This window comes from Pseudomonas sp. BF-RE-21 (assembly GCF_019947305.1).
GTDB lineage: Bacteria > Pseudomonadota > Gammaproteobacteria > Pseudomonadales > Pseudomonadaceae > Aquipseudomonas > Aquipseudomonas migulae.
The window spans coordinates 1-57,671 of sequence record NZ_JAGYGF010000015.1 but is presented as its reverse complement, the minus strand read 5'-3'; the positions used below and the strand labels follow the sequence as shown (position 1 = coordinate 57,671).

Below are 57,671 nucleotides of genomic sequence, written 5' to 3'. Positions count from 1 at the left end.
GCTTCAAGCCTGGCGAGTACCTCAACGGCGATCTCGAAGGCATGGCGGAAATGCCGCCGCAAACGCCGATCCACATCGCCCTGGACATCCTCGACCCAGGCGCCAAAGCCGTGAACTACAGCCTGAGCTTTCACTCACCCGAGTGAAACGCTTCAGTGTTACGGGTTTGACGGCACATTTCTGGCAGAGACCGCTCATACCAAACTGCTGGCAATAACAGAATAACTGTTCAGATTTTGTTCAATTCAGCCTTTATCCAGTCATCGAGAGCGGGTATCATGCCAACCCTTTTTCGAACTCTCATGATCCGGCCCCACAACTGGAAAGTCCTATGTCGGCGGTACGCATCGGTCCATACACATTGCACAACGGCTTGATTCTCGCCCCTATGGCGGGTGTCACCGACCAACCCTTTCGTCAGCTGTGCAAGCGACTGGGCGCAGGACTTGTAGTCTCGGAAATGGTCACCAGCGACATGAGTTTGTGGAACACCCGCAAATCGCGCATGCGCATGATCCACGAAGGTGATCCCGAGCCACGCTCGGTGCAGATCGCCGGTGGTGATGCACAGATGCTGGCGGATGCGGCCAGGGCCAACGTCGAACTGGGCGCACAGATTATTGATATCAACATGGGCTGTCCGGCAAAGAAGGTCTGCAACAAGGCCGCCGGTTCCGCATTGTTGAAGGATGAAGCACTGGTGACCGAGATCTTGCAGGCCGTGGTGGCTGCGGTTGATGTGCCGGTTACCTTGAAGATCCGTACCGGCTGGGACCGGGACAACAAGAACGGTCTGACGGTGGCGAAGATCGCCGAGCAGGCAGGCATTACGGCGTTGGCGGTCCATGGCCGCACCCGTGCCGATCTGTACACCGGTGAAGCCGAGTACGACACCATTGCCGCGATCAAGCAGGCGGTGTCGATGCCGGTCTTCGCCAATGGCGACATCGATTCGCCGGAAAAGGCCCGCTACGTGCTCGACGCGACCGGTGCCGATGGACTGTTGGTTGGACGGGCTGCCCAGGGGCGGCCATGGATTTTTCGCGAGATCGACCATTTCCTGCGTACCGGCGAGAAACTCCCGGCGCTGGACCTGATCGAGGTGGAACGCATTCTGCTAGAGCATCTGGCCGCACTGCACGTCTTCTATGGAGATGTCATGGGTGTCCGGATCGCTCGGAAGCATGTGGGCTGGTATCTCGCAACCTTGCCGGGCGCCAGGGAGTTTCGCGCCCACTTCAATCGTTTGGAAGATACGGAAGCACAATGCGCCAACGTTCAGGGCTTCTTCGCCGAACGTTACAAGAGCCTGACAGGGGACGGAGAAGAGGTGGCCGCATGACGATGATGACCGAGACTTTAGTGAGTGGAACAACACCCGTGAGCGACAACGTGAATTTGAAACAGCACCTCAATACGCCGAGCGAAGAAGGCCAGACCCTTCGCGGGAGTGTCGAGAAGGCGCTGCACAATTATTTCGCCCACCTTGAGGGCGCTGCCGTCACGGATGTGTACAACCTGGTGCTCTCCGAAGTCGAGGCGCCCCTGCTCGAGTGCGTGATGAACTACGTCAAGGGTAACCAGACCAAGGCCAGCGAGCTGCTCGGGCTGAACCGAGGCACCCTGCGCAAGAAACTCAAGCAGTACGATTTGCTGTAAGCATTCAATCAAACCAGAAAGGCGCCCGCGTAAAAACGGTCGCCTTTTTTGCTGACTCCTTTGCTTTTGATGGAAATTGAAATGACCGACCAGACTACCCGCCTGCCGATCCGCCGCGCCTTGATCAGCGTTTCCGACAAGACCGGGATCCTCGAATTCGCCAAAGAGCTTGAAGCCCTGGGCGTCGAGATCCTCTCCACCGGCGGAACGTTCAAGCTGCTGCGAGACAACGGCGTTGCCGCAGTGGAAGTCGCGGATTACACCGGTTTCGCAGAAATGATGGACGGTCGGGTGAAAACCCTGCACCCGAAAATCCACGGCGGGATCCTCGGTCGTCGTGGTATCGACGACGCGATCATGAACGAACACGGCATCAAGCCGATCGATCTGGTGGCCGTCAACCTGTACCCGTTCGAAGCCACCATCAACAAGCCAGGCTGTGACCTGCCGACCGCCATCGAGAACATCGACATCGGCGGCCCGACCATGGTCCGTTCCGCGGCAAAAAACCATAAAGACGTGGCCATCGTGGTGAATGCCAGCGACTACGCCAACGTGCTGGAAAGCCTGAAGGCCGGCGGCCTGACCTACGCTCAGCGTTTCGACCTGATGCTCAAGGCCTTCGAACACACCGCTGCCTACGACGGCATGATCGCCAACTACATGGGCACCGTGAACCAGGCCGCTGACACCCTCTCGACCTCCGGTCGCAGCGAGTTCCCGCGCACCTTCAACAGCCAGTTCATCAAGGCTCAGGAAATGCGCTACGGCGAGAACCCACACCAGAGCGCGGCGTTCTACGTTGAAGCCAAGCCTGCCGAAGTCGGTATCGCCACCGCGACCCAACTGCAAGGCAAGGAGCTGTCCTACAACAACGTGGCCGACACCGACGCCGCGCTGGAATGTGTGAAGAGCTTCGTCAAGCCGGCCTGCGTGATCGTCAAGCACGCCAACCCGTGTGGTGTTGCCGTGAGCCCGGACGCCGAAGGCGGCATCCGTCAGGCCTACGAACTGGCCTACGCCACCGACACTGAATCCGCGTTCGGCGGCATCATCGCCTTCAACCGCGAGCTGGATGCCGAGACCGCCAAGGCGATCGTCGAGCGTCAGTTCGTCGAAGTGATCATTGCCCCGAGCGTCAGCGAAGAAGCCCGCGCCATCGTCGCGGCAAAAGCCAACGTGCGCCTGCTGGCCTGCGGCGAGTGGTCGGCTGACCGCGCGGCTGCCTGGGACTACAAACGCGTCAACGGTGGCCTGCTGGTGCAGAGCCGCGACATCGGCATGATCAGCGCCGATGACCTGAAAGTCGTGACCAAGCGTGCACCGACCGAACAGGAAATCCACGACCTGATCTTCGCCTGGAAAGTCGCCAAGTACGTCAAGTCCAACGCCATCGTCTACGCCAAGAACCGCCAGACCATCGGTGTCGGCGCTGGCCAGATGAGCCGCGTGAACTCCGCGCGCATTGCCGCGATCAAGGCTGAACATGCCGGCTTGCAGGTGGCGGGTTCGGTCATGGCATCCGACGCGTTCTTCCCGTTCCGCGACGGCCTGGACAACGCGGCCAAGGTCGGCATCACTGCGGTGATCCAGCCAGGCGGTTCGATGCGTGACAACGAAGTGATTGCAGCAGCTGATGAAGCCGGCATCGCCATGGTGTTCACCGGCATGCGCCACTTCCGTCACTGATCCAGCTCTTGTTGGAGCGAGGCTTGCCCGCGAAGAGAACGCCGCGGTGCAACTGCAATACCGAGGTGATGCCTTCGCGGGCAAGCCTCGCTCCTACAGGGTCAGCGCAGCAGCTAATGCCGCGCACCGTTAGCCAGACAGCTCAGGCTACTCAACAGAATTAGCGTCATCCGAGGTTTTTGAAATGAATGTTTTGATCATTGGCAGCGGTGGCCGTGAACACGCCCTGGCCTGGAAAGTGGCTCAGGATCCGCGCGTGCAGAAAGTTTTCGTGGCTCCGGGCAACGCCGGCACCGCCATTGAAGCCAAGTGCGAAAACGTCGCTATCGATGTGCTCGCACTGGAGCAACTCGCCGACTTCGCCGAGAAAAACGTTTCCCTGACCATCGTCGGTCCGGAAGTGCCGCTGGTTGCCGGCGTCGTCGACCTGTTCCGCTCCCGTGGCCTGGACTGCTTCGGTCCGACCGCTGGCGCCGCGCAGCTGGAAGGTTCGAAAGCCTTCACCAAGGATTTCCTGGCACGCCACAAGATCCCGACCGCCGACTACCAGAACTTCACCGAGATCGAGCCAGCCCTGGCTTATCTGCGTGAAAAAGGCGCACCGATCGTGATCAAGGCCGATGGCCTGGCCGCCGGTAAAGGCGTGATCGTTGCCATGACACTGGCCGAAGCCGAAGACGCCGTGCGCGACATGCTCGCGGGTAACGCGTTTGGCGAAGCCGGTTCGCGCGTGGTCATCGAAGAATTCCTGGACGGCGAAGAAGCCAGCTTCATCGTCATGGTCGACGGCAAGAACGTCCTGCCGATGGCCACCAGCCAGGACCACAAACGCGTCGGCGACGGCGATACCGGCCCGAACACTGGCGGCATGGGTGCTTACTCCCCTGCACCAGTCGTCACCAGCGAAGTGCACAAGCGCGTCATGGACCTGGTGATCTGGCCGACCGTGCGCGGCATGGCCGAGGAAGGCAATGTTTACACGGGCTTCCTCTACGCTGGCCTGATGATCGACAAGGCTGGTAACCCAAAAGTCATCGAATTCAACTGCCGTTTCGGCGACCCTGAGACCCAACCGGTTATGCTGCGCTTGCAGTCGAGCCTGGTGTTGCTGGTCGAGGCGGCCCTGGCGCAAGCGCTGGACAAGGTCGAAGCCCAATGGGATCCACGTCCGAGCGTCGGTATTGTTTTGGCGGCAGGCGGCTATCCTGGCGACTACGCTAAAGGCGTCGCCATCAACGGTCTGGATGCAGCCGCAGCGCTGGAAGGCAAAGTCTTCCACGCCGGTACTGCGCTCAAGGACGGTCAAGTGGTGACGGCCGGCGGTCGGGTGCTTTGCGCCACTGCCATGGGTGCCAGCGTCGACGCTGCCCAGCAGCAGGCTTACAAGCTGGCCGCGAAGATTGACTGGGAAGGCTGCTTCTATCGCAAGGACATTGGCTACCGTGCCATTGCCCGTGAGCGTGGCGAAAATCAGGAATAAGCGATCCATTCGGCAGGGCTTGGGATTCAGGCCCTTGCCGGACTATTCCGGCGCCGCGCATAGTTATATTCTGGCATCAACCTACGAAGGGATTTCGCCGTGCGCTGGCTCAGGATTGCCATAGGTTTCACAGTCACGCTGCTGACGCTGCTCTGCATGCTTTCGGCCCAGGCCGCGCAAGGCAGTGGCTGGGCGCTATTGCTTGACGAACAGGGCGACCTGCAACTCAGCGACATCCGTTCCGCTCGTTTCACCAATCAATTCAGCCCCATCGAACTCGAACGCCTCACCGCGGCCGAGCCCGGTGGCGCACTCTGGCTACGCTTCAGGCTCGCACCCGGCAAGCATGAGCAGTTGCTGCGGGTGTTCGCTCCCGACCTGTCGCACCTCAATCTTTATGTGCTGGACGGCGACAAGCTGATCGAGCAATTGAACACCGGCACCGAACAGCCTCAGGCAGAACGGCCGTTACCCAACAGCGACTTCATGTTGCCGTTGCCGCAAAGCGACAAACCCCTCGACGTCTACCTGCGCCTGGTGTCCGACCACCAGATGCGGCCTTACATCACCCTGCAATCGGCAATCATGACCGCAGCCAATCAGAGCCAGACGCTGATTTACGGTCTGCTGTTCGGCTGCATCGGGATGCTGATCCTGCACAACCTGATCCGTTACGCTTACACCCGCTCGCGCAGCAGCCTGTGGCTGGCAGGTTGTGAAGCGCTGCTGATGATCAGCCTGGCGCTGCTGCTGAATCTCGCGGGCCCATGGCTGTCGGACTGGCATGCGGTGCAAACCCCGGGCGCTTACCTCGCCCTGCTGCTGACCGCACCGTGCGGGCTGATGTTCGCCTACCGTTTCTTCGCCCCGCTCGGCCCGCACCCGCTGAACAAGCTGCTGCTGGGCGACATCCTGTTCATTGTGGCTTGCGGTCTGCTGCTGTTGTTCGTCAACACGCTGCCGCTGAACATCATCACCTACGCGCTGGTCGCCCTCGCGGGCCTCACCATGTTGTTCGTCAGCGCCTGGCACTGGCAAAAAGGCTATCGCCCGGCCCGACTGTTCGTGGCCGCCATGGTGGTGTTCAACGTCGGCACGCTGATTATCCTGCCGGCGCTGCTGGGCCTGACGCTGGTAGAACCGCAAGGCCTGATCATTGCCCTGCTGGTGTTCATTTGCATCAGCGGCCTGTTGATGAGCATTGCCCTGAGCGAACGCCAGCGCAGCATCACCGAAGACCGTTTCAGCGTCAGCCGCGATCTGGCCGCCAGCAACGCCGAGATCAATGCCAAGGCCGAATTCCTGGCGAAGATCAGTCATGAAATCCGTACCCCGATGAATGGCGTACTGGGCATGACCGAACTGTTGTTGGGCACGCCACTCTCGGTCAAGCAGCGCGATTATGTGCAAACCATTCACAGCGCCGGCAACGAACTGCTGACCCTGATCAACGAGATTCTCGACATCTCCAAGCTCGAATCCGGGCAGATCGAGCTCGACGATGTGCAGTTCGATCTCAATGCGCTGATCGAAGACTGCCTGAGTATCTTCCGCGCCAAGGCCGAACAGCAGAACGTCGAGCTGATCAGTTTTATCCAGCCACAAGTGCCGCGGGTCATCAGCGGTGACCCGACGCGCCTGCGCCAGACGCTGCTGAGCCTGCTGGAAAACGCCCTGAAGAAAACCGACGAAGGCGAGATCCTGATTGTCGTCGCCCTCGACGAGCGCACGGCCAAACCGCGTTTGCGCATTGCCGTACAAGACAGCGGCGAGCCGATGGATGCCGAAGAACGCGACGCGCTGATGCACGCCGAACTGCACAGCAAGAACTTCCTCTCGACCACCCGCCTGGGCGGCAACCTGGGGCTGGTGATCGCCCGTCAGTTGATTCGCCTGATGCAAGGGGAGTTCGGCATCAAGAGCGGCGCCAGCCAGGGCAGCACCTTATGGCTGACCTTGCCGCTGGACCCCGACCGCCTCGAACACCCGACGTCCGACCTCGATGGCCCGCTGCAGGGCGCACGGGTATTGGTGGTGGACGACAACGACACTTGCCGCAAGGTACTGGTGCAGCAGTGCAGTGCCTGGGGCCTGAATGTCAGTGCGGTGCCGTCCGGCAAGGAAGCCCTGGCGCTGCTTCGCACCAAGGCTCACCTGCGCGATTACTTCGATGTGGTCCTGCTGGACCAGAACATGCCCGGCATGACCGGCATGCAACTGGCGGCCAAGATCAAGGAAGACCCGAGCCTGAACCACGACATCCTGCTGATCATGCTCACGGGCATCAGTAATGCGCCGAGCAAGATCATCGCGCGCAACTCCGGGATCAAACGCATCCTCGCCAAACCGGTGGCCGGCTACACCCTGAAGACCACGCTGGCGGATGAACTGAATCAACGCAACAAGGGCCTCGCGGTATCGCAGTTCCCATCCACCGGCCCGACCCTGCCGGTCAAGGTTCCCAGCGACTTCCGCATTCTGGTGGCCGAAGACAACAGCATCTCGACCAAGGTGATTCGCGGCATGCTGGGCAAACTCAACCTGCAACCGGACACCGCCAGCAATGGCGAAGAAGCCTTGCAGGCAATGAAAGCCCAACGTTACGACCTGGTGCTGATGGATTGTGAAATGCCGATCCTCGACGGTTTCTCGGCCACCCAGCAATTGCGTGCCTGGGAAGTTGGCAACCAGCGGATTCGCACCCCCGTGGTGGCATTGACCGCACACATCCTCGCCGAGCATAAAGAGCGCGCACGTCAGGCTGGCATGGACGGCCACATGGCCAAACCGGTCGAGCTGTCGCAGTTGCGCGAGCTGATCGAACATTGGGTTGCCCAGCGCGATCAGCAGCAACGGACGGCAACACAACCGTCCTGAGCCGACAGACCCTGCAACGCCTGATAGACTCCCCCACGACTTCTCTCGCCAGTGAGCCTGCATCATGCTCCACGTGTTGTTCAGCGTTTACCTGAAGATGCTGGTGCTCTACAGCCCGTTCTTCGTGTTGTCCTGTTTCATCAGCCTGACCCGCGGTTATTCGCGCAAGGAACAACGGCGGCTGGCCTGGAAAGTGGCAACGGCCACACTGATTTCCAGTGTCTTGCTGTACTTGTTCGGACGGTACATTTTCAGTGTTTTCGGCATTACCGTGGATGCGTTCCGCATCGGTGCCGGCAGCGTACTGTTTATCTCGGCACTGGGCATGGCCCAAGGCAAGTCGGCGGTCCAGACCGATAACGTGCAGCAGGACGTCACCATCGTCCCGCTGACCATCCCCCTGACCGTCGGCCCCGGCACCATCGGCGCCTTGCTGGTGATGGGCGTGAGCCAGCCCCACTGGGATGACAAGCTCACCGCCATCCTCAGCATTGCCCTGGCCAGCTTTACCGTCGGTGTGGTGCTTTACCTGTCGAACCGCATCGAACGCATTCTCGGCGACCAGGGCTTGCAGATTGTCAGTCGCCTGATGGGGTTGTTTGTGTGTGCACTGGCGGCGCAGATCATTTTCACCGGTGTGAAAGGGTATCTGGTGCCGTAGGACGATGGAATGCCAGAGGCTTGATGCCTCTGGCAACCCGGTTCTTTTAAACAGGCGAAAACTCCATGAACACAGCCTCGCGAAGATCGTCGAGGTATTTGATGCACTCAGCCTCTTTGCGCAAGTCCTCCTCATGAATGGTAAAGAGCGCTTTACCTTGATACATCTCAACGTCAGAGCTGTTCCATTCGACAAAAATAACTTTGGTATTGTTGACCGATGAGTCGTAACGCACTGTGCCTACGGCCATCGTAACTTCAGCGTCTTCGTCTTGTTTGCACACAGACACACAGAAGTTCGCACCACTGGATTCGACAGCATGACGTTCAAATAGCTTGACCGCATCAGGTTGCTTTTTCAGCGCCTCAATGGTTTTTTCCGCTACAACTTTCAACGCGCCCCCAGCAGAACCCGCAACGCCACCGGCGACAGAATAAACAATATCCAGCGCAACATTATCCATCGTCAACTTGGCAGTACTTGACTTGTACTGAGTGAACGCACTGTGATACTCAGTCCAGCCCGTGGCAAACAGCAATTTTTTAAAGCACTCGTAGCGAGCAACCTTCTCTGCCTTCCCCGGAAATAGAAGTTTTGAGGCAATATCGGCATAGGCGTAGGTGTTTTTTACAATGCGTTTGTTACGCCTCGACATCCCCTCCAGAAAACCAACGATGCCACTGCCCATGATGGCGGCATTCAATTCATCCCGATCAATCGGCAACTTTACTGCAGAGCGCGCCTGGATTTTCGGACCGGCAAGTTCAAGTTTGACTCGACATTGCTCAAGACATTGATCGAAATATAAACTGGCTTCTGCTTCATTCATTTTATTCATCTTATAAACCTTAAATTCAAATATATATAAAAGCCGAACTGGCTCCGTCGAAAAACTATCGCACCCACCCGACAGATTCAACAGCGCCCGAACTTATAAAAAAACAACAAAACAACCTGAAAATATCGAGATGTAACGAACCATAATTAATTACAACAAATCAATAAAAACCAAATAACAGTAAAACCCAATAGATCCGCACACGCCTGCACGCCCCATTAAAAAACAAGAACTCAACTTACGCAGAAAGGTAAATAATCCGACTCACCAAAAGCGCTAGAAGATAAATACCCTCTATTCATTCAGGAATTAACCTACACCCTACGGCGAATGTTTTTTACGACAGCGCAAAGAAAAAGCCACGGCAAATCGAGTGCAAACCCGGCCGTGGCTTTTTTTAGCGAAGCGCAACGCTTCAGGTGGCAGGCTTTTCTCCATACCAACGCGGCGTGTACACCCAGTCACCACCCCCCATACGCGAAAACACGCAGGTCGTAGACGAACCCACCAGGACCATGGTGCGCATATCCACCTGGTCCGGGGTCAACTGGCCAAGCGTCGTCACTCGCAGTGTCTGTCCTGGGCGACCGATGTCACGCCCCAACACCACCGGCGTCGCAGGTGTGCGGTATCGCGCGACGATCTCCAGCGCCCGGCCAAGTTGCCATGGACGGGACCGTGAAATCGGGTTGTAGAACGCCAGGGCGAGGTCGGCCTGTGATGCAAGGTCCAGACGCTTCTCGATGATCTCCCAAGGCTTGAGGTTGTCCGACAGCGACAGCACACAGAAGTCATGCCCCAGCGGCGCACCGGCCTGAGCAGCCGTCGCCAGTGAAGCAGAAACCCCCGGCAGAATTTCCAGATCGACGTTGTGCCACGCGGCATCGCTGGACTCGTGAAGTGCTTCGAGCACCGCAGCCGCCATGGCGAACACTCCCGGATCACCGGAAGAAACCACCACCACCGACCGTCCTTGCGCCGCCAGTTCAAATGCGTGGCGCGCACGCTGCATCTCTTCGCGGTTGTCGGTGCAATGCATGACTTGATCCGCACGGAACGGGCCGGCCATGCGCACATAGGTTTCGTAACCGAGCACATCATTGGCGCGCGCCAGTTCGGCCTTGACCGCCGGCACCATCAGCTCGGCAGCACCAGGGCCAAGACCGATCACCGCCAGACGACCGCGAGGACGCCCGATCGACAATGGGTCCAGAGGTTGCTCGGCCACTGCGATAGCAAGGGTGTCGTCGCCGAAGATCTTCACAGACTGACCGAGGGCGTTGCGTGCCAGCTCACTGACTGCGCCGACATCGTTGCCAAAACGCAGCGGCACACCCAGCTCAAGCGCCGCTTCACGCAGCGCCGCACTCGACATTTCGCTATCGGCGGCCAGCAGACAGGCCACCGATTGCAGGGCGATTTTTGCCTGATGCAACGCCTCGCGAATCGCACTCGGCAAATCAGCCACGCCGGTACCGACGGCCACCAACACGTTGCGCGGATAGATCAACAGCTCGTTGGCCGCCGGCGCACGCTCGGCATGACCGACGTGAACGGCCAGCCGCGCCTGCGGGTCCTCGGGCAACTGCGCCTGCGCCAACCACGGGGCCGCGCCTTCGATGCGCACCGTTTCACCGGCCAGCAAATCGGAAACGAAGCGCTTGCCCAGTTCCAGATCGCCCAGGGCATAACCGCTGGGTGGATTGAGCAGGCAGGTGCCGAAGCGCAATTCGCCACTGGTGGTGATCGCCGCCGCGACGTCCAGTGCAGCCGCAATTTCTCGCGCCAGCACGTTCACGCCGCCCAGACCGCCCAGCAACGGCACCACTGCGCTGCCGTCTTCAGCAACGGCCAGCACCGGTGGTTCGGCGCCCTTTTCCAGCAGCAACGGCGCCAGGGTGCGAATCACGATGCCAGCGGCGCACAGGGCAATGATCGGCGTGTCCTGCTGATAGAACTCACGCAGGGTCGCGCCGAACTCGTGATAGATGCGGTCCGCGCCCTCGACCCGCTCGGCCAGACCGTGGATCAAGGCGCCCGGGTACACCTGCTGAATCTTGCGTGCGGTCGAGAGGCTGCCATTGCCGAGAATGACAATCGCCGGAACTGGACGAGTCATCAGCCTTGCCACCTTTCACCTGGAACGATGATCAGCGAGAAGTACGGCGAGGACATTGGCTCGACCTGATCCAGCGGCACGATTTTCTGATTGGCCATGGTCGCGCGCTCTACGTACAACGCACGTTCTGCCAACCCGAGTTCTTCCAGCACCTGACGGACTTTGGGAAAGTTGCGCCCCAGCTTCATAATCACCGCCGCATCAGCATCGGCGAGACGCCGCTTGAGGTCGTCGTGCGGCAACACGCCGGACAGCACCGACAGGCTTTGATTGCGATACACCAACGGCGCGCCAAGTACCGAAGCGCCGCCGAGCATCGAACAGACACCGGGCACGACTTCGGCCTCATATCGCTCGGCCAGACGATCGTGCAGGTACATGTAGGAACCGTAGAAGAACGGATCGCCTTCGCAGATCACCGCCACGTCTCGGCCCGCATCCAGGTGCGCGGCGAGTTCTTCGCCGGCCGCATCGTAGAAATCGCTGATCACCTCTTCATAGGACAGCGGTGCCGGCAAGGCTTCGGTGGTCACCGGATACACCAGCGGCAGCAGGGTCTGAGCGTCCTGCAAATGCGCTTCGATGATGCCGAAGGCGTTGCCCTTTTTGCCCTTGGCAACGAAGTACGCCACCACCGGCGATTCGCGCAGCAGGCGCAGGGCCTTGACGGTAATCAGTTCCGGATCACCGGGGCCGACGCCGAGGCCGATCAAACGTCCAGGTTGCTGCATCATTCGATCTCCGTGGCGAGGGCATTGACGGCGGCGGCTGCCATGGCGCTACCGCCCAGCCGGCCTTGCATGATGACAAACGGCACACCGCGACTGTCGGCGGCGAGTGCGGCCTTGGATTCGGCGGCACCGACGAAGCCCACAGGGAAGCCAAGGATCAGCGCCGGTTTCGGCGCCCCGGCGTCGAGCATTTCCAGCAGATAAAACAGTGCGGTCGGCGCGTTGCCAATCACCACCACGCTACCTTCCAGGTGCGGGCGCCACAGTTCCAGCGCGGCGGCGGAACGGGTGTTGCCCAGTTCACGGGCAAGCTCCGGAACGCTTTCATCGCGCAGGGTGCAGATGACTTCATTGTTCGCCGGCAAACGCGTGCGGGTCACGCCTTCGGAGACCATCCGCGCATCACACAGGATCGGTGCACCGGCGGCCAAAGCATCGCGCCCGGCCTTGCCCGCGCCTTCCGAAAATTGCAGGCCGTCAATCGCATCGACCATGCCGCAGGCGTGTATCACCCGCACCGCGAGTTTTTCCAGATCGGCCGGGATTCGCTCGAGGTTGGCCTCGGCACGAATGATCGCGAAGGAGTTGCGATAGATCTCCTGACCGTCGCGGATGTAATCAAGCATCAAGGGGGCTCCGTGAGCGGGCGTCGAGCAAGGCGTCGACCGCTTCAATAGTAAGGTTGCGTGCGTGCAGGGCGCCGAAACCCGGCTGCCCCGCTTCGCGAAAATAGAGGTCGTAATGACCGGGGGTGACGGCCAGCAAAGTGACCGGCGCACTGTGCGCGGCGGCACAGGAACGCGGGCAACCGCTCAGATGCACGCTCAGCAGCTGACCATGGCGTTGCAGCAATGCGGCCAGTTGCAGAGCGTCCTGCTTGGTATCGGCCAGGCCCTTGGCGCAGCCCGTCGAACCAGTGCAGGCAATCAACCGCGACAAGGCCTGACCGGCATCGCAGACCAGGCCCAACGCGTGCAGGCGGCGGATGACTTCATCGGCGTTGTCGTGGTGAATGTTCGGCAACAACAGGCTTTGCCATGGCGTGAACCGCAGCGTTGCATCGCCGTATTCCTGCGCCAGTCGAGCGGCGCCCCGAAGCATGGTGCTATCGAGTCGTCCGAGAGGCGGCACGCCCCCGACATAGACATGACCGGCTTGCGCCTGCGGGTGCGCGCCAATGTGCAGCACCTCGTTACTGACTGAACGTTGCCAGATGCTAACGGGCTGGAAAGGCAGTCGCTCGGCGAGGCGAGCGAGAAATTCGGCTTGAGGGACGTCGACCAGCAAGTGGCGCATCCGCGTGTGTTCAGGTCCCGCCAGTTCCAGGAAAAGCTCCAGCACGGCGACCACCAGCGCGTGGCCATCTTCCAGTGGAACACGACCGGCCGGTTGATCGGTGGGGCATCCCGCCAGACCGAAAGCCAGCCATCGCTCGCCCTCTCGCTCGACCGCGGACAACCACAGATCGTGGGGGTGTTCGAGCATCGCCAGGCGTTCACCGCCATCCAGTTGCACGGCGAATTTGGCGCTGAGGTCGTGAAAGCGTTCTTGCCCTTGCAGGGTGGCGAGGATCTGTGCGGCCAATTCACGCGTGTCGAACAGCATCTGCCGATCGATACCCGCGCTCGGGCTCAGCATCAGATTACGTACATCGTCGCCCGCCGCATGCGAAGGGCCAAGGCCTGCGGCGAGCAGACTTTCGATCAACGCTTCCTGCTCTTTGACGATGCCGCGAATCTGCAGGTTGGCCCGGTTAGTGGCCTCGATCACTGAGCCGGCATAACGCTGCGCACCTTCGGCGACAGCATTGGCCTGCTCGGAAGTGAGGGTGCCGCCCGCCAGTTTTATCCGGCAGATACCGCCGTCTCTGGCCTGGACGATACGCAGCAGCCCCGGACAGGCCGAGGGGCGTAAAGCGCGGGACATAGGGAGTTCGTTCAAAGGGATGACCGGATCTGAAGTGGGAGCGCCCCCCGTCGGAGGCGAGCGGTATTATGCCTGCTTTGCCGCGCGGCATCATAAGACCACGTGTCGCATTTGCTCCGACCTTGAATCCATCAGGCGGCCTCCCTCACAGGCGCTCTGAATAAAACTCGAAAATGGCGTCAGCGATCCGGTCGAGCCGATCGTTCAACTCCGGGCGGACTTTATCGAAGCGTGCCCTGTTCAGGGTCAAAGGAGCGGCTCGATGCGTGAGCGTCACGTTGCCCTCCTTCCAGTCCCAAAACAGGAAATCTTCCCGCTGCACCAGCGCCCGAAGCGAAAAGTCATTCAGGTCCAGTGATAACTTCCCTTGTTTGTCGTATTCAGCGGGGGCAATGGAAAACTCCCTGCCACGCAGACTTTCGGTGGCCAATGACCAAAGCGCCGACGAATTAGCCAACAATGAATCAAACATGTCTTTTGCAACTATCACCATCTGACTATTAACAGCGGCAATTCTGTTCAAATAAATCTGAGTTACTTTTCCTGCAAAGTGACTGTAACTTTTCTCGACAACCCTGCGTTCGTCAATTTCCCAACCCAAGTCCCATAACACCACGGCAAACAAGGAAAACCAGCCTTGCGGATCTGTGTCCCTATTGCGCTGCTGACTCGCATACCACTGCGCATAACGCACGCTGGAGTTGACGTCACGCTTGTCCTGACGCGACACGCCTCTGGCCGTGCTGACCAGGTTGCCGCCCAATAGCGACCCGGCAGCGCCTTGCTGATCCTGAGAGGCGTAAAGTCGAGAGTTCTTTGTTTGCCGTGGCGCGAAGTCTCGGTTGAACGCATCGGAATAAGCCATCAAGTCCAGGCTCCCTGTTTTATCAATAACCATAGTCAATTCCTTTCAACCATTATCAAATGAGTGCATGAATATTCAAACTACATAACTTAACTACGATCAGCTACAGACTAATCAAACCAACTTAAAACATTCTATTACTCGCCTCCGCGTCTGCCGCGTTATCATGTGCCGCTTTATGCAGATGAATAGAGATCACACATGGCACGCTGGCTGACCGTGACAGGCATTGGTGAAGACGGCTTCAAGGGTTTGGGCAGGAATGCCCGGCATGCGTTGCTGGCTGCCTCGAAGATCTTCGGCAGTCAGCGGCAACTGGACCTGCTGCCGCCCTGCATCCGTGGCGAACGCAAACTCTGGCCGACGCCGTTCTCCCTCGATGCGTTGTTGGCCTTGCGGGGTGAGCCGGTGTGCGTGCTGGCCAGCGGCGATCCGATGTTCTTCGGTGTCGGCGCCAGCCTCGCCCGGCAATTGCCCAGCGCGGAAATGCTGATCCTGCCGGCGCCCTCTTCCTGCTCTCTGGCGGCCGCGCGAATGGGCTGGCCGTTGCAGGATGTGGTCACGCTGTCGGTGGTCGCTCGCCCGGTCGCGGCGCTTAACGCGCAGTTGTTCAGCGGTGTTCGCTTGTTGGTGCTCAGCAACGACGGGCAAAGCCCCGCCGCAATAGCGGCGTTGTTGCGTGAACGTGGTTTCGGGCCGAGTCGCCTGAGCGTGCTGGAACATTTGGGTGGCGAGGCCGAGCGACGCATCGACGGTGTCGCCAACGACTGGGCCGACCCGGTAATCGCCGACCTCAACCTGATCGCCATCGAATGCATCGCCGCCCCCGACACGCCGCGCCTTTCGCGACTGGCCGGCCTGCCGGATTCGGCGTTCAGGCACGACGGTCAACTGACCAAGCGCGATGTGCGTGCAATCACCCTCGCGCGCCTGGCCCCGGTTCCCGGTGAACTGTTGTGGGACGTCGGCGCCGGCAGCGGTTCGATCGGCATCGAGTGGATGCGCGCCCATCCGGGTTGCCGGGCGCTGGCGATCGAGGCCGATGAAGGTCGGCAACTGTTGATCGAGCACAACCGCGACGCGCTCGGCGTGCCCGGCCTGCAATTGGTTCGCGGCAGTGCGCCGCAAGCCCTCACAGGTCTGGAGCGCCCGGACGCGATCTTCATCGGTGGCGGCGTCACCCGCGAAGGTGTGCTGGACACTTGCTGGGCAGGGCTCAAACCCGGTGGCCGACTGATCGCCAACGCGGTCACGCTACAAAGTGAAATGACCCTGATGGCCTGGCGCGAGCAACACGGCGGCGAGCTGACGCGTATCCATATCGCCCAGGCGCAACCGCTGGGCGATTTCGATACCTGGCGCCAGGCCTTGCCGATTACTTTGCTGGACGTGGTCAAACCTTTCGATGCGTGACGAAACCGCCGAACAACCCGCACCGCTGCGTAGCGGCCTGACCACCGGCAGCTGCGCCACCGCCACCAGCCTGGCGGCCGCTCGATTGCTGCTCGGCGGAACGAGTGCAGACGCCGTGGACATCGTCCTGCCCAAAGGCAAGCGCGTGCAGATGCGCCTGGAATTCTGCCGGTTGCTGGATGACGGCGCCGAAGCTGGAACGATCAAGGATGCCGGTGACGATCCGGACGTGACCCACGGCGCGCTGCTCTATTCCCAAGTGCGCCTGAGCGCAGAACCGGGCATTCGTTTCTGTGCCGGTCGTGGTGTCGGCACCGTCACCCGACCGGGCCTGGTGCTGGGTGTCGGCGAGCCGGCGATCAACCCGGTGCCGCGCAAGATGATCAGCGATCACTTGACCTCGCTCGCGCAAGAGCTCGATTACCCCGGCGGTTTCGAAGTCACGGTAAACGTCGAGGGCGGCGAGGCGCTGGCGTTGAAAACCATGAACCCACGGCTGGGCATTCTCGGTGGCCTGTCGATTCTCGGCACCAGCGGTATCGTCCGGCCGTTTTCCTGTGCGGCGTACATTGCCTCGATCCATCAGGGCATCGACGTGGCGAAAACCAACGGTTACCTGCACATCGCCGCGTGCACCGGCAACGCCAGCGAAGACACCATGCGCCGAGTCTACGACCTGCCGGAAATCGCCCTGATCGAAATGGGCGACTTCGTCGGTGCGGTGCTCAAACACCTGCGCAAAGTGCCGGTGGCCAAACTCAGCATTTGTGGTGGTTTCGGCAAGATCAGCAAACTGGCGGCCGGGCACATGGATCTGCACAGTCGGCATTCGAGCATCGACCTGCCGCAACTGGCCGAATGGGCCGCAGCGGTCGGCGCGGATGAAGCGTTGCAGCAGGCAATGCGTGAAGCCAACACCAGTCAACAGGCCTTGGCCATGGCCAGCGCCGCCGGCATCGCGCTCGGCGACGCGGTATGCCGGCACGCACTGGATTTTGCCCGCAGTGTGGTGCCGGCGCAGGTTCAGGTCGAAGTGTTTGCCATCGATCGACAAGGCGGGATTGTCGGCCACGCAGGAGCTTTTCAATGAAACGCCTATTGCTGCTCGGCGGCGTGACGGAAGCGCTGGCCATCGCCCGCACGCTGGGGCCGGAACACATCTACAGCCTGGCCGGCGTCGGTCGTGTGCCGACCGATCTGACCTGTCGGGTTCGCGTTGGCGGGTATGGCGGCGCGGATGGCCTGGCGCAATTCATCCGCGACGAAGGGATCGATCTGCTGCTGGACGCGACGCATCCCTACGCCGCGCAAATCAGCCAGAACGCCGCGACCGCCGCGCGAATGTCCGGCGTTCCCTGCTGGGCACTGCGCCGCCCGGCCTGGCAACCACAAGCCGGGGATGACTGGCGCGAAGTCAGTGACTGGGCCGAATTGATCGAAGCACTCAAACCGTTCCGCCGACCACTGTTCACCCTCGGCCGCGAACCCTTGCAACACCTGCATGAAATCCCTGCGCAGCAATTCTGGACGCTGCGCGCCCTGGACGTTTATCCGGGCAACGAGCGCTGCGAAGTGATCGGCGCACGCGGGCCGTTTCTGATCGAGGATGAACGTGAGTTGTTCGAGCGCCGGCAGATCGATGTGCTGATCAGCAAAAACAGCGGCAGCACCGCCACCGAGCCGAAACTCGAAGTGGCGCGGGAGCGTGGGGTGCCGGTGCTGGTGTTGAAGCGGCCGGTGTTGCCGGGGGTGGAGCGGGAGTTTGGGAGTGTGGGTGAACTGCTAAGTGCCTTATCTGTGTCGGACCTTTCCTAACACCTGCATAGACTTGTCATTTTGCCCGCAACACTCTAGGAAAGAGCCGACTGTACCTCCTATAGCCCCAATCCTATATTCGCATTCCTTAAATCCTATCAAGCACAACGACTCGATTCTTGGGGAACGACCAACCACAAGTAGAGGAAAGCGTTGCTTGCCAATGTGTATCCCAAGGAATACGATCAGCCATGATCGACTTCGAACAATCCAGAGCATTTGCAGATTGGCTCTACTCACTGAAAGACACCATTGGAAAGGTTCGGATCATCGCCAGACTCCGAGCTGCCGAACATGGAAATTTTGGCGATTGCGAACCTGTAGGCGAATCTGTCTATGAAATGCGTGTTCATCACGGCCCCGGCTACAGGATGTACTTCACTCGCCGAGGCGAAGTGGTTTATTTGCTTTTGGTGGGGGGCGACAAGTCGACTCAAAAACGAGATATCAAACGTGCTATCCAAATGGCGCAAAACATCGGTAATGAGGAGTAAATCATGACCGAACAATTCACTCGTTTCGATGCCGCAGAATTCCTCAAGTCGCCGGAAGAAATGGCGGCTTATCTGGATGCATGCTTTGAAGAAGATGCTGGCGACGGCGTTCTGATACGCGCGGCACTCAACGATATAGCCAGAGCACAAGGCATGACACAGGTTGCGCGTGATGCAGGTTTGGGTCGTGAAAGCTTGTACAAAGCATTGAGCGGCACTGGCAATCCGGAATTCGCGACTATCATGAAGGTTATGAAAGCCTTGGGCCTGCGCCTGCATGCCTCTGCGATCTGATTGCGCTGCGACACCAAACCGCAGGCCGCGTTTTTACTTATCGGCACTGATCAGGCTAAATAGCCGCGCCTGATCTCCCACCCAACCGGATCTGTCCCATGTCCCGACAACGGCTCGCAATTGCCTGGATAGCCTGCTTCGCAGTGCTGTTCAACATGCTCGCCATGCCGATGACCGGAGCGATGGCGCAGACGGCGAAATCGCCGGCCGAACAGGTGTTGTGGGGCAGTTTCTGCTCGTCCACCGGCACGAAGATGGTGGCGATTTCTCTGGGGACGCTTGATCAGAAAGCGCCGCAGAACGACGATCATTCCAACATGCAGCATTGCTGGTGCTGTTCCGGTTCTGCGCCGTTGGTGGCGTTGCCCGGGCATGTGCCGCAGTTGTATTTCGCGCGCTTCGAAACCAATCGAAGCCTGCCCGCCACCGCACTCGACACCCCTACTCCGCGCCAGCAATGGCCGAATCTCAACCCCCGCGCATCCCCTCTGGTGTGATTCCTTCTCGCAATTGACCTGCGTTTTGAATCGTTCTGGAGAACTGCCATGTTGAACAAACTCATCGTTCTGGCTGCATTGCTGCTGCCTGCCTGCTTTGCCAATGCCCATGAATACAAGGCTGGCGAACTGCAAATCGCTCATCCGTGGTCACAGGAATTGCCACCGAACGCGCCGACCGTTGCGGCTTACTTCGTGATTCAAAACCCCGGCAAAACCGCCGACAAACTGCTCAGCGTCGACTCGCCGATTGCGGGCATCGCCCAGTTGCACGAGCACGTGATGCAGAACGATCTGATGAAAATGCAGCAGGTGCCGGCCGTCGAAATCCCGGCTGGCGGCGACGTCACGTTTGCACCGATGGCGTACCACGTGATGCTACTGGACCTGAAAGACCGCAGCCTGCTGAGCGACGGCAAGCGGTTCCCGCTGACGATGCATTTCGAAAAGTCCGGTGATGTGACGGTCGAAGTCTCGGTGCAGAAAACCGCACCGGGCGGCGTGCAAGTGCACGCACACAATCCGTAACTGCCAGAGCTGAATACGCCCATGCGCCCGCTTAGCGCCAGGCCATCCGCGCCCCGTCGTCAGCCATTGAGCCTGACACGCGGCAGCTGGATCAGCCTGTTCGCCATGTTGATGATCTTCATCGGCCCGCTGATTTCTCAGTCGATGCCGATGGATCAGCGCGCCTCTTCGATGTCCATGAACATGTCGATGGACATGAGCATGGACATGTCAGCGATGGCGCACGGCGAGCACGGCGCGACACCCGCCGCCGAGCACTGTCCACCCAAAACCTCCCATCATGCGATCTGGGAAAAGTGCGGCTATTGCAGCCTGCTGTTCAACTGCCCGGCGCTGACGGGCGGCCAGTCTTTCGTTGCATTCGACGCCCCAAAAACCAGTACCTTCAGTACACCCGCCACCCGCCTGGGCCACGCCCGGCAAACCTTCTTCCCCGGCGCCCGCACCCGCGCACCACCCATCGTCACGTAAACATCTCCCCAATCTCACACGGTTAGAAGACAGCAAAGCAACCTGTGGGAGCGGGCTTGCTCGCGAAAGCGGTGGGGCTGACCCACCCACATCGCGAGCACGCCCGCCCCCACAGGCATTGCGCAGGCTGCCGGCCGTGTCGTTTACGACTGTTCGATGGAAATTGTCATGTCCAGGTTTTCTGCTGACACACGCTTGAGCGCCGCCCAAGCTTCTTTTGCCCTGAACGAAACGCGCGTTCGTTTCAGGCAAGCCACCGCCGTTCTTTGCGGCGCACTGCTGACACCGATGGTGCTGGCCGATGATCATGCCGGCCACAGTGAAGAACTGAGCCCGACGGTGATCACCGCCATCGCACCGAGTTCACCGCTGACCATCGTCACCAACCCCAAAGACCCACGCCAACCGGTACCGGCCAGCGACGGTGATGACTACTTGAAGACCATCCCCGGCTTCGCCCTGGTGCGCAATGGCGGCACCAACGGTGACCCGGTGTTGCGTGGCATGTTCGGCTCGCGCCTGAACATCCTCACCAACGGCGGCCAGATGCTCGGCGCCTGCCCCGGCCGAATGGACGCACCGACCTCCTACATCTCACCGGAAACCTACGACAAACTCACCGTCATCAAAGGCCCGCAAACGGTACTTTGGGGGCCGGGCGCATCCGCCGGCACCATCTTGTTCGACCGTGACCCGGAAAGCTTCGGCGAACTCGGCACCCGAGTGAATGCCAGCGTACTGGCCGGCTCCAACGGCCGTTTCGACAAAGTAGTGGACGCCGCTGCCGGCGGGTCATTGGGTTACGTGCGAGTGATCGGCAACACCGCGCATTCCGACGACTATCGGGACGGCAACAACGACACCGTGGCCTCGCGTTACGACAAGTGGAATGGCGACGTGGCACTCGGCTGGACCCCGGACGCCGACACCCTGCTGGAGCTGACCGCCGGCAAAGGCGATGGCGAAGCCCGTTACGCCGGACGCGGCATGGACGGCGCGCAGTTCAAGCGCGAAAGCCTCGGCCTGCGTTTCGAGAAGTCCAATATCGGCGACGTGCTCGACAAGGTCGAAGCACAGATCTACTACAACTACGCCGACCACGTGATGGACAACTACACCCTGCGCACGCCGTCCGGCACCGGGATGATGGCCGGCCCGATGGCTTCCAGTGTCGATCGCCGAACCCTCGGCGCACGGATCAAAGCCACGTGGCGCTGGGCCGATGTGCAATTGATCAGCGGCATCGACGCGCAGACCAGCGAGCACCGCAAGCGCAGCGCCATGGGCATCGACACCTACAAGGATCTGCCGCGCAACAAGGACGCCGATTTCCATAACTACGGCGTGTTCAGCGAACTGACCTGGTACGCCGCCGACCGTGATCGGCTGATTACCGGCGCACGCCTTGACCGTGCTTCGGCCAAGGATTTCCGGCAGACCACTGGCTCGGGGATGATGACCCGCGCCAACCCGACCGCCGACGACACCCGCGCCGACACCCTGCCCAGCGGCTTCGTCCGTTACGAGCATGATCTGGCAGACAGCCCGACCACGCTGTACGCAGGCCTCGGTCACACCCAGCGTTTCCCGGATTACTGGGAGCTGTTTTCGCCCAACTCGGGACCTGCCGGCTCGGTAAACGCCTTCGACTCGATCAAGCCCGAAAAAACCACCCAGCTCGACTTCGGCCTGCAATACAAGACCGAAGACCTCGAAGCCTGGGCCTCGGGTTACGTCGGACAGGTACGCGATTACATCCTGTTCAATTACAAGACGGGAATGATGGGCACGACCTCGCAAGCCGAGAACATCGACGCGCGGATCATGGGCGGTGAACTCGGGGCGGCCTACAGGCTGACGTCGAACTGGAAGGCCGACGCAACCCTGGCCTACGCCTGGGGCAAAAACAGCAGCGACGGCAAGGCATTGCCGCAAATGCCGCCGCTGGACGCGCGATTCGGCCTGACCTACAGCGAAGACAACTGGAGCGCCGGCGCCTTGTGGCGAGTGGTCGCGGCGCAAAACCGCATTGATCAGAACAAGGGCAACGTGGTCGGCAAGGACTTCGACAAGTCCTCGGGGTTCGGCGTGTTCTCGCTCAATGGCGCCTATCGGATCAACAAGAACTGGAAGGTCAGCAGCGGCGTCGACAACCTGTTCGGCAAGGCGTACGCCGAGCATTTGAACCTGGCCGGCAACGCCGGTTTTGGCTACCCGGCCAATGACCCGCAGGCCATTAAAGAACCGGGGCGAACGCTCTGGACCAAGGTGGATATGAGCTTCTAAAAGCTTCGCGGGCAAGCCTCGCTCCTACAAAATTCGCGTCGATCACAATCGGTGCGAACGCCACTGGACCTGTAGGAGCGAGGCTCGCCCGCGAATGACTGCGCAGCAGTCACCAGACAACAACAAAAGTACCAAGCCAAGCGGAGCACAACCGATGAAACAGCCCAAACCGAATTTCTATAACCTGGCCTGGCGCTGGCATTTCTATGCCGGTCTGTTCGTCGCGCCATTCATGGTGATGCTGGCCCTGACCGGTGTCATTTACCTGTTCAAGCCGCAACTCGACTCGTTGATGTACGACAGCCTGATGAACGTCCCGGCCGGCCATCACAGCGTCCCGGCCGACGACTTGCTCAAGCGGGTGAAAGACGCGTATCCACAAGCGACGATCAAGCAATACCTGCCACCGGTCAACGCCGAACGCAGCGCGCAATTTGTCGTACTCAATGGCGGCAATGAGCTGAACGTTTTCGTCGACCCGTACCACGGCGACATCCTCGGCGAGCAAGACGCCAAGAAGAATCTGCAAGCGATAGCGCGAGCGATTCATGGCGAGTTGATGATCGGCACGGTCGGTGACCGGCTGATCGAACTGGCCGCTGGCTGGGGCATCGTGCTGGTGGTTTCCGGGGTCTTTTTGTGGTGGCCACGAGGCCAGGCGGCCGGCATTTTATGGCCGCGCCTGAGCAGTCGCGGTCGCGTGCTTTGGCGCGACCTGCATGCCGTCACCGGGTTCTGGGGCGCTGCGTTTCTGCTGGTGATGCTGCTCAGCGGCATGACCTGGACCGGGTTCTGGGGCAAGCAATACGCCGGAGTCTGGAACGTGTTCCCGGATGCCATGTGGAATGACATGCCCAAGTCCGACGTCGAGGCCCGCAGCCTCAACACCGCCACGCGCCAGACCGTGCCATGGGCGATGGAAAACACGCCGATGCCGATGTCCGGCGACCACGCCGAACACATGGCCCACGACAGTGCGCAACCCGGCCCCGCCGCCCCGACCATCAGCCTGCAAGACGTGCAGAACATCGCCGTGCAACGCAAGGTCGAGCCGGGTTACAGCATTACTTTCCCGACCACGGCCACCGGCGTATTCACCATTGCCGTATTCGCCGATGACCCGCGCAACGACGCGACCCTGCATGTCGATCAGTACACCGGCAACGTCCTCGCCGACGTACGCTGGGAACATTACGGCCCCGTGGCCCGCGCCACGGAAACCGGCGTGATGTTGCACGAAGGCAAGATGTTCGGGGTGCTCAACCAGATCATCGTGCTGCTGATCTGCCTGATGATTCTGCTCAGTGCCGTCAGCGGCGTGGTGATCTGGTGGAAGCGTCGGCCACAAGGCAAGTTCGGTGTTCCACCGCTGCGCCACGACCTGCCGAAATGGAAAACAGGGGTAGCCATCATGCTGGTGCTGGCAGTGGCGTTTCCGTTGGTGGGCGTTTCGCTGGTGGTGGTCTGGTTGCTGGATCGAGTGCTGTTGTCGCGATTCACCCGACAAACTGAATCAGCCTCATCTTCATCATGAAACAGGCGAGATGCGCGTATTAGAGGGATCTGTAGACTTCGGGCGCTTATCGCACGGTCATTTTTAGTGTTACTGTATAACGCAAATGCACCGCCCAACCCGCAGCCATTGCTGCGGGTTTTCTTTTGGAAGAAGTGTCACCCACCCGATGAACAAGTACCTCTTGTCCGGCCTCTGCCTGCTCGCCCTGCACAACAACGCCCACGCGCAATCCTTGACGCTGCCCGCCGGCACCATCACCGCACCGGCCGTTGACGACGAAACCGTCAACCTCGACACGCCGACCACCGCCGGTTCGCGCCTGAACCTCACGGCACTGGAAACACCCGCCAGTGTGGAAAGCCTGACTGGCGAACAGATCCGCGCGCGCGGTGACCGCAGCGTGCAGGACGCGGCCTCGCGCAGCACCGGGATCAGCCGCACCGGCACGCCGGGCGACGGCGGGACCTCGTTGTCTGCACGAGGCTTTACCGGGCAGAACTCGGTGATGCAGTTGTATGACGGCAACCGGATGTACACCGGCATGGGCACCGTGACCTTCCCGGTCGACACCTGGTCCGTGGAGCGCGTCGATGTGCTGCGCGGCCCGGCTTCGGTGTTGTACGGCGAAGGCGCGACGGGTGCGGTGGTCAATGTGATCCCGAAAAAGCCCTTCGAAGGCGAGATCGAAAACCACGTGCGTCTCGGTTACGGCTCTTACGACAGTCAGCAACAAGCGTTCGACAGCGGCGGCTCGCTGAGCGAGACCCTGAGTTATCGCTTGAACCTCAATCGCCTGCGCAGCAACGGTTGGGTCGATCGCGGCGATTCCTCCAGCGACTTCGTCAGCGCGGCCCTGCGCTGGCAGGCCACGGACGATCTGGCATTCACCCTCGCCCACGACTACGGCGACCAGAACCCGATGAACTACTTCGGCACGCCATTGATCAACGGCCGCTTCCACGAAGGTCTGCGCGACAAGAACTACAACGTCAGCAACGACAAGCAGCACTACAACGATCAATGGACGCGCCTGACCAGCGACTGGCAAATTTCCGATAACGTCAGCGCGAGCAACGAGCTGTATTACCTCAAGGCCCAGCGCCGCTGGCAGAACGCCGAAAACTACAACTTCGACCGCGACGCACAGCAGCTCAGCCGCAGTGGCTATTTCGGCATCGGCCACCGGCAGGAACAGGTCGGCGACCGTCAGACCTTCACCTTCAAGCATTCTCTGTTCGGTCTCGACAGCCAGACCGTGACCGGTGTCGATTACAACCGCATCCGCTTCCAGCTCGACAGCAACTCGCCGTTCAATGACGTGTTGCCCGATGGCCAGCCGATCGATTTGTATCATCCACAACGTGGCAGTTTTGAAAGTGCCAATCCGTATCGCGACCAGTTCCAGAGCACCACCAAACAGATGTCGGCCTTTGCCGAAAACCGCACGCAGTTGAGCGAGCGCTGGTCGCTGGTGACCGGTGTGCGTCGCGACTACGTGCACGTCGATCGCGACAATCTGGTCGATGGCAGCCAGAGCGACAAGACCCTGACCGGCAACAACTGGAAGGCCGGGCTGGTGTTCGCCGTGACCCCGGACACTTCGTTCTACGGTCAGTACGCCACCAGCACCGACGGTGTCGGCGGCCTGATTTCCCTGAGCCCGAGCCAGCAGCAATATGACCTGGCCACGGCGAAACAGACCGAGATCGGTGTGAAGCAGATGTTCTGGGATCAACGCGGCGAGTGGACGCTGGCGGCTTATCGCATCGTCAAAAAGAAACTGCTGACCGACGATCCGGGCAACCCGGCGTTAAAACAACAGGTCGGCCAACAATCGTCCAATGGCCTGGAAGCCAGCCTCGATCTGCAATTGCCATACGCCTGGCAACTGCAGGCCAACGCGGCCATCGTCAAAGCGAAGTACGACGATTTCGAAGAAGTGGTCGCCGGCGTGCCGGTGTCGCGCAACGGCAATCGTCCGGTGGACGTGCCTCGTCGCACGGCGAATCTGTGGCTGAGCAAAGCACTCAGCGAAGACCTGAAGGCCGGGGCTGGCGTGCGTTACGTTGACGCGCGTTATGCCGACATGGCCAACCAGAACGAGCTGCCGAGCTACACCGTCGTCGATGCCACGTTGTCATGGAAAGCGCTGCGCAATACGACGCTGGGGCTGCAGGTGAACAATCTGTTTGACCGCCAGTATGCGCAAAGCCAATACAATGAGGGGCAGCAGTGGATTCTGGGTGAGCCGCGTTCGTTCTTCGTCACAGCTGATTACACCTTTTGACTCAAGGGCCCCTTCGCGGGCAAGCCTCGCTCCTACAGGTTTTGTGTCGTACGCATTTTTTGTGATCGACAAAAATCCTGTAGGAGCGAGGCTTGCCCGCGAAGGCGTCATCAGCATCACCAAATATCTCTGAGTAAATGCATGACCTCGCTGAACCTCACCAACCTCGCCTGGACACCCCTGGGCCACGGCCACTGTCATCACCAGTTCCAACTGCGTGATGCCTCGTTGCACGTGGCCGCCGGTGAGTTTGTCGGGTTGATCGGCCCCAACGGCAGCGGCAAGACCAGCCTGCTGCGGTGCGCCTATCGCTTCAGCAAACCGGAAAACGGTGAGGTCCGGCTCGACCACCACAACGTCTGGAAACAATCCTCGCGCTGGTGCGCGCAACGCATCGCCGTGGTGCTGCAGGAGTTCCCCGACGCCTTCGGCCTGACCGTCGATGAAGTGGTCGCCATGGGCCGCACACCGCACAAAGGCCTGTTCGACGGTGACACCCTCGAAGACCGCAATCTCGCAACGCAAGCACTGGAATCCGTCGGCCTCAACGGTTTCGAAGACCACGCTTTCGCCACGCTCTCCGGCGGTGAAAAACAACGCGTGATCCTCGCCCGCGCCCTAGCCCAGCAACCGCAAGTGTTGATCCTCGACGAGCCGACCAACCACCTCGACCCGCGCTATCAGCTTGAGTTACTGCAACTGGTCAAACGCCTGCGGATCGGCACCCTGGCGAGCATCCACGACCTCAATCTCGCCGCCGCGTTCTGTGATCGGCTGTACGTGCTCAATCACGGCCGCATCGTCGCCAGCGGCACACCAAAAGAAGTCCTGACCGCCCCGCTGCTGCGTGATGTGTTCGGCGTCGAAGCGCTGATCGATGAACACCCTTTGCACGGCTACCCACGAATCACCTGGATAACCCAACCATGACTTTGCGTTCCCTGCTGTGCGTTGCTCTGTTGCTGGGCAGTAGCCAAGCGTTTGCCGAAGCAACGAAATATCCGCTGACGATCCAGAGCTGCAACCGCGACGTGACCTTCACGCAAGCGCCGAAACACGCGGTCAGCCACGACATCAACATGACGCAGATGATGCTCGCACTCGGCCTCAAACCGAGCATGGCCGGCTACAGCGGTGTCAGTGGCTGGAAGTCGGTCACGCCCCAGATGCAGACCATCCTCGACGGCCTGCCGGAGCTGGCGGCCAAGTACCCTTCAGTGGAAACCCTGCTCAACGCCAACGTCGATTTCTTCTTCGCCGGCTGGGATTACGGCATGCGCGTGGGCGGTGATCTCACGCCGCAAACCTTGCAGCCGCTGGGCATCAACGTCTATGAGCTGACCGAGTCCTGCGCCTTCGTCATGAAGCGTCCACCGGCCAGCCTGGAGGACACCTACAACGACCTGCGCAACCTCGGCAAAATCTTCGACGTGCAGGATCGCGCCACTGCATTGATCGCCGACATGCAGGCGCAAGTCGCCGATGTGCGCAAGGATCTGCCGACGGACAAACCCCGGGTGTTCCTCTACGACAGTGGCGAAGACCGCGCCATGACCTCGGGTCGCCTGGGCATGCCGCAAGCGCTGATCGACGCGGCGGGCGGGAGCAACATTCTGGATGACGTCGAAGCGAGCTGGACCCGCGTGAATTGGGAGAACGTGGTCGAGCGCAATCCGCAGGTGATCGTGATCGTCGATTACGGTGAAGTTACTGCTGAACAGAAGACGCAATTCCTGCTCGATAACAAGGCGCTGCAATCGGTTGACGCAATCAAGAACCAGCGCTTCATCGTCATTCCGTATGTGCAGGCCACGCCGGGGATCGACAACGTGCTGGCGGTTGAAACCCTGGCCAAAGGTTTCCACGGCGAATGATCAATCGTCGTTACGCCCTGTTGCTGATTGCCCTCGGCGCGTTGTTGCTGGTGTCGTGCGTGGTGTCGCTGGGCTTCGGCCCGGCGCGGGTGCCGGTGGACGTGGTATGGCGCATTTTGCTGCACAAGGTGTTCGGTTTTGACGGGGTGAGCTGGACGGCCGGGCAGGAACACATCGTGTGGCTGATCCGCGTGCCGCGCATGTTGCTTGGCGCCTTGGTCGGTGCCGGCCTGGCGCTGATCGGCGCGGTGCTGCAAGCGGTGACGCGCAATCCGCTGGCCGATCCGCACCTGCTCGGCGTAACCTCCGGCGCCACCCTCGGCGCGGTGATCGTGGTGCTGCATGTCGGTGAAATCGTCGGCCTGCTGACGTTGCCGATTGCCGCATTTATTGGCGCACTGCTGAGCATGCTGATCGTGCTGATGATCGCCAACCGCAACGGTCGTCTGGACAGTGATCGGCTGCTGTTGTGCGGTGTGGCGGTGTCGTTCGTGATGATGGCAATCGCCAATCTGCTGCTGTTTCTCGGCGATCACCGCGCCAGTTCGGCGGTGATGTTCTGGATGCTCGGCGGGCTCGGGTTGGCGCGCTGGGAATTGCTCGCGGTGCCGGCCGCCAGTGTGCTGCTCGGGCTGGTTTTGTTGCTTGGCATGGCTCGACCACTGAACGCGTTGATGGCCGGTGAACAGACGGCCGTGACCCTTGGGCTCAACGCCCGCACCGTACGGTTGCGGGTGTTTTTGATTGCCTCGTTGATGACCGGAGTGCTGGTGTCGATCAGTGGCTCAATCGGTTTTGTCGGGCTGATGGTGCCGCACATTGCGCGGCGACTGGTCGGGGCCGAACACCGGCGATTGCTGCCAGTGTGCGTATTGTTGGGCAGCGTATTTCTGGTGTGGGTCGATGTCGCTGCGCGCACGCTGATCGCCCCCGAGGATTTACCGATTGGCGTGGCCACGGCGGCGATTGGCGGGTTGTTTTTCATCGGTCTGATGCGACGTCGCTGAGCACTTGAGGACGTCAGTTTCTCAGGCTTCCATCAGTGAAAATACGATCCTCTACAGTTCGTCATGACCAGGCAACGCAGGTTTCCAGTTGGCGCTCACAAGCCCGCGACGGCGCCAGTAACCATCGGTGTCCACTACTTCCAGCCGTCCCACGCTGGCGAGTCTGGCGAGGTATGCAGCGACCCCGTCCTTTGCCTCCTCGCTGAAAAATTCGCGTTCCTGCGACGAGAAGCTGGGGGTGAATTTGAACAGCGCCCCGCCTCGCCCGGTGAAATAGCAGCTGCCGCCGGAGACCCCGCTCTTTTTCACCACGTCCCTGCTGAACCACAGGTCCGCCAGGGCCAGGTTGTCCAGTAGCAGTTGATCAGACGCACTGGGGTCCTTCACGAACAGGTTGAAGCGTTTGTAGAACTGATGAACAGCCACCCATTTGAAATCCCGCGGAAAAACCGGCAATGGCAACGGCTGCTCGCCTGGTACCGCGACCGGGGCAATCGGCCCTCCCGGCCCTGAGTAAAACAGTGCGCTGGCAGCGCCACTGTCGAGGCCGTCCTCAAGCGGCTCGACCGCAACGAACGAAGACGATGCCTGGTGTATCAGGACGCCTCCAAGATATTGCTGGCCGACGTACTCGCCAATCAGTCTTTGGGCCGAACGAGCCGCATCATCGGCATGCGCAAATACCGGCCCGAGGGCAAAGCGGTTATCCGGCGCCCATCTCACCAGCCCGATGCCGGTTTTGACACCCTTGGCATCCACCCTGAACGGCGACCAGAAGGTGCTGCGCACCACTGCCTGCAACTCACCGTTCGCGATCACCTTGCGCAGATACTCGAACAGTGTTTCGTGCCCTGATTGCAGTACTTTTTCGTAGGCGAGCGCGACCTGTAACCGGGTCCACTCCGGTGCAGCGGCCTTGGGTTTGTATCGCAACAAGGCACCATCGGCACAGGACACAAAGACGTTGAGGAAAGTAGTCACAGCCCCCGTGCGTACACGGACAGCGTCCAACCCATACATCAGATCCCGAGGCGAGATGAAACTCTGATCCAAGTCGTGCGGCAGTCGTCCCGGCCCGGTCGACGGACACAGATAGATTCCCTCAACGCTGTATCCCAGAGGTAATAGCCCATCGGGAAATACCTTCTCGACGGAGAGACTTCCTTGCCGCCCGTCAATCGGCATCGTAGTCATATACCGCTCGGCGTTCAGCGACTTGAGTACGAACCCGAACCTCAATCCGGTTCGAGCGCCCACCGCACGGTGGACATGCCGTACGGCGTCGTTCAATTGCGTGAAGACCGGACTGAGCGCCGGATCAGCGATGGCCGACCGATGCACTTGCGATGGACCACCCTCGAAATAAGCGCTCCATGCTGACAACTGCCTGACCTTGCCCCACAGCCGGCTACCCTTGATCACTTGCAACCTGCCGGCGCTTGCAACCTGATTGACATACTCACTCGGGGTTAGCGTGCCATTGCGCATTTGCAGTTCTATCGGGGTGTGCCTGCGCTGCAATTGACTGGCGGGAGCCAATGATCGTGCGAGTTGCTTTTCGGCAGCACTGGCGCTGAGGGTGTAGCTGATCAGGCTGCCATCCAGTCCCAGCAAATATTCCCTGCCGGGCGATAGAGATGGCGAAAGCGCGGAGCCGCTCAGGATTGCCGACATGAAATCGGTGGAAAACATAGCGAGGTACACGTCCCGTTCGCGGTTCGACAGCGCAAAAACCGGTTCGACCTGCATTCGCGAATGGTAGCGAGCGACAACCGTGCTTCCAGCCAGAAACAACCCCTGTTCGGTCAATTCGTCCAGGCGGATCCAGCTGGCAGGGAAGTTTTCGATCTCGACAGCCACCGGTAAAGTCGCAACAAACAAACCATCGAGCCGACGCAGCACCAGGCCACCGTAGATCCGCTCACGCCGCGAGTCCAACTGCGTCAACGCATAGCGCACTGCATCATCCTGCGACACAAAGACCCGGCTGAGCGCTCGCCGCTGGATCTGCGCGTAGGGTTTCCAAACTGCACCGACAATGCCCGCCTCGTCCCACAGTTCACTGGTGCGCAACACCTTCAGCTCGCTGGCCTTGGCGATCAATTGAATGACGTCGGCATAGGGAGGTGTGCCGTTGACCAACAGCGACCTCAATTGCTGCAAACCTTTCGTGTCGAACCGGGTTGAGGTGGCCGAAAATTGATACCGCAACAAAGCCCCATCCAGTGTCGCAAAAAAAACGCTCAGGTCTTGAAAATGCGTAAGACGTTGCGTGCCCTTGTCGTCATAGATGGCCGCCGCCAGATCGGTCACGCAAGCAAAATGTCGGGCAAACCAGGCATCCGCTGTCGATAACCCGCCGGGAACCCAGCTTGCCGAGTAGTAGAGCGCGAAGGTGCGAAACTCGTCGACCAATACGGGAGCACCAAAGTCACTCGCCTGGTTCAATGCCCCCAGGCGCCCGGCCGGCACTGTTTCGGTCGCCACATACTCATCGCGATCCTTGTGTTTGAGAATGAATCCCCAACCCGCCGCAGCCGTGCGGTAATCGAGCCTTGCGCGATGACGGGCGTTCAGTACGGCTTCTTCGGCGCTGGTAAAAATCGCCCCGAGCAACGGAGGGGAAACGCCTGCGGGAGTTGACTCATCACCCAGTAAAGTTCCCCGCGGCCCCCACACCTCATTGCCGGCTACCACACGCAATCGGCCGGTTTCGGCCAGTTCGTCGACAACGGTATCGGGTGCAAGTGTGCCAGACGCCAGCGCCCGGTCGATCAGGGTGGAGCCATCGGCGAGCAGGGCAACTCGCTCGTGCACTTTGTTGCGGGCGGCCACTTTCGATAGATCGGGACTGTAAACCAGCAGGCTGTCTGGCGAACCGGAGAGGTAAAAGTCGACAACATGCGCGCTCTTGTCGAGCACCGAGCGAATGTCTTCGGTGGTGAACATCTGCGCCTGCGTCAATTGCTCTTGTTCGTCGGCACGCACAATGGCGCTTGAGTCAGCTTGCCAACGCGAAGCGTACAGCCCATGAAACGAGTATCCCTCGAGCAACATGATCGGTGCGCCGGTGGCATCGAGGGGGCACAGCCTGTCCAACACAAACCGTGGTTTTGCGGAAAAAACCGGTTCTGTGGCAACGAAACGTTTGTTTTGATCCTGCAAAATCATCCCGGCGAAGCCTTGTTCACGCCGGCTGCCGATGTACTCGTGCGCAAAACGTGCGGCATCGTCCGCCATGAGAAAAGCGGGACTCAAACGCCTCGACCTGGCATAGGGTTGCCAGTCGGCGCCAACGTCCCCGACAACATCCCACAACTGGCTGTCCTTCAGCACTGTCAGCTGGCCGGCGGCGGCCACCTGCTTGACGTAGTCTGCTGGCTTGAGCGTGCCCGCCTTCAGTCGAGCGTTGAAATCCGCGCTGTCCTTCAACGGAGCTTCACGGATGTGCGCCGAGGGGCGGTATTGCAACACGGCACCATCCCGGGTTCTGGTGTACACATTCAGGTAGTCAGGGTATTCCTGCCGATAAACATCCCAAAGCGAAAATTTGATTCCCGCAGCCAACTCATCCGGTGAAATAAAGTGCTCATAAAGCCAAGGGTCGCTGGCACTCTGCGCGCCATCACTGTGCGACAGGAAGTAAACGCCATGCAGGTCGAAATCGAGCAACCTCTCCAGCTTGTGATCGGGTCTCCTCGGAAAGGTATTGAACAACTCGATGGCCACATTCAGTTGGCTGGAGAGAACCGGATAGGTCGCCATGCATTCCGAACTTCCGGCAGAGGTGACGACAAAACCCAGATACACACTACCGGAGACTGTGGATACGCTCGTTGCCGCGGCTTCGATAGCCTTGTCCACTTGATCGGAGACGGCACAAAAAAAAGGCTGTGAGACGGGCCGGTTGTGTCCCAGGGCGGTACCAAGGGTCCAGTTCGCCGGCACGTTTCCTCGTACGCCACCCCACTGATCATTGGGCACCAGTACGCTCAGCGTGCCGATCGAGGCCAGTTTCTGAATCAAAAGTTCAACATCGGTGAACGGCCCGAAAGACTTGAACCCCTGTTCAAAGAGTTTTTTCTCCTCTGCCGGCTGAGTGGACTCGTACTTGATCAACGAGTCATCCGGCCCCGACAGATAGTGGCGCTGGCCATAGGCGCCCGGGTCCTGCATGTGGGTCAGGATATGCCCTCTCGAAAAAAAACCGAGGTCTAACTTGATCTGCTCGGCTGTCCACTGCGGATGAGCACGCAGAACTTCAGCGTGGCTGGCCGAATGGGACAGGTAATACGCCGCACCACTGTAGCCCGGTGGGGCAAATAGCTCTCCGACGCGGCCGGTAGACAGCAAGGTGTCAAAATCGAAATGCCCCATCCTCCCGGCCACAGGCAACGTGGGCTGAAATTTTCCATCGCCACGCTGCACGATCACGCCGCCGTAGGCTCTGTCACGACGCGCGCCGATCTGTCGGTGTGCCCAATAGGCTGCATCATCGGCGCTTATGAACGTCGGTCCCAGTGCGGGAAATTTCGCCGGTTCCTGGGGGATTGAAGGTGCGTTGCCAGAGGTGCTATCCATGCGCTACTCACTTGATTTCGAAACCACGATGATCAAGATTTCGCAGCACAGCAGGTGGTACATAGTTATCGCCTGCCGGGTTTTGGCACTGAACACCCTCGGCACCAATGCTGCGCACGCAGGCGCACCCGCCTTGCAAACAGGCCCCAGTCTGGTGCGCGCTCCAGCCCGCCAATGGCTCTATCACGAGATTTACCGGCCTTTACCGAACAGGCACACCCCTTGCTAAAGACCCTTCAGTAGTCCGCATCTGCCAACCAAGAAAACTCATAAGTTCATGGAGATCGCACAATGAAGCGTCGCAGCTTGATCAAGGCTTTTACACTCACGGCAAGCATTGCCGCGATGGGCATGACCTGGACTGTCCAGGCCGCCGAGACCATCAAGGTCGGTATTCTGCATTCGTTGTCCGGCACCATGGCGATCTCCGAAACGTCCCTCAAAGACATGGCGTTGATGACCATCGACGAGATCAACGCCAAGGGCGGCGTGAATGGCAAGATGCTGGAACCGGTGGTGGTCGACCCGGCGTCGAACTGGCCGCTGTTCGCAGAAAAGGGTCGTCAGCTGCTAACTCAGGACAAGGTCGCCGTGGTGTTCGGTTGCTGGACCTCGGTGTCGCGTAAATCAGTGCTGCCGGTGTTCGAAGAGCTCAATGGCCTGCTGTTCTACCCGGTGCAGTACGAAGGCGAAGAGATGTCGCCGAACGTGTTCTACACCGGCGCCGCGCCGAACCAACAGGCGATCCCGGCCGTGGAATACTTGATGAGCGAAGAAGGCGGCGGCGCCAAGCGCTACTTCCTGCTCGGCACCGACTACGTCTACCCGCGCACTACCAACAAGATCCTGCGTTCGTTCCTGCACTCCAAAGGCGTGGCGGACAAGGACATCGAAGAGGTCTACACCCCGTTCGGTCACAGCGACTATCAAACCATCGTCGCCAACATCAAGAAATTCTCGGCCGGTGGCAAGACTGCGGTCATCTCCACGGTCAACGGCGACTCCAACGTGCCGTTCTATAAAGAGCTGGCCAACCAGGGCCTGAAAGCCACCGATGTTCCGGTCGTGGCGTTCTCGGTCGGTGAAGAAGAACTGCGCGGCATCGACACCAAACCGCTGGTGGGCAACCTCGCGGCGTGGAACTACTTTGAGTCGGTGGAGAACCCTGCGAACAAGAAATTCGTCGCCGACTGGAAAGCCTACGCCAAGAAACACAACCTGCCGGGCGCCGACAAAGCGGTGACCAACGACCCGATGGAAGCCACCTACGTCGGCATCCACATGTGGGCGCAAGCAGCGGAAAAAGCCAAGTCCACAGACGTCGACAAAGTCCGCGAAGCCCTCGCTGGCCAGACCTTTGCCGCGCCGTCCGGTTACACCCTGACCATGGACAAGACCAACCACCACCTGCACAAGCCGGTGATGATTGGCGAGATCCAGGCGGACGGTCAGTTCAACGTTGTGTGGCAGACCGAAGGGCCGATCCGTGCCCAGCCGTGGAGCCCGTTCATTCCTGGCAACGACAAGAAGCCGGAGTATGCGGTGAAGAGCAACTAAGCCACTGGATGTCGGGTTCGCCCCCGACACATCACCTGTAGGAGCCAGCTTGCTGGCGATCAGCATCACACGGTTTGCCTGATGGACCGCCATCGCCGGCAAGCCGGCTCCTACAGGGTCCGCGTATCACCAGGACATTTGATATGCCCACTGCCCTTTACCGCTTCATTCTCGCCCTCGCATTTTTATTGCCGATGGCCGCGCATGCCGGCGACGCCGAAGACTTCGTCGCCGCCAACCCTGTGCAGCAAGCCAAACTGCTGGAAGCCTGGGCCGCGCAGCCCGATCCGGTTCGTGTCGAACTGATCAACGCCCTGCAACAAGGCGAGTTGACGGTCGACGGCCAACCGAAAACCTTGCGTCTGAACAATCGCCTGCGGGGTCTGATCGACACTGCACTGGCCAGCCATCAATTGCTCGCCACCGACGCCAAAACCCGTCTGGCGGCCGCGCAGCAATTGCAGAAAAGCGCAAAACCGGCGCAGCTGAAATTCCTCGACCAGCAACTGGCTGGCGAACACGACGAAAACGTTCACGCCGCGCTCAGCCTCGCGCTGGCCAACCTGCAACTGGTGGACACCGACCCGGCCGTGCGCCTTGCCGCTGTGCGCCTGCTCGGTGAAACAGGCGATCCACTGGCTCGCACTCGTCTGGAGAGTTTGCTGGAGCCGGGTGTTGAAGCCGACGCCAACGTGCGCACGGCTGCCGAAACCAGTCTGGCCCAAGTCAAACGCAAACTGCTGATCGGCGAGATGCTCGGCCAGGCCTTCAGTGGCATGTCCCTCGGTTCGATCCTGCTGCTCGCGGCGCTCGGGCTGGCGATCACTTTCGGCCTGCTCGGCGTGATCAACATGGCCCACGGTGAGATGCTGATGCTCGGCGCCTACTCGACCTACGTTGTGCAGTTGCTGTTCCAGCGCTTTGCCCCGCAAGCCATCGAGTTCTACCCATTGATCGCATTGCCGGTGGCGTTTTTCGTCACGGCGGCGATTGGCATGGCGCTGGAACGCACAGTGATTCGCCACCTCTACGGCCGCCCACTGGAGACCCTGCTCGCCACGTGGGGTATCAGCCTGATGCTGATCCAGCTTGTCCGATTGGTGTTCGGCGCACAGAACGTCGAAGTCGCCAACCCGGCGTGGTTGTCGGGCGGGATCCAGGTGCTGCCGAACCTGGTGCTGCCGTACAACCGCATCGTGATCATCGCCTTCGCCCTGTTCGTGGTGGTGCTGACCTGGCTGCTGTTGAACAAGACACGCCTTGGCCTGAACGTGCGCGCCGTCACCCAGAACCGCAACATGGCCGCCTGCTGCGGCGTGCCCACCGGGCGCGTGGACATGCTCGCCTTCGGCCTCGGCTCGGGCATCGCCGGCCTTGGCGGCGTGGCGCTGAGTCAGATCGGCAACGTCGGCCCGGACCTCGGCCAGAGCTACATCATCGACTCGTTCCTGGTGGTGGTGCTCGGCGGCGTCGGACAACTGGCCGGTAGCGTGCTCGCCGCGTTCGGGCTGGGCATTGCCAACAAGATTCTCGAACCGCAGATCGGCGCCGTACTCGGCAAGATCCTGATCCTCGCGCTGATCATTCTGTTCATCCAGAAACGTCCGCAAGGCCTCTTCGCACTGAAAGGACGGGTGATCGACTGATGAACCAGCCTCTGATGCTCACGGCCAGCCAAAAGGCCGGCCCCAAAGTCACGATTGCCGTCGGTGCGGTGATCCTTGTTTTGCTGTTGACGTTGCCGCTGCTGTCGCTGTTGTCGCCAGACAGCACGTTTCACGTCTCGGCCTACACGCTGACCCTGGTGGGCAAGATTCTTTGCTACGCCATCGTCGCCCTCGCCCTCGATCTGGTCTGGGGTTACGCCGGCCTGCTGTCCCTCGGCCACGGTCTGTTCTTCGCCCTCGGCGGTTACGCGATGGGCATGTACCTGATGCGCCAGGCGTCGGGCGATGCCTTGCCGGCGTTCATGACCTTCCTGTCGTGGACCGAATTGCCGTGGTACTGGACCGGCACCAGCAGCTTCCTCTGGTCGATGTGCCTGGTGGTGTTGGCGCCGGGTTTGTTGGCGTTGGTGTTCGGCTTCTTTGCCTTCCGTTCGCGGATCAAAGGCGTGTATTTCTCGATCATGACCCAGGCCCTGACCTTCGCCGGGATGCTGCTGTTTTTCCGCAACGAAACCGGGTTTGGCGGCAATAACGGCTTCACCAACTTCCGCACCATTCTTGGCTTTGGCATTACCGAACCGGGGACGCGCGCGGTGTTGTTTTTCGCCACGGTGGTGTTGCTGGTGGCGAGCCTGTTTATCGGCTGGCGACTGGCGCAAAGCAAATTCGGTCGAGTGCTGACCGCGCTGCGCGACGCCGAAAACCGCCTGATGTTCTGCGGTTACGATCCACGGGGTTTCAAGCTGTTTGTCTGGGTCTTGAGCGCAGTGCTGTGCGGTCTGGCGGGCGCGTTGTACGTGCCGCAAGTCGGCATCATCAACCCGAGCGAAATGTCGCCAACCAACTCCATCGAGGCCGCCGTCTGGGTCGCACTCGGCGGTCGCGGCACGCTGATCGGCCCGTTGCTCGGTGCCGGCGTGGTCAACGGCATGAAAAGCTGGTTCACCGTAGCCTTCCCCGAGTACTGGCTGTTCTTCCTCGGCGCGCTGTTCATCGTCGTGACCTTGTACCTGCCCAAAGGCGTGATCGGCCTGCTGAAGAAAAGGGGTGACCAATGAGAGTGACTGCGACGGCTGAATTCATGCTCGAGCCGGCCTTCTATCCACCGCAGCCGAACAAGGACGCCGGCACCAGCCGCGATGCCATCGGCCTCGGGCAACGCGTCGGCCCCGGCCTGAATACCCGCCACGGCACCATCCTGACCCTGGAAGACATCAGCGTCAGCTTCGATGGTTTCAAGGCTCTGAACGATTTGAACCTGTACATCGGCGTCGGCGAATTGCGCTGCATCATCGGTCCCAACGGCGCGGGCAAGACCACGCTGATGGACGTGATCACCGGCAAGACTCGCCCCAGCCATGGCAAAGCCTGGTTCGGTGAAACCCTCGATCTGACGCAGATGAGTGAAGTACAAATTGCTCAGGCCGGCATCGGGCGCAAGTTTCAGAAGCCGACGGTGTTTGAAGCGTTGAGCGTGTTTGAAAACCTCGAACTGGCGCAGAAAACCGACAAGTCGGTGTGGGCCAGCCTGCGGGCTCGCCTGAGTGGCGAACAGAAAGATCGCATCAGCGAAGTGCTGGAAACCATTCGCCTGACCACCTCGGTCAATCGCCCGGCGGGCTTGTTGTCCCACGGGCAGAAGCAGTTTCTGGAGATCGGCATGTTGTTGATGCAAGACCCGCAATTGCTGCTGCTCGACGAACCCGTGGCAGGCATGACCGACGCCGAAACCGAGTTCACTGCCGAGCTGTTCAAGAGCCTGGCGGGCAAGCATTCGCTGATGGTGGTGGAACACGACATGGGCTTCGTTGGCTCGATTGCCGACCACGTCACCGTGTTGCACCAGGGCAGCGTGCTGGCCGAAGGGTCGCTGGAGCAGGTGCAGGATAACGAGCGGGTGATCGAGGTTTATCTCGGAAGATGATGTTGCTTTTGTAGGAGCGAGGCTTGCCCGCGAAGGGAGCGCCGCGGTGCAACTGGAAGACCGCGTCATCGTTTTTCGCGGGCAAGCCTCGCTCCTACAGGGATTGAGGAGATTTCAGAAATGCTGCAAGTCGACAAGCTGCACCAGTACTACGGCGGTAGCCACATCCTGCGCGGCCTGACGTTTGACGTGAAGGTCGGTGAAGTCACCTGCCTGCTCGGGCGCAACGGTGTGGGCAAGACCACGCTTCTCAAATGCCTGATGGGTTTGCTGCCGGCCAAAGAAGGCGCGGTGAACTGGGAAGGCAAACCGATCACCACGTTCAAACCGCACCAGCGGGTGCATGCAGGGATCGCTTACGTGCCTCAGGGCCGGGAGATTTTCGGTCGGCTGACGGTAGAGGAAAACCTGCTGATGGGCCTGTCGCGATTTCCGGGCAGCGAAGCGAAAGAAGTCCCGGCGTTCATCTACGAGCTGTTCCCGGTGTTGCTGCAAATGAAGCAACGACGCGGCGGTGACCTGTCCGGTGGCCAACAGCAGCAACTGGCAATCGGCCGGGCGCTGGCCAGCCGCCCTCGGCTGCTGATCCTCGACGAGCCGACCGAGGGCATCCAGCCGTCGGTGATCAAGGAGATCGGCGCGGTCATCAAGAAGCTTGCGGCACGCGGTGACATGGCGATTCTGCTGGTGGAGCAGTTCTACGATTTCGCCGCTGAACTGGCGGATCAATACCTGGTGATGTCCCGCGGCGAGATCGTGCAGCAGGGCCGCGGCGAAAATATGGAAGCCGAGGGTGTACGCGGTCTGGTTACGATCTAATCTGTAGCGTCCTAACGATAATTAGAAATCATGAATTTACCTGCCCACACAACGCTGTTCACGCCTAGCTGGCACGCCGAGCTGGAACTGGGCTACGCCCGATTTGGCGACACCACGCGCCCGGTTCAGCGTCGGCATAAAGGGCCGTTGCGGGTGCAAAAACATCTGTACGCCGAAGGGCCCGAGGTTTGCCAGCACATCATCGTGCATCCGCCCGGCGGGATTGCCGGCGGTGATCGGCTGGACATCAGCGCCAGCGTTGGCCGCGATGCGTGGGCACAAATCACCAGCCCCGGCGCGGCCAAGTGGTATCGCGCGGCAGGGCCGGCTTATCAGCAGCTGAATTTGAAGGTGGCGGCCGGCGCGACACTGGAATGGTTGCCACAAGAGACGATTATCTTCAGCGCAGCTCAAGCCGAACTGCGCACCGCCATTGATCTGGAAGGTGATGCGCGGCTGTTCTACTGGGACGTGGTGGCGCTGGGTCGTCCGGCCAGTGGCGAGCGCTTTGACCTCGGGCATTTTCAGGCGCAGCTGGATATCCGCCGCGACGGCCAGTTGCTCTGGCACGAACGCCAGCGCATTGTCGGGGATGACGGGTTGCTCGATTCGCCGATTGGCCTGGATGGGCGACCGGTGTTTGCGACGTTGTTGGTGACGGGGGAGATTGACAGTGAACTGCTGGAAACCTGTCGCTCGCTGCCCAATGACGTACGCGGGGATTTGACCCAGTTGCCGGGCCTGTTGGTGGCTCGGTGCCTGGCCAGCGAGGCGCTGTTGGCGCGAGGCTGGTTGATTGATTTGTGGCGATTGCTCAGGCCTGCATTGCTCGGCCGTGAAGCCCTGCCACCCAGAATATGGAGCACCTGAACACAATCCCCCTGTAGGAGCCGGCTTGCCGGCGATAGCGGTGGATCAGTCGACATATTTATCGACTGAAAGGACGCCATCGCCGGCAAGCCGGCTCCTACAGGGTTATGTATTTACAGAGTCGAATTTTTTTAATCTGCCGATTATGGATTCCAAACGATGGACCTGACCCCACGCGAAAAAGACAAGCTGCTGATCTTCACCGCCGGCCTCGTGGCCGAGCGGCGTTTGGCGCGCGGCGTGAAACTCAACTACCCGGAAGCCATGGCCTACATCTCCGCAGCGCTGCTCGAAGGCGCGCGTGACGGCCAGACGGTGGCCGAGCTGATGCACTTCGGCACCACCCTGCTCAGCCGCGAACAAGTGATGGAAGGCATCCCGGAAATGATCCCGGAGATCCAGGTCGAAGCCACCTTCCCCGACGGGACCAAACTGGTCACCGTCCACCAACCCATCGCCTGAGGCCGCGCCATGACTTACCACATCCGCGATGCGGTGCACGCCGATCTGCCGGCGATCCGCGACATCTACAACGACGCCGTGCTCAACACCACGGCCATCTGGAACGAACAGGCCGTGGACCTGGGCAACCGCCAGGCCTGGTTCAGCGCCCGGCAAGCCCAGGGCTATCCGATCCTGGTGATCGCCGACGGCGATAACAACGTACTCGGCTACGCTTCATTCGGTGACTGGCGACCGTTCGACGGTTTCCGCCACACCGTCGAGCACTCGGTCTACGTACGCAGCGATCAACGCGGCAATGGACTGGGTCCGCAACTGATGGACGTTTTGATCGAGCGCGCCAAAGGCTGCGACAAGCATGTGATGGTCGCTGCCATCGAAAGCGGCAATGCCGCGTCCATCCGCCTGCATGAACGCGTCGGCTTCGTGACCACCGGGCAGATGCCGCAGGTGGGCACCAAGTTCGGCCGCTGGCTGGACCTGACCTTCATGCAACTGACCCTCAATCCTGGCGCGGAGCCGCCGCCCGCCAACAAGGAGTAATGCCCGATGAACGCCGCCCAACTGCGCCGCGTCAATGTTGAAAGCTTTGCGCACTATCGTCAGGGTTTGATTGATCTGCTGCTCGACGCGGTCAGCTATGGCGCCAGTGTCGGGTTCATGGCCGATCTGGATGCCACACAGGCACGCGCCTGGTTCGATGGCGTTCAAGAGGAGCTGAACAAGGGCAACGTGCTGCTGTGGGTGGTGGTCAAGGACGAGCAAGTGCAGGCCAGTGTGCAACTGACTTTGTGCCAGAAAGCCAACGGCCTGAACCGCGCCGAAGTGCAGAAGCTGCTGGTGCGTGAACACGCGCGCCGCCGCGGGTTGGGCCAACAATTGATGAACGCCCTGGAACAGGCCGCGCTCCAGCACAAGCGCGGCATGCTTTACCTCGACACCGAAGCCGGTTCCCCGGCCGAGGATTTCTACAAGGCTCTGGGCTACACCCGTGCGGGAGAAATTCCCGACTACGCCTGCGACCCGAGCGGTCGTTACAAGCCGACCGCCCTCTACTACAAGATTCTCCAAGGAGCCCATTGATGATTCCCGGTGAGTACCAGATCCAGCCCGGCGACATCGAACTCAACGTCGGCCGCCGCACCGTCAGCCTGAAGGTGGCCAACAGTGGCGACCGGCCGATCCAGGTCGGCTCGCACTACCATTTTTTCGAAACCAACGACGCCCTGACTTTCGACCGCGCTGCCAGTCGCGGCATGCGCCTGAACATCCCCGCCGGCACCGCCGTGCGCTTCGAACCGGGGCAGAGCCGCGTGGTCGAGCTGGTTGACCTGGCCGGGCATCGCCGGGTGTTCGGGTTTGCCGGGCGGGTCATGGGTGACCTGTAAGTAATACGTCGTTTGCACTGGCCCCATCGCTGGCAAGCCAGCTCCTACAGGGGATCGCATTCCACCCCACATTCTGCGGCGGATGCGATTCCTTTGTAGGAGCCGGCTTGCCGGCGATAGCGAGCACCGCGAGCGATCTCGAATCCAATTGAATCTCAAGGCGAACGAATGAAGATTTCCCGTCAAGCCTACGCCGACATGTTCGGTCCCACCGTCGGTGATAAGGTCCGTCTGGCCGACACCGAGCTGTGGATCGAGGTGGAAAAAGACTTCACCACCTACGGCGAAGAAGTGAAATTCGGCGGCGGCAAAGTCATCCGCGACGGCCAGGGCCAAAGCCAGCTGCTGGCCGCCGAAGTCGTCGACACGGTGATCACCAACGCGCTGATCATCGACCACTGGGGCATCGTCAAAGCCGACGTTGGCCTCAAGGACGGGCGCGTCGCAGGCATCGGCAAGGCCGGCAACCCGGACGTGCAGCCGAACGTCACCATCGCCATCGGCGCCAGCACTGAAGTGATCGCCGGCGAAGGCATGATCCTCACCGCCGGCGGCATCGACACCCACATCCACTTCATCTGCCCGCAGCAGATCGAAGAGGCGTTGATGAGCGGCGTGACCACCATGATCGGCGGCGGCACCGGCCCGGCCACCGGCACCAACGCCACCACTTGCACCTCCGGCCCATGGCACCTGGCGCGGATGCTTCAAGCGGCGGATGCGTTCCCAATGAACATCGGCCTGACCGGCAAAGGCAACGCCAGCCTGCCGGAGCCGCTGATCGAGCAGGTCAAGGCCGGCGCCATCGGCCTCAAGTTGCACGAAGACTGGGGCACCACCCCGGCGAGTATCGACAACTGCCTGACGGTGGCCGATCAGTACGACGTGCAGGTGGCGATCCACACCGACACCCTCAACGAGTCCGGTTTCGTCGAGACCACCCTCGCCGCCTTCAAGGGCCGCACCATCCACACCTATCACACCGAAGGCGCGGGCGGCGGTCACGCACCGGACATCATCAAGGCCTGCGGTTTTACCAACGTGTTGCCAAGCTCGACTAACCCGACCCGGCCCTTCACCCGCAACACCATCGACGAACACCTCGACATGCTGATGGTCTGCCATCACCTGGACCCGAGCATTGCCGAAGACGTGGCCTTCGCCGAAAGCCGCATCCGCCGCGAAACGATTGCCGCCGAAGACATCCTCCACGACCTCGGCGCGTTCTCGATGATCAGCTCCGACAGCCAGGCCATGGGCCGGGTCGGCGAAGTCATTACGCGTACCTGGCAAACCGCCGACAAGATGAAAAAACAGCGCGGCCCACTGCCGGGGGATGGCGAAGGCAACGACAACTTCCGCGCCAAACGCTACATCGCCAAGTACACCATCAACCCGGCGATCACCCACGGCATCAGCCATGAAGTGGGCTCAATCGAAGTGGGCAAATGGGCCGATCTGGTGCTGTGGCGCCCCGCGTTTTTCGGGGTCAAACCGACGTTGATCCTCAAGGGCGGTGCCATTGCGGCCAGCCTGATGGGTGATGCCAACGCCTCGATTCCGACGCCGCAACCGGTGCACTACCGCCCGATGTTCGCCAGCTACGGCGGCTCGTTGCACGCCACCAGCCTGACGTTCATCAGCCAGGCGGCGCAGGAGGCTGGTCTTCCCGAGGCGCTGGGCTTGAAGAAGAAAATCGCTGTGGTCAAAGGCTGCCGCGACGTGCAGAAAACCGACTTGATCCACAACGACTACCTGCCGAGTATCGATGTCGACCCGCAGACGTATCAGGTCAAGGCCGACGGCGTTCTGCTTTGGTGCGAGCCCGCGGATGTACTGCCGATGGCCCAGCGTTACTTCCTGTTTTAATCGGCCAAATCACCGGAGCCTGGCTGGCCAGGCTCCGATGCAAAGCCGCAACGATCAACTGTTCGGCTGTACGGTGAAAGGGATTTCTACCCGTTGCAGTTTTGCCCGTTCGATTGCCTGGCGTGTGAACGTTTTGATAAAGGCTTTCTTGTCTTCGTCGATGACTTCCAGCTCGGCGGCGTATTCCGCTTCGGTCATGACCCGTCCCGGCGCAAACGCGCTTTCCGGTTTGTTCAACTCAGCGCCGAGCACCCTGAGCTCTTCCTTCAAGCGAGCCTTTTGCTCAAGGGAAAGCGTTGTGTCGGTTGCTCGTTTTTCAAGCGCTGAGTAGAACTCGATCGTGGCTTCAATCCGGCGTCTGAAACCTTTGATAACCCCCCGGTTGGAACCCTCGACATAGGATGACCAGAACGGCTGCTCGATCAGCAAATCGTCGAGCAATTCACCCGCCTCAAGGTTCAGTACACGATGGAATGCATCTTCGATCATCGCGTTCGTGACGCCGGCGATTTTTCTGAACTGCATTTTTCGCGACTGCCAGGGCAGGTCCAACCGGTCGGCAAGGTCCGTCATGAACGCCAGGTGAACTTCAACCTCATCAATCGTGCCGGTGACCTCGCCCGTCGCATTGACGCGCCTGAATTCCTCACCCATCGACTCCCGCTCGGAAATCGTTTTTCGCGCAATCCTGCTCAGTTCATCCAGACGTGACTTGCCCCGCGCCAGCGACACCAGCTCACCCTCCACCAGCGCGGGATTGGCCAGTTCATAGGCCTCATGAATCAGCACCTCCATCCCCATGGCGTTGAACAGCTGCGCGCCGGCATCGACGCACGCCGTGGGCACGGTGGTCAGGGTGAAGAGTTTTTGCCGCAGCTCGGTATTTTTCGACATCGCATCGAGCATTCGCCAGACCTTGGTGGTCATGTCGACCCGAAACCCGGGGTCGCGATTGAAATGCCCCGATTCGGTGAGTTTGCGAATCTCGTTGAAGAAGCCAACCGAACCGTGCTCATCCTCGACGCTGTTCCACACCTCCTGTCTGGCCACCCACTCCGGCCGGGTCAAGCCGGCTTCCCAGTCGAGGCTGTCGCGCACGCCACGAGGCGGATACGGTCGATCAGGGTCCATGCCAACGGACGCGATGAACTCCCTGAGCGTTTGCAGATTGAAGGCCGGCAAAAACTCCGGCTCCCGGCTCAACAACGTACGCGCCAGCAATTCCGCCTGGACCGAGCCACGCGTGACCATGGGCACGTAGGTGATTTCGTTGCGCTGCATGTCCAGGTAAAAATGCCGGAACCGCGGCTGCGCGAACAAGCCGTCCGGCCACGTCCGAATGCCGGTATCGGCCAGGATCAGCGTATGTAACACGCGCATGCTGCCAATATCCGGAACCTGCCCCAGGGGATTGCTATGCAGGTCCAGGATCTGAAGCCGCGTCAGGTTGCGCAGGTCCGCGACGCCTTGCGCATCCAGGACAATGCGGTTTCCTCGCAGGTTCAACTCCGTCAGCGCGCGCATGCGGCCGATGGCACGAGGAAGTCGGGTGAGCGAATTGCCGTTGATGTTGATAGAGCGCAACCGGGGGAAATGATCGAGCAATGAAGCATGCGCGTCGGTCAATTCGGTTCCGTTCAGATTAAGGCGAGTGACGTGATCGAAGTTGCCCTCCAGTGCGGGCATCGTGCGCAGATGCCGCCCCAGCGGCAGGTTCTCGAGGTCGAGCACGAAGCCTCGCAACTCGCCGTACGAGTCCACATCGCGCAAGCCGGTGTGCTGCCAACATTCCCTGACCGCTTTGTACAACGCGTTTCTGGACTGCCATTCGGCGATGCCGGCGGACGTAAAGCGGAATGCCTCGGTCGGTGATTTCAGCCAGCGTTGGAAGTTGGCATTGAGCCGATTGAACTCCTCCTCCAGGGCACTCGCCCTCTGGTCAAGACTGACGTCGCTGCCCCCCGCTTGCAGATAGGACTGAGCTTCGGCCTCCGTCCATCCTGGGCGAACGACGCGGACCCGCTCTTGCGGCGTTACTTGCCCCTGAACTCGACGCAGACCTTGGGCCATCCCGCGCATGCCGCCACGCAGACGCATCGTGGCTGGATCGTACGCAGGTTTTCGAACAGGGTTATCCGCCAGAAGCGCGTTGAACCTGTCCCGTGGCAATGGCGTTTTTTGAACGGCGTGCTTGAGCGTCGCGCCTTGATTGATCTGGTACCCCAACGCGTTCCGCTCAGTATCAGGCAGGGCATGCAACACCGAAGCATAGAGGTCATCAGCCCCATGCAGATGCAGATCATCGGCATCGCGGGCCTGGTACTGACCGTCCTCGCTGACAAGGATTCTGCGAACGGCGGCATCTGCCGGGCCCACACTGTCGCGCAGTGGTCCGTCGAATGAGTATTCGCGGATTTCGATGCGCACGTTTTCGGGCCAGTCGGGCAGCGCTTGCAACGAGTGCAACGCCAATCGCTCGCTATCGACGCCGTACGCGACATCGAGGAAAAGCCCTTCGTAAGCGCGTGCGGCGCGTAACGTGCGCAAGGCCAGCCGCGTGCGCTCTCTGAGCCGCAAGGGAATGCGCGAAGACTCGGTGATTTTGAGTAAGTCTTGCGGTTCGATGTCAGCCAGCAACTCACGGGCGATCACCGTCGGGAGGTTGCTGAAGGCGTCCTGAAGCGCCAGCACTTGCCGATTGTCTGTCTGCTGCAAACGGCGATTGAGCGCGTCAAACAAAGGTCCCGGATGACTGCCTGCCCGCCCCGCGAGCCTGTTTTTCAAGGCGTCGATGCGGATATGCTCGTCAGTGGAAATACTCTGTCCGAACAACGAATGGATGTCGGCTTCATTGACAAACTTCACGGCCAGCTCCGGAAGTTTCCCGGCACCGACCTCGGCACGGCTTATCTTCAGCGTATTGGCCGGCGATGCGTCGAGATTGCCGTACTTGATCGAGCGGCCCGACTGTCCGGCGCCGTCAAAAAGCTCGATGCTTTTTTGCTCAGGCCAGCCCGGCAGCTCCACCAGCAAACGGGGCACCTGCTCGATGAACGCTTCGGGAACCTCATCGAGCACTATCTGCCCGGGCAGCTTTTGCACATCAGCCCAGATCTTGAAGCGTTCGATCGTGTCGGTCAGCAGCGCGGGCGGTGGTTCGTTGACGACATGCAGCCGTCGCAACAGGTCTTCTTCGACACCGCTGGCGATACGAATCTGCTCCAACGTGGCCTCGGACAAATCCTCAACCGCCAACCCCAGGCGCCGCATGAGCGTGGTTTTGCCCCACTCGACGGGTCGGTCGAGCTCGGTCTTCCACACACCGGCACTGTCGTGTTCGAGTGTGGGCTGATACGCCTGCGGCCGATCCGGATGTTGCAGGCGAGGCTGCCCCGTTCGCGGATCGCTTCTGACTTCGAAGTACTTGTTTTCATGCCTCAGGATGGTTTTTTCGCTGTGCCGGAACAGCCCCAGCTCACCTGGCGTCACCGTTTTCGGCAACGTCAGGTCATGGGCGTAGGGCGACAGGTCCGGCTTCCAGAGGCGTGTCTTGCCGTCAGGCAACTCAACCTTTTGCAACTGATCGATGAAGGCCGAGGGTTTGACCGACGCCGCCGCACCGGCGGGCAACACATGCCCCGCCGCCATGATTGCCAGTTGCGCGAAATTGATCATGACACCGGTCAGATGGGCCGCCGCTTCGTCCCTGTCGCCCTTGCTCCACTCCTCGATACCTTCCATGGTTTCGAACAGCATCTGCCCGACCATGACCGCCAGCATCGCTTCGCCCAGGCCGGGAACCAACATGGAGCCGAAGTTGAACACGTTCCAGCCGATGCTCAGATAGCTGGTCAACCGATTCCAGCGAGTGGTCGCGTCTTCATCGTCGGTCGGCACCGCGATGTGCCGCGCATCCGCAATCGCCTTATCCCTGCGCCAGCGACCGATTTGCGGCCAAATATCGCCAGTAATGATGTTGGTGATGGGCTCTGCGTTGGCGTTTTCAACCGCGGTCTCTCGCCACCACGGCCCCATGTCCAGCGGCTCGCGCTGCGTCCAGGTGAACGTGGTGAAACGCTCGCGAACCCGGGCAAAGAATTTGTCATGGTCTTTTTGTGCCACGAACCGGCTGAAAAACTGTTGATAGTCTGGCGAGCGCAACTGGCTCGTCAGTTCCTTCATGAAGTCAGTGAAGGACGCATACTCTTTGAAGGGATGGTCAGGATCATCCGGGACATAAGCGATCAACGTCCCGTCGAGACGGCTTTGTTGAAAACCATCTTCCCTTTGCAAAGTGGCGTCGACAAGACCGTTGGGGCCATTGGCGAAAAACGCTTCGAGTAATTTGAACTGCTCAAACTCCTGGCCCGGTAGCAGCGTCAAACGCCTGGACCATTCCATCAGTGTGCGTTGGTGCCGGGGAACCAGACTGTCGTAAATTCTTTTAACTTCAGTGGGGTCTGCCACTGCACTGAACAACAGGATGCCGGACAACCTGAAGCCCATTAACGAAAGTCGATGGCATTGCAAAGGACGATGATTCCACGCAATGCCTTTTTCATTGTCACGAATTTGCTGAAGTTTCCCGTAGCCATAGGAACTGATGTCGTTTTTCAAATACGCGATCAGCGCAGATTCGTTGAAGATGGCTTTTTCACTGGCCATGCAGTGCCGCTCGATTATTGCCTTGGCCGCGATATCTTCGGGCATCAGTGCTGCCTTGATGTGACGCTGATAGTGCGCGCCGATATCAAGCGTCCGGCACAGGGCCGCGAATTGTTCGACCGTCAGCGTATGCCGCTGTAACTCGTTTTCGTGGTCCCGGGTGAAGATGCCGGAGCCATCGCGAAACGCACCGGCCTGCGTTTCAGGCGCCTCGAAATTGTGAAGCGCCGCTTCCAGCAACGTCGATTGCCTGAGCCGACTGGCATTGGTATCGATGCCAAAGCCCAGTTTTGCCGGGATGTACAGGCGAATGAGCGTCGCATTGACGTCCAGATCCAGATTCAGCTGGTCCTTTAATGCTTTAACGAGCAACGGTTCGGCAAAGGCAAGAATGTCCCGCTGTACATTCTCCAACACGTCGTCCAACGGGACCTGAAGGCGCCAGCGCTCATCCGTCAGTTGCTTGAGGTACTGACGGTCGATGGCGCGTGCATTCAAATACCACTGTGGAAAATCCGCGGTCGAATCGGCCATCGTAAGCAGTCGTGAAACAGGTGCGTCTTTTAGCGGCGAAGGCAGTTTGCCCAGCAAATAATCACGATGAGCATTGTCTTTGCTTCTTCCATGCCCGGTAATAACTTGCAACGCCGAAGTTTCCGATAGTTCGTTCATTTCGCAAATCCTTATGCGATGAAAAGAACCACCAGACTATTGAGTGCGACTAAAAACAAAAGCTTAAAAAACCACTCGAAAAACCGCGCCAGCCCAACAATGCATTTAATTTCAGGATCTAAAAAATATTTAATTAGCACCCTGGGGCCACTAAAGAATGGTCGCCGGCGCAGTGGTAGTTTTTAGGGGGTGCCAAAGGGGATAAGATGCCTCGGATTGCCATCAGGAAACCGACCATGCGCCTATCCGAATTCATCAGGCAACACGTAGACCGTATCGTCGATGAATGGGAGCAGTTCGCCAGAACGATTACCCCGGCGGCCGAAAATATGGATCGAGTGGCCTTGCGTGATCACGCCAGGGAAATTCTGTTGGCAGCAGCGCGGGACATGACCACCGCGCAAACAGCCAGCGAGCAACTCGCCAAGGCCAGGGGCGAAGGTCCGGAGAAAACCCCGAGCCTGGACGAAGCCGGCGCCAGTCATGGTGAACTGCGCCATACCGTGGGCTTCGATCTGATGCAGATGACCAGCGAATTCCGTCACCTGCGTGCCTGTGTGATCCGGTTGTGGGTCAACAGTCTGGAATCACCGGACCTCGCTTACTTCCAGGACATGATCCGTTTCAACGAAGCCATCGATGAAGCCCTTGCCGAATCCACGGCGGCCTATGCCGAACAGGTCAATCATTCGCGGGATATCTTCCTGGCTATTCTCGGCCATGACCTGCGTGCCCCCTTGCAGGCCGTGAGCCTGTCCACCGAAATGCTGATGCGCAAAACCACGCTTGAAGGCGATGCCCTGGCTTGTGCGATCAATATCAAACGCGGCGCGCGGCACATGGCGGTGATGGTCGGCGATTTGCTGGAACTGGTGCGCAGTCGCCTGGGCAAGAGCCTGCCGATTGAACCCAAGCCGATGGACCTGGCCGATGCCGCTCACGCAGCGATTGCCGAAGCCTGTGCCGGTAATCCCGAATGCGATCCGACAGTTCATGCACAGGGCGACACGACAGGCGTGTGGGATGCCGGACGCCTGGCGCAACTGCTGCAAAACCTGATCGGCAATGCGTTGCAGCATGGGTCGAACAAACGCGATGTGACGGTGACCCTCACCGGCGAACCAGACACCGTTCGTCTAACGGTGCATAACTTTGGAGCGCCTATTCCCGAGGAGGCCATCGGTACGATCTTCGATCCGCTGGTACGCAGCGCCGATGAAGAACTCGGCCAGCCGTCCACCAGCCTTGGCCTGGGGTTGTTCATCGTCAAGGAAGTGGTCGATGCGCACGGCGGGACGATCGAGGTCAGTTCGAACGAAACTGATGGGACGCTGTTTACCGTGGTGTTGCCCAGATAGACCGCCATCTGTAGGAGCCAGCTTGCTGGCGATGGCGATCTTACGGACGCCATCGCCAGCAAGCTGGCTCCTACAGGATTCAAGTACGCTTCAGCTATTCGACAACCAGCCGCGCCAACCGCTGCTTGAGCATCCGGTTCTCGGCCCGCAGTTGCTGCACCTCTTCAAGCAGGTCGAGCGCCAGGGCGACGCCTTCCCACTCCAGCTCCAGGTCGTGCCGCAGCTTGGCGGCACGCTTGGCCAGCGCCAGCTCATAATCGGTGAAACGCCAATCCTTGGGCTGCTTGCCCTGAGGTTCGAGGATGCCGTGCTCGACGATTTCGATCACGTAGACGTCCGACAAATCGGTCGCCTCACAGAATTCTGCCATGTCCAGTTGAACGATCAGGGGGTTGCTCATGATGGGCTACTCCGTCTCTTGGATCAGAAGTTTTCTCTCGGGTCGAATGCGGCTTTTTTCGCCAGTTCCTGCCACAACGCCTTGACCTCGTCGCTCGAGGTTTTTGGCATGACCGCCTTCAATTGCACAAACAGATAACCGCGTTGACCGGCCTTGTTCAACAAGCCGTGGCCTTTGGCGCGCATACGCTGGCCGTTCTGGCTACCGGCCGGCACCTTGAGGTTGATCTTGCCTGTCAGTGTAGGCACGGCCACTTCGGTGCCCAGCGCCAATTCCCACGGAGCCAGCGGCAGCGTAATGATCAGGTTCTCGCCTTCGACGTCGAACTTCGGATGCGGCGCAAAGCGAATGATCAGGAACAAGTCGCCGTTGGCGCCACCACCGATGCCCGGTGCACCCTGGCCTTTGAGGCGGATGCGCTCGCCGTCGGTCACGCCGGCGGGGATTTTCACGTTCAGGCTTTTGCTGGTGTTGCTGACGTGCTGGCCGGCAGCGTTGTACTGCGGCACCTGGAACGTGACCTTCTTCGATTCGTTCGAGAGGGTTTCTTCCAGAAAGATTCCAAGTTCCATTTCCACGTCTTGCCCTCGACGTCCGGCACTGCGGCGCGTCTCTCCACCACCAAAACCAGGACCGCGGTTACCGAAGATCGAACTGAAGAAGTCCGAAAAATCGCCCGAGTCCTGACCACCACCAAAACCACCGCCGCCACGCCCCTGCCAACCTGGCGGGCCCTGGAACGGTTGGCCGTGCTGGCCGTATTTGCGCAAGTCGTCGTATTCGGCGCGCTTGTCGGCGCTTTTCAGCGCTTCATAGGCTTCGGACGCGTCCTTGAATTTGGACTCGGCGTCCTTTTCCTTGCTGACGTCGGGGTGGTATTTGCGCGCCAGCTTGCGATAAGCCGCCTTGATCGTCTTATCGTCCGCGGTCGGTTCCACACCGAGAATCTTGTAATAGTCTTTGAAGTCCATCGTGGAATCACCATCCATTATCAAAATCGCGCCATCAGCCTCAGCATGCTCTTAATTGCCGCACGAGGTTTGACCGATCTCAAGTTTGTGACCGGACAGCGCATTAGAAGTTTATCGGCAGCGGCGGGCGGTTCTTTTGTCCGTCCCAATGGCTGCCAGGGCCAATGCAGACAAGTTTGGGGCATCGGGCCGTCTTATCAAGGCGCTAATTACCGAGATTTAGCGGATAGTCGGCCTTCGAATCTGCGCCGCACTGGCATACACTGCGCGGCCGTTTTTTAACCGGAACCTGATAGACATGAAAAACGCATCTCCAGCCCGTGCCTGTGGTATCGACTTCGGCACGTCCAACTCCACCGTCGGCTGGCTGCGCCCCGGCATGGAAACGCTGATCGCGCTGGAGGACGACAAGATCACCCTGCCCTCGGTGGTCTTCTTCAATATGGAAGAACGCCGCCCGGTGTACGGCCGTCTGGCGCTGCACGAGTACCTGGAAGGCTACGAAGGCCGGCTGATGCGCTCGCTCAAGAGCCTGCTGGGTTCCAAGCTGATCAAGCACGACACCAGCGTTCTCGGCACGGCGATGCCGTTCAAGGACCTGCTCGGGTTGTTCATCGGTCAGTTGAAGAAACGTGCTGAAACCGCCGCTGGTCGCGAGTTCGATGAAGTGGTGCTGGGTCGTCCGGTGTTCTTCGTCGATGACGACGAAATGGCTGACCAGGAAGCGGAAAACACCTTGGTGGACGTGGCCCGTGCCATCGGTTTCAAGGATGTGTCGTTCCAGTACGAGCCGATTGCGGCAGCGTTCGACTATGAGTCGACCATCGAAAAGGAAGAGTTGGTACTGATCGTCGACATCGGCGGTGGTACGTCTGACTTCTCGCTGGTGCGCCTGTCTCCTGAACGCCGCAACCACGACAACCGTCACGAGGACATCCTCGCCACCGGCGGCGTGCACATCGGCGGGACCGATTTCGACAAGCAGTTGAGCCTGCAAGGCCTGATGCCACTGTTTGGCTACGGCAGCCGCATGAAGAGCGGCGCCTACATGCCGACCAGCCACCACATGAACCTGGCGACCTGGCACACCATCAACTCGGTGTACTCGCAGAAGTCGACCCTGGCCCTGGGCAGCATGCGCTACGACATCGAAGACACCGGCGGCATCGACCGTCTGTTCAAGCTGATCGAGCAACGTGCCGGGCACTGGCTGGCGATGGAAGTGGAAGAAACCAAGATCCAGCTGACCCACGCCGACAGCCGCCATGTGCCGCTGGACCGCATCGAGCCGGGCCTGAGCGTGGAGTTGAGCCGGGCGTTGTTCGAATCGGCCATCGACAACTTGCTGGAGCGCGTGCGCAACAGCGTGACCCAGATGCTGAACGACGCCAACGTGCGGGTCGATCAGGTGGATACGGTGTTTTTCACCGGTGGTTCGAGCGGGATTCCGGCATTGCGCAACAGCGTCTCGGCGATGTTGCCGAATGCGCGGCATGTGGAAGGCAACATCTTTGGCAGCATCGGCAGTGGTTTGGCGATTGAAGCGGCCAAGCGTTACGGGCCGATGGACTGATCCATAACCGAGGTGAGCCCTTCGCGGGCAAGCCTCGCTCCTACAGGTTTGGTGTCGTAACCATTATCGGTGAACGACACAAACCCTGTAGGAGCGAGGCTTGCCCGCGAAAGCGTCAGATCAGGCAATAAATATCGACCGGATCAAACCATCCCCACCTGCTTCAACTCACTCTTCAAATACGCGTAATAAATCGGCCCCGCCACCACCCCCGGCAGGCCGAACGCGGCCTCGAACACCAGCATCGCCAACAGCAACTCCCACGACTTGGCACTGATCTGCCCGCCGACAATGCGCGCGTTGAGGAAGTATTCGAGCTTGTGGATAACAATCAGATAACCCAGCGCGGCCACCGCGACCCAGATCGACAGCGACAAGCCGACGATGGTGATCAGCGTGTTCGACATCAGGTTGCCGATCACCGGCAACAGGCCGAGCAGGAAGGTCAGCACGATCAGGGTTTTGGTCAGCGGCAACTTGATGCCAAACATCGGCAGGACCACCGCCAGGAAAATCCCGGTGAAGAAGGTGTTGAGCAGGGAAATCTTGATCTGTGCGAACACGATGTTGCGGAACGCCTGGACCAGCAGGTGCAAGCGATCAAACAGTGCGGCGGCCAGCGGCTTGCGCTTGGTCAGGTCCGGCACCCGTTGCAGGGCGATGATCGCGCCGAGCACCATGCCGATCAGCAACGTCACGAACATGTGCGCCGCGTCCTTGCCCACCAGTTGAAGATCGCTGAGGTGTTTGCTCATCCACTCGCCAATCGCCACGCGAAACTCGGCGGCGCTGGCCGGCAGGTAAGCGTCGATGAACGGCGGCAACTGACCGCGAGCGCGGTCGACCACGAGCATGAATTTATCGAGGGAAGCGCCGGGGTTTTCCGCCTCATGCAGCAGGAAACTGAAGGCGCCGGCAAAGATCAGCGTCAGCACACTGACCACCAACGTCCCCAGTAACGCCACCGCCAGCCAGCGCGCACGCCGACCTTCGATCAGTCGCTGCAATTGCGGGGTGAGCATGTTGACCAGTTCGAACACCAGCAGACCGGCCAGCAGGCTTGGCAGCAAGCGCAACGGAATCACCAGCAGCAAACCACCAAAGATGATGACCCAACTGATGAGCAGCAAGACTTGGCGTTGAGAAAACGTTGGCATACAGCCTCAAAACGAACGGCGTAAAAGGATTGGCAGTCTGCCAGCGTTCGGGTGTCAGCACTAGGGATTGTGTGGGACGACCTTGGTCGGGCTTCCAGCGACCGTTCGGGCCTCATCGCTGGCAAGCCAGCTCCCACAGTTAGTGAGTACGACACAATACCTGTGGGAGCTGGCTTGCCAGTGATGAGGCCAGCACAGCCACCACATTTATCTGGCCCGACTGTTATTTTTTCTTCAGGCAATCACTCATGAACGCCTTGCGCTCATCACCCTTGAGGGCCTTGGTCGCGGCATCGGCATTGCAGGTTTTCATCTTCTCTTGCTGAGGGGTCAGGGCTTTCGCGTCATTGGCGGCTGGCGCGGCTTTAAGGCAGGTGCTCATGAAGGCTTTGCGCTCATCGCCCTTGAGGCTTTTCGCGGTAGCGTCGGCATTGCAGGTGGTCATCTTGTTCTGTTGGGCAGTGGCAGCGAAGCCCTGGGAGCAGAGCAGCAAACCGATCATCAACAAAGGGACACGCAACATCGTCATGGAGTTTTCTCCTTGTTGCCGCACCGAGGGGCACGGCCTCGCTCTGGAGTGTAGACAAAGCCTGTTACAGCTTCCTGCCCGGCAGATGGCTTCGGCGATACTGCTCCGGCGTACACCCGGCCTGGCGCTGGAACATGGCGATAAACGCCGACCCGGTGCTGTAGCCCATGTCGAACGCGATTTCCTGAATGCTGCGATGACTGTCCAGCGCTTCGATCGCCGCCAGAAAACGCAAACGCTGCCGCCATTCGCCGAAACTCATGCCCAACTCGCGCACAAACTGCCGCGCCAGGGTGCGCTCGCTGACGTGAATCTGCTCGGCCCATGCCGACAACGGCCGGTTATCTCCGGGCTCGACCTGCAAGGCTTCCAGAATACCGAGCAGCCCGGGACTGCTGGCGTAGGGCAAGTAGCATTGGTGGATGGGCGCCTGCTGCAGCTGATCCACCAGCACTTGGGCCAGGCGTTGGTCGGTCTCTTGCTCGGGAATCTTCACGTCACGGGCGGCGAAGTCCTTGAGGATTGCCTTGAGGATGTCGCTGATCGCCAGGGTGCAAGCCTGCTTCGGCAGCTCGTGGCACAGCGCCGGCGCCAGGCAGACGGCGCGGTAGTTGATCGGTTGATTGCTGTAGAAACTGTGCTCGATCTGCGGCGGCACCCACACGGCATATTGCGGCGGCGACATGAAACGGCTGCTGCCGATTTCCATGTGCAACACACCGTTGGCCGAATACTCCAGCGTGCCCCAGGGGTGACGGTGGGCCGAGGCATATTCGTGGCTATTGAAGTCGGCGTAGCGGAAGTACACCGGCGCGGGCAATTCGCTGAAATCCAGCAGGTCGATGTGTTTGCTGCTCATGCTGTCTGTCATCAGGGTCAGGTTGTCTGGATCGCAGTATAGGCTTGCATCCGGACAGGCGATAATTCTCCCTCATTAACGTTCTGGTTGTTCCTGATGCAATACGCTTATCCCCTGCTGGCCATTTTCATTTGGGCTGGCAACACCGTGATCACCAAAATGTCGGCCGGGGCGATCTTCCCGGCGGAGATCGGTTTTTACCGCTGGCTGCTGGCCGGATTGTTGTTCACACCGTTCATGCTCAAACCCGTGATCGCCCATTGGTCGGCCATCCGCCCGAACCTGTGGAAGATTTTCGTCCTCGGCGTGCTGGGCATGGCGGTTTATCAGAGCCTGGCGTACTTCGCGGCGACGCTGACCTCCGCCACTAACATGGGCATCATCCTGTCGCTGATGCCGTTGATGTCGCTGGCCATGGCCATAGTCAGCCTGGGCCAGCGCCTGACCGCCGGCGCGCTGGCCGGTGCGGTGTTGTCGTTTGGCGGTGTGTTGGTGGTGGTGTCGTCCGGCAGCCTCAGTGCATTGCTTGAGCACGGGGTGAATCTGGGCGATGCAATGATGCTGATCGCCACGCTGGCCTATGCGATTTACAGCACGCTGCTGAAAAAATGGCAGCTGCGTTTGCCGCCGCTGGTGTTGTTGTATCTGCAGGTGTGGGTGGCGGTGGTGGTGCTGTTTCCGTTGTTCGCCGTGTCGCCGAAAATCGGTCCGACGCTGCAGAATATTCCGCTGGTTCTGTATGCCTGCCTGCTGGCGTCGATGGTTGCGCCGCTCGCATGGATGCAGGCCGTGGTGCGTCTGGGACCGAGCCGGACGACGCTGTTTTTCAATTTGCTGCCGGTGATTACCGCATTGATTGCCGCGCTGGTGTTGCATGAGCAATTGGCGATGTATCACCTGGTGGGCGGGATGTTGACGTTGGGTGGGGTGATTGTTTCGGAGCGTTGGACCATGGTGTTGGGCCGTAAGGTTAGCGTCGCCTGATCTGACGCCTTCGCGGGCAAGCCTCGCTCCTACAGGGAC

Annotated in this window: 48 protein-coding genes (1 of these 48 running past the window's edge); 35 read left to right on the top strand and 13 right to left on the bottom strand. The window is 60.1% G+C overall.

The annotated features are described in order from the left end of the window. From KGB25_RS13000 to KGB25_RS12970, 7 genes are all read left to right on the top strand, one after another. Positions 1-146, top strand: partial view of a DUF3426 domain-containing protein gene (locus tag KGB25_RS13000; RefSeq protein WP_223435119.1) — the 3' end only. 1,105 nt of this gene lie to the left of the window's left edge; only the last 146 of its 1,251 coding nucleotides appear in the window; its start codon lies beyond the left edge, outside the window; it ends in the stop codon at positions 144-146. Between the two features lie 185 nt (positions 147-331). Next, positions 332-1,342, top strand: a complete 1,011-nt coding sequence (gene dusB / locus KGB25_RS12995) for a tRNA dihydrouridine synthase DusB (RefSeq protein ID WP_008031257.1) — start codon at positions 332-334, stop codon at positions 1,340-1,342. Next, positions 1,339-1,659 (top strand): DNA-binding transcriptional regulator Fis, encoded by a 321-nt coding sequence (gene fis / locus KGB25_RS12990; protein ID WP_007907419.1) that lies wholly within the window; start codon positions 1,339-1,341, stop codon positions 1,657-1,659. The genes dusB and fis overlap by 4 nt, the downstream gene beginning before the upstream one ends. Positions 1,660-1,740: 81 nt before the next feature. Continuing rightward, entirely contained in the window at positions 1,741-3,348 is a 1,608-nt protein-coding gene (gene purH / locus KGB25_RS12985) for a bifunctional phosphoribosylaminoimidazolecarboxamide formyltransferase/IMP cyclohydrolase (protein ID WP_223435118.1), read from the top strand. Positions 3,349-3,532: 184 nt separating this feature from the next. Continuing rightward, positions 3,533-4,828 (top strand): phosphoribosylamine--glycine ligase, encoded by a 1,296-nt coding sequence (purD, locus tag KGB25_RS12980; RefSeq protein WP_008038723.1) that lies wholly within the window; start codon positions 3,533-3,535, stop codon positions 4,826-4,828. A 99-nt stretch (positions 4,829-4,927) separates the two neighbouring features. Next, on the top strand, positions 4,928-7,705 hold the full coding sequence (locus KGB25_RS12975; RefSeq protein ID WP_207284765.1) for a hybrid sensor histidine kinase/response regulator: 2,778 nt from the start codon (positions 4,928-4,930) through the stop codon (positions 7,703-7,705). A 64-nt stretch (positions 7,706-7,769) separates the two neighbouring features. Continuing rightward, entirely contained in the window at positions 7,770-8,366 is a 597-nt protein-coding gene (locus KGB25_RS12970; protein WP_008031249.1) for a MarC family protein, read from the top strand. A 46-nt stretch (positions 8,367-8,412) separates the two neighbouring features. Here KGB25_RS12970 and KGB25_RS12965 read toward each other — a convergent pair whose 3' ends face one another. From KGB25_RS12965 to KGB25_RS12940, 6 genes are all read right to left on the bottom strand, one after another. Beyond that, the gene (locus KGB25_RS12965) at positions 8,413-9,204 is read right to left on the bottom strand and encodes a hypothetical protein (protein ID WP_223435117.1); all 792 of its coding nucleotides are present in this window, start codon (positions 9,202-9,204) and stop codon (positions 8,413-8,415) included. 415 nt (positions 9,205-9,619) lie between these two features. Continuing rightward, the gene (cobJ, locus tag KGB25_RS12960) at positions 9,620-11,323 is read right to left on the bottom strand and encodes a precorrin-3B C(17)-methyltransferase (protein ID WP_223435116.1); all 1,704 of its coding nucleotides are present in this window, start codon (positions 11,321-11,323) and stop codon (positions 9,620-9,622) included. Then, entirely contained in the window at positions 11,323-12,054 is a 732-nt protein-coding gene (locus KGB25_RS12955) for a precorrin-2 C(20)-methyltransferase (protein WP_032828913.1), read from the bottom strand. Before KGB25_RS12955 ends, cobJ begins: the two co-directional genes overlap by 1 nt. Further along, entirely contained in the window at positions 12,054-12,680 is a 627-nt protein-coding gene (locus KGB25_RS12950; RefSeq protein ID WP_008038718.1) for a precorrin-8X methylmutase, read from the bottom strand. Before KGB25_RS12950 ends, KGB25_RS12955 begins: the two co-directional genes overlap by 1 nt. Then, positions 12,673-13,980, bottom strand: a complete 1,308-nt coding sequence (gene cobG / locus KGB25_RS12945) for a precorrin-3B synthase (protein WP_223435115.1) — start codon at positions 13,978-13,980, stop codon at positions 12,673-12,675. The genes KGB25_RS12950 and cobG overlap by 8 nt, the downstream gene beginning before the upstream one ends. Before the next feature lie 145 nt (positions 13,981-14,125). After that, complete coding sequence (locus tag KGB25_RS12940; protein WP_223435114.1) at positions 14,126-14,878, bottom strand: hypothetical protein; 753 nt, start codon at positions 14,876-14,878, stop codon at positions 14,126-14,128. Between the two features lie 168 nt (positions 14,879-15,046). Between KGB25_RS12940 and cbiE the strand changes: the two genes are divergently transcribed. The 14 genes from cbiE to KGB25_RS12870 all read left to right on the top strand — a co-directional run bounded on the left by cbiE (position 15,047) and on the right by KGB25_RS12870 (position 29,327). Continuing rightward, complete coding sequence (gene cbiE, locus KGB25_RS12935; RefSeq protein ID WP_223435113.1) at positions 15,047-16,258, top strand: precorrin-6y C5,15-methyltransferase (decarboxylating) subunit CbiE; 1,212 nt, start codon at positions 15,047-15,049, stop codon at positions 16,256-16,258. Further along, positions 16,251-17,348 (top strand): cobalt-precorrin-5B (C(1))-methyltransferase, encoded by a 1,098-nt coding sequence (locus KGB25_RS12930; protein ID WP_223435112.1) that lies wholly within the window; start codon positions 16,251-16,253, stop codon positions 17,346-17,348. The genes cbiE and KGB25_RS12930 overlap by 8 nt, the downstream gene beginning before the upstream one ends. After that, the gene (locus tag KGB25_RS12925) at positions 17,345-18,073 is read left to right on the top strand and encodes a cobalt-precorrin-6A reductase (RefSeq protein ID WP_223435111.1); all 729 of its coding nucleotides are present in this window, start codon (positions 17,345-17,347) and stop codon (positions 18,071-18,073) included. The genes KGB25_RS12930 and KGB25_RS12925 overlap by 4 nt, the downstream gene beginning before the upstream one ends. A gap of 191 nt (positions 18,074-18,264) precedes the next feature. Beyond that, positions 18,265-18,567, top strand: coding sequence for a type II toxin-antitoxin system RelE/ParE family toxin (locus KGB25_RS12920; RefSeq protein WP_008038712.1), 303 nt, complete (start codon positions 18,265-18,267; stop codon positions 18,565-18,567). A gap of 3 nt (positions 18,568-18,570) precedes the next feature. Continuing rightward, positions 18,571-18,861, top strand: coding sequence for an addiction module antidote protein (locus KGB25_RS12915; RefSeq protein ID WP_008038711.1), 291 nt, complete (start codon positions 18,571-18,573; stop codon positions 18,859-18,861). 98 nt (positions 18,862-18,959) lie between these two features. Beyond that, positions 18,960-19,358: a DUF2946 domain-containing protein gene (locus KGB25_RS12910; RefSeq protein ID WP_223435110.1), complete on the top strand. Its 399-nt coding sequence runs from the start codon at positions 18,960-18,962 to the stop codon at positions 19,356-19,358. A gap of 48 nt (positions 19,359-19,406) precedes the next feature. Beyond that, positions 19,407-19,886, top strand: coding sequence for a copper chaperone PCu(A)C (locus tag KGB25_RS12905; RefSeq protein ID WP_223435109.1), 480 nt, complete (start codon positions 19,407-19,409; stop codon positions 19,884-19,886). Between the two features lie 21 nt (positions 19,887-19,907). Beyond that, a complete protein-coding gene (locus KGB25_RS12900; RefSeq protein ID WP_223435108.1) occupies positions 19,908-20,357 on the top strand; it encodes a DUF2946 domain-containing protein in 450 nt (149 codons plus the stop codon). Between the two features lie 168 nt (positions 20,358-20,525). Beyond that, positions 20,526-22,643 carry a TonB-dependent copper receptor gene (locus KGB25_RS12895; protein WP_223435107.1) on the top strand — a complete coding sequence of 706 codons (2,118 nt, stop codon included), beginning with the start codon at positions 20,526-20,528 and terminating at the stop codon, positions 22,641-22,643. A gap of 154 nt (positions 22,644-22,797) precedes the next feature. After that, positions 22,798-24,177: a PepSY-associated TM helix domain-containing protein gene (locus KGB25_RS12890; RefSeq protein ID WP_223435106.1), complete on the top strand. Its 1,380-nt coding sequence runs from the start codon at positions 22,798-22,800 to the stop codon at positions 24,175-24,177. 148 nt (positions 24,178-24,325) lie between these two features. After that, a complete protein-coding gene (locus tag KGB25_RS12885) occupies positions 24,326-26,446 on the top strand; it encodes a TonB-dependent receptor (protein ID WP_223435105.1) in 2,121 nt (706 codons plus the stop codon). 141 nt (positions 26,447-26,587) lie between these two features. Next, positions 26,588-27,376 carry an ABC transporter ATP-binding protein gene (locus KGB25_RS12880; RefSeq protein ID WP_223435104.1) on the top strand — a complete coding sequence of 263 codons (789 nt, stop codon included), beginning with the start codon at positions 26,588-26,590 and terminating at the stop codon, positions 27,374-27,376. Further along, on the top strand, positions 27,373-28,320 hold the full coding sequence (locus KGB25_RS12875) for an ABC transporter substrate-binding protein (RefSeq protein WP_223435103.1): 948 nt from the start codon (positions 27,373-27,375) through the stop codon (positions 28,318-28,320). Before KGB25_RS12880 ends, KGB25_RS12875 begins: the two co-directional genes overlap by 4 nt. Continuing rightward, complete coding sequence (locus tag KGB25_RS12870) at positions 28,317-29,327, top strand: FecCD family ABC transporter permease (protein WP_223435102.1); 1,011 nt, start codon at positions 28,317-28,319, stop codon at positions 29,325-29,327. The genes KGB25_RS12875 and KGB25_RS12870 overlap by 4 nt, the downstream gene beginning before the upstream one ends. A gap of 51 nt (positions 29,328-29,378) precedes the next feature. Here KGB25_RS12870 and KGB25_RS12865 read toward each other — a convergent pair whose 3' ends face one another. Continuing rightward, positions 29,379-33,908 (bottom strand): DUF4329 domain-containing protein, encoded by a 4,530-nt coding sequence (locus KGB25_RS12865; RefSeq protein ID WP_223435101.1) that lies wholly within the window; start codon positions 33,906-33,908, stop codon positions 29,379-29,381. 291 nt (positions 33,909-34,199) lie between these two features. Between KGB25_RS12865 and urtA the strand changes: the two genes are divergently transcribed. The 11 genes from urtA (at position 34,200) to ureC (ending at position 44,464) form a co-directional block, all read left to right on the top strand. After that, positions 34,200-35,465, top strand: a complete 1,266-nt coding sequence (gene urtA / locus KGB25_RS12860; protein WP_223435100.1) for an urea ABC transporter substrate-binding protein — start codon at positions 34,200-34,202, stop codon at positions 35,463-35,465. 143 nt (positions 35,466-35,608) lie between these two features. Continuing rightward, the gene (urtB, locus tag KGB25_RS12855; RefSeq protein WP_223435099.1) at positions 35,609-37,111 is read left to right on the top strand and encodes an urea ABC transporter permease subunit UrtB; all 1,503 of its coding nucleotides are present in this window, start codon (positions 35,609-35,611) and stop codon (positions 37,109-37,111) included. Further along, on the top strand, positions 37,111-38,190 hold the full coding sequence (gene urtC, locus KGB25_RS12850) for an urea ABC transporter permease subunit UrtC (protein ID WP_223435098.1): 1,080 nt from the start codon (positions 37,111-37,113) through the stop codon (positions 38,188-38,190). Before urtB ends, urtC begins: the two co-directional genes overlap by 1 nt. Next, the gene (urtD, locus tag KGB25_RS12845; RefSeq protein ID WP_008038696.1) at positions 38,187-39,056 is read left to right on the top strand and encodes an urea ABC transporter ATP-binding protein UrtD; all 870 of its coding nucleotides are present in this window, start codon (positions 38,187-38,189) and stop codon (positions 39,054-39,056) included. Before urtC ends, urtD begins: the two co-directional genes overlap by 4 nt. A gap of 120 nt (positions 39,057-39,176) precedes the next feature. Further along, positions 39,177-39,875, top strand: a complete 699-nt coding sequence (gene urtE, locus KGB25_RS12840; RefSeq protein WP_008031204.1) for an urea ABC transporter ATP-binding subunit UrtE — start codon at positions 39,177-39,179, stop codon at positions 39,873-39,875. A gap of 30 nt (positions 39,876-39,905) precedes the next feature. Further along, on the top strand, positions 39,906-40,745 hold the full coding sequence (locus KGB25_RS12835) for an urease accessory protein UreD (protein WP_223435097.1): 840 nt from the start codon (positions 39,906-39,908) through the stop codon (positions 40,743-40,745). Between the two features lie 159 nt (positions 40,746-40,904). Beyond that, positions 40,905-41,207 (top strand): urease subunit gamma, encoded by a 303-nt coding sequence (gene ureA, locus KGB25_RS12830; RefSeq protein WP_007907366.1) that lies wholly within the window; start codon positions 40,905-40,907, stop codon positions 41,205-41,207. Positions 41,208-41,216: 9 nt separating this feature from the next. Continuing rightward, complete coding sequence (locus KGB25_RS12825; RefSeq protein WP_223435096.1) at positions 41,217-41,750, top strand: GNAT family N-acetyltransferase; 534 nt, start codon at positions 41,217-41,219, stop codon at positions 41,748-41,750. Positions 41,751-41,756: 6 nt separating this feature from the next. Then, positions 41,757-42,290, top strand: a complete 534-nt coding sequence (locus KGB25_RS12820) for a GNAT family N-acetyltransferase (RefSeq protein ID WP_008038693.1) — start codon at positions 41,757-41,759, stop codon at positions 42,288-42,290. Beyond that, a complete protein-coding gene (locus KGB25_RS12815) occupies positions 42,290-42,595 on the top strand; it encodes an urease subunit beta (RefSeq protein ID WP_223435095.1) in 306 nt (101 codons plus the stop codon). The genes KGB25_RS12820 and KGB25_RS12815 overlap by 1 nt, the downstream gene beginning before the upstream one ends. A gap of 168 nt (positions 42,596-42,763) precedes the next feature. After that, positions 42,764-44,464 carry an urease subunit alpha gene (gene ureC, locus KGB25_RS12810; RefSeq protein WP_008031192.1) on the top strand — a complete coding sequence of 567 codons (1,701 nt, stop codon included), beginning with the start codon at positions 42,764-42,766 and terminating at the stop codon, positions 44,462-44,464. Positions 44,465-44,518: 54 nt separating this feature from the next. Here the strand turns inward: ureC and KGB25_RS12805 are convergent, their stop codons facing one another. After that, entirely contained in the window at positions 44,519-49,801 is a 5,283-nt protein-coding gene (locus tag KGB25_RS12805) for a dermonecrotic toxin domain-containing protein (RefSeq protein ID WP_223435094.1), read from the bottom strand. Between the two features lie 236 nt (positions 49,802-50,037). Here KGB25_RS12805 and KGB25_RS12800 point away from each other — a divergent pair, with 236 nt between their 5' ends. Next, a complete protein-coding gene (locus tag KGB25_RS12800; protein WP_223435093.1) occupies positions 50,038-51,159 on the top strand; it encodes a sensor histidine kinase in 1,122 nt (373 codons plus the stop codon). A gap of 94 nt (positions 51,160-51,253) precedes the next feature. On the opposite strand, the gene KGB25_RS12795 is transcribed toward KGB25_RS12800, so the two are convergent. Both KGB25_RS12795 and KGB25_RS12790 read right to left on the bottom strand, forming a co-directional pair. Then, on the bottom strand, positions 51,254-51,559 hold the full coding sequence (locus tag KGB25_RS12795; protein WP_008038687.1) for a chaperone modulator CbpM: 306 nt from the start codon (positions 51,557-51,559) through the stop codon (positions 51,254-51,256). Positions 51,560-51,582: 23 nt separating this feature from the next. Beyond that, positions 51,583-52,530, bottom strand: coding sequence for a DnaJ C-terminal domain-containing protein (locus tag KGB25_RS12790; RefSeq protein ID WP_223435092.1), 948 nt, complete (start codon positions 52,528-52,530; stop codon positions 51,583-51,585). 298 nt (positions 52,531-52,828) lie between these two features. Here KGB25_RS12790 and KGB25_RS12785 point away from each other — a divergent pair, with 298 nt between their 5' ends. Then, complete coding sequence (locus KGB25_RS12785; RefSeq protein ID WP_192226948.1) at positions 52,829-54,103, top strand: Hsp70 family protein; 1,275 nt, start codon at positions 52,829-52,831, stop codon at positions 54,101-54,103. A 143-nt stretch (positions 54,104-54,246) separates the two neighbouring features. Here the strand turns inward: KGB25_RS12785 and KGB25_RS12780 are convergent, their stop codons facing one another. From KGB25_RS12780 to KGB25_RS12770, 3 genes are all read right to left on the bottom strand, one after another. Next, positions 54,247-55,260 (bottom strand): AI-2E family transporter, encoded by a 1,014-nt coding sequence (locus KGB25_RS12780; protein ID WP_008038685.1) that lies wholly within the window; start codon positions 55,258-55,260, stop codon positions 54,247-54,249. 223 nt (positions 55,261-55,483) lie between these two features. Further along, positions 55,484-55,789, bottom strand: coding sequence for a PsiF family protein (locus KGB25_RS12775; protein ID WP_008031179.1), 306 nt, complete (start codon positions 55,787-55,789; stop codon positions 55,484-55,486). A gap of 64 nt (positions 55,790-55,853) precedes the next feature. Further along, on the bottom strand, positions 55,854-56,648 hold the full coding sequence (locus KGB25_RS12770; RefSeq protein WP_192226946.1) for an AraC family transcriptional regulator: 795 nt from the start codon (positions 56,646-56,648) through the stop codon (positions 55,854-55,856). Between the two features lie 96 nt (positions 56,649-56,744). Between KGB25_RS12770 and KGB25_RS12765 the strand changes: the two genes are divergently transcribed. Next, entirely contained in the window at positions 56,745-57,632 is an 888-nt protein-coding gene (locus tag KGB25_RS12765) for a DMT family transporter (RefSeq protein WP_223435091.1), read from the top strand. The last annotated feature ends 39 nt before the right edge of the window (positions 57,633-57,671 follow it).

Excerpts from the sequence above, each read along its gene's own strand:
- KGB25_RS12915 (WP_008038711.1), top strand. The coding sequence starts at position 18,571 with ATGACCGAACAATTCACTCGTTTCGATGCCGCAGAATTCCTCAAGTCG.
- ureC (WP_008031192.1), top strand. The coding sequence starts at position 42,764 with ATGAAGATTTCCCGTCAAGCCTACGCCGACATGTTCGGTCCCACCGTC.
- KGB25_RS12930 (WP_223435112.1), top strand. The coding sequence starts at position 16,251 with ATGCGTGACGAAACCGCCGAACAACCCGCACCGCTGCGTAGCGGCCTG.
- cobJ (WP_223435116.1), bottom strand. The coding sequence starts at position 11,323 with ATGACTCGTCCAGTTCCGGCGATTGTCATTCTCGGCAATGGCAGCCTC.
- KGB25_RS12925 (WP_223435111.1), top strand. The coding sequence starts at position 17,345 with ATGAAACGCCTATTGCTGCTCGGCGGCGTGACGGAAGCGCTGGCCATC.
- KGB25_RS12895 (WP_223435107.1), top strand. The coding sequence starts at position 20,526 with ATGTCCAGGTTTTCTGCTGACACACGCTTGAGCGCCGCCCAAGCTTCT.
- KGB25_RS12775 (WP_008031179.1), bottom strand. The coding sequence starts at position 55,789 with ATGACGATGTTGCGTGTCCCTTTGTTGATGATCGGTTTGCTGCTCTGC.
- KGB25_RS12820 (WP_008038693.1), top strand. The coding sequence starts at position 41,757 with ATGAACGCCGCCCAACTGCGCCGCGTCAATGTTGAAAGCTTTGCGCAC.
- KGB25_RS12765 (WP_223435091.1), top strand. The coding sequence starts at position 56,745 with ATGCAATACGCTTATCCCCTGCTGGCCATTTTCATTTGGGCTGGCAAC.
- KGB25_RS12910 (WP_223435110.1), top strand. The coding sequence starts at position 18,960 with ATGTCCCGACAACGGCTCGCAATTGCCTGGATAGCCTGCTTCGCAGTG.
- KGB25_RS12825 (WP_223435096.1), top strand. The coding sequence starts at position 41,217 with ATGACTTACCACATCCGCGATGCGGTGCACGCCGATCTGCCGGCGATC.
- KGB25_RS12780 (WP_008038685.1), bottom strand. The coding sequence starts at position 55,260 with ATGCCAACGTTTTCTCAACGCCAAGTCTTGCTGCTCATCAGTTGGGTC.
- cbiE (WP_223435113.1), top strand. The coding sequence starts at position 15,047 with ATGGCACGCTGGCTGACCGTGACAGGCATTGGTGAAGACGGCTTCAAG.
- KGB25_RS12905 (WP_223435109.1), top strand. The coding sequence starts at position 19,407 with ATGTTGAACAAACTCATCGTTCTGGCTGCATTGCTGCTGCCTGCCTGC.
- KGB25_RS12770 (WP_192226946.1), bottom strand. The coding sequence starts at position 56,648 with ATGAGCAGCAAACACATCGACCTGCTGGATTTCAGCGAATTGCCCGCG.
- KGB25_RS12870 (WP_223435102.1), top strand. The coding sequence starts at position 28,317 with ATGATCAATCGTCGTTACGCCCTGTTGCTGATTGCCCTCGGCGCGTTG.
- KGB25_RS12920 (WP_008038712.1), top strand. The coding sequence starts at position 18,265 with ATGATCGACTTCGAACAATCCAGAGCATTTGCAGATTGGCTCTACTCA.
- fis (WP_007907419.1), top strand. The coding sequence starts at position 1,339 with ATGACGATGATGACCGAGACTTTAGTGAGTGGAACAACACCCGTGAGC.
- KGB25_RS12900 (WP_223435108.1), top strand. The coding sequence starts at position 19,908 with ATGCGCCCGCTTAGCGCCAGGCCATCCGCGCCCCGTCGTCAGCCATTG.
- KGB25_RS12835 (WP_223435097.1), top strand. The coding sequence starts at position 39,906 with ATGAATTTACCTGCCCACACAACGCTGTTCACGCCTAGCTGGCACGCC.
- KGB25_RS12950 (WP_008038718.1), bottom strand. The coding sequence starts at position 12,680 with ATGCTTGATTACATCCGCGACGGTCAGGAGATCTATCGCAACTCCTTC.
- urtD (WP_008038696.1), top strand. The coding sequence starts at position 38,187 with ATGAGAGTGACTGCGACGGCTGAATTCATGCTCGAGCCGGCCTTCTAT.
- cobG (WP_223435115.1), bottom strand. The coding sequence starts at position 13,980 with ATGTCCCGCGCTTTACGCCCCTCGGCCTGTCCGGGGCTGCTGCGTATC.
- KGB25_RS12875 (WP_223435103.1), top strand. The coding sequence starts at position 27,373 with ATGACTTTGCGTTCCCTGCTGTGCGTTGCTCTGTTGCTGGGCAGTAGC.
- KGB25_RS12790 (WP_223435092.1), bottom strand. The coding sequence starts at position 52,530 with ATGGACTTCAAAGACTATTACAAGATTCTCGGTGTGGAACCGACCGCG.
- KGB25_RS12970 (WP_008031249.1), top strand. The coding sequence starts at position 7,770 with ATGCTCCACGTGTTGTTCAGCGTTTACCTGAAGATGCTGGTGCTCTAC.
- KGB25_RS12890 (WP_223435106.1), top strand. The coding sequence starts at position 22,798 with ATGAAACAGCCCAAACCGAATTTCTATAACCTGGCCTGGCGCTGGCAT.
- urtE (WP_008031204.1), top strand. The coding sequence starts at position 39,177 with ATGCTGCAAGTCGACAAGCTGCACCAGTACTACGGCGGTAGCCACATC.
- KGB25_RS12785 (WP_192226948.1), top strand. The coding sequence starts at position 52,829 with ATGAAAAACGCATCTCCAGCCCGTGCCTGTGGTATCGACTTCGGCACG.
- KGB25_RS12880 (WP_223435104.1), top strand. The coding sequence starts at position 26,588 with ATGACCTCGCTGAACCTCACCAACCTCGCCTGGACACCCCTGGGCCAC.
- dusB (WP_008031257.1), top strand. The coding sequence starts at position 332 with ATGTCGGCGGTACGCATCGGTCCATACACATTGCACAACGGCTTGATT.
- KGB25_RS12885 (WP_223435105.1), top strand. The coding sequence starts at position 24,326 with ATGAACAAGTACCTCTTGTCCGGCCTCTGCCTGCTCGCCCTGCACAAC.
- KGB25_RS12955 (WP_032828913.1), bottom strand. The coding sequence starts at position 12,054 with ATGCAGCAACCTGGACGTTTGATCGGCCTCGGCGTCGGCCCCGGTGAT.
- KGB25_RS12815 (WP_223435095.1), top strand. The coding sequence starts at position 42,290 with ATGATTCCCGGTGAGTACCAGATCCAGCCCGGCGACATCGAACTCAAC.
- urtB (WP_223435099.1), top strand. The coding sequence starts at position 35,609 with ATGCCCACTGCCCTTTACCGCTTCATTCTCGCCCTCGCATTTTTATTG.
- KGB25_RS12795 (WP_008038687.1), bottom strand. The coding sequence starts at position 51,559 with ATGAGCAACCCCCTGATCGTTCAACTGGACATGGCAGAATTCTGTGAG.
- KGB25_RS12805 (WP_223435094.1), bottom strand. The coding sequence starts at position 49,801 with ATGAACGAACTATCGGAAACTTCGGCGTTGCAAGTTATTACCGGGCAT.
- purH (WP_223435118.1), top strand. The coding sequence starts at position 1,741 with ATGACCGACCAGACTACCCGCCTGCCGATCCGCCGCGCCTTGATCAGC.
- KGB25_RS12965 (WP_223435117.1), bottom strand. The coding sequence starts at position 9,204 with ATGAATAAAATGAATGAAGCAGAAGCCAGTTTATATTTCGATCAATGT.
- ureA (WP_007907366.1), top strand. The coding sequence starts at position 40,905 with ATGGACCTGACCCCACGCGAAAAAGACAAGCTGCTGATCTTCACCGCC.
- urtA (WP_223435100.1), top strand. The coding sequence starts at position 34,200 with ATGAAGCGTCGCAGCTTGATCAAGGCTTTTACACTCACGGCAAGCATT.
- KGB25_RS12800 (WP_223435093.1), top strand. The coding sequence starts at position 50,038 with ATGCGCCTATCCGAATTCATCAGGCAACACGTAGACCGTATCGTCGAT.
- urtC (WP_223435098.1), top strand. The coding sequence starts at position 37,111 with ATGAACCAGCCTCTGATGCTCACGGCCAGCCAAAAGGCCGGCCCCAAA.
- KGB25_RS12940 (WP_223435114.1), bottom strand. The coding sequence starts at position 14,878 with ATGGTTATTGATAAAACAGGGAGCCTGGACTTGATGGCTTATTCCGAT.
- purD (WP_008038723.1), top strand. The coding sequence starts at position 3,533 with ATGAATGTTTTGATCATTGGCAGCGGTGGCCGTGAACACGCCCTGGCC.
- KGB25_RS12865 (WP_223435101.1), bottom strand. The coding sequence starts at position 33,908 with ATGGATAGCACCTCTGGCAACGCACCTTCAATCCCCCAGGAACCGGCG.